This is a genomic window from Candidatus Zixiibacteriota bacterium (assembly GCA_040752815.1).
Taxonomy (GTDB): Bacteria; Zixibacteria; MSB-5A5; order GN15; family FEB-12; genus JAGGTI01.
The window spans coordinates 1-46,182 of sequence record JBFMGC010000020.1; the positions used below are offsets into that span (position 1 = coordinate 1).

Annotated in this window: 41 protein-coding genes and 1 tRNA gene; 24 read left to right on the forward strand and 18 right to left on the reverse strand. The window is 57.2% G+C overall.

Features of this window, described 5'->3' with window-relative positions; all coding sequences use genetic code 11:
* Positions 1-446, reverse strand: a 446-nt coding sequence (locus AB1772_06755) for a hypothetical protein (protein MEW5796046.1), incomplete at its 3' end; no start/stop codon positions are given.
* Between the two features lie 117 nt (positions 447-563).
* On the reverse strand, positions 564-1,769 hold the full coding sequence (locus AB1772_06760) for a PLP-dependent aminotransferase family protein (protein ID MEW5796047.1): 1,206 nt from the start codon (positions 1,767-1,769) through the stop codon (positions 564-566).
* 180 nt (positions 1,770-1,949) lie between these two features.
* Between AB1772_06760 and AB1772_06765 the strand changes: the two genes are divergently transcribed.
* Entirely contained in the window at positions 1,950-2,765 is an 816-nt protein-coding gene (locus AB1772_06765; protein ID MEW5796048.1) for an aldo/keto reductase, read from the forward strand.
* A 90-nt stretch (positions 2,766-2,855) separates the two neighbouring features.
* Here the strand turns inward: AB1772_06765 and AB1772_06770 are convergent, their stop codons facing one another.
* Positions 2,856-4,862 carry a von Willebrand factor type A domain-containing protein gene (locus AB1772_06770; GenBank protein ID MEW5796049.1) on the reverse strand — a complete coding sequence of 669 codons (2,007 nt, stop codon included), beginning with the start codon at positions 4,860-4,862 and terminating at the stop codon, positions 2,856-2,858.
* A 194-nt stretch (positions 4,863-5,056) separates the two neighbouring features.
* Here AB1772_06770 and AB1772_06775 point away from each other — a divergent pair, with 194 nt between their 5' ends.
* From AB1772_06775 to AB1772_06790, 4 genes are all read left to right on the forward strand, one after another.
* Positions 5,057-6,559, forward strand: a complete 1,503-nt coding sequence (locus AB1772_06775; GenBank protein MEW5796050.1) for a pitrilysin family protein — start codon at positions 5,057-5,059, stop codon at positions 6,557-6,559.
* 16 nt (positions 6,560-6,575) lie between these two features.
* Complete coding sequence (locus tag AB1772_06780) at positions 6,576-8,027, forward strand: pitrilysin family protein (GenBank protein ID MEW5796051.1); 1,452 nt, start codon at positions 6,576-6,578, stop codon at positions 8,025-8,027.
* Positions 8,028-8,458: 431 nt separating this feature from the next.
* Positions 8,459-11,215: a hypothetical protein gene (locus tag AB1772_06785; GenBank protein MEW5796052.1), complete on the forward strand. Its 2,757-nt coding sequence runs from the start codon at positions 8,459-8,461 to the stop codon at positions 11,213-11,215.
* 214 nt (positions 11,216-11,429) lie between these two features.
* Complete coding sequence (locus AB1772_06790) at positions 11,430-14,015, forward strand: hypothetical protein (protein ID MEW5796053.1); 2,586 nt, start codon at positions 11,430-11,432, stop codon at positions 14,013-14,015.
* 5 nt (positions 14,016-14,020) lie between these two features.
* Here the strand turns inward: AB1772_06790 and AB1772_06795 are convergent, their stop codons facing one another.
* Together AB1772_06795 and AB1772_06800 are read right to left on the reverse strand one after the other, a co-directional pair.
* The gene (locus AB1772_06795; protein MEW5796054.1) at positions 14,021-15,325 is read right to left on the reverse strand and encodes an MFS transporter; all 1,305 of its coding nucleotides are present in this window, start codon (positions 15,323-15,325) and stop codon (positions 14,021-14,023) included.
* Positions 15,276-16,103, reverse strand: a complete 828-nt coding sequence (locus AB1772_06800) for a hypothetical protein (protein MEW5796055.1) — start codon at positions 16,101-16,103, stop codon at positions 15,276-15,278. The genes AB1772_06795 and AB1772_06800 overlap by 50 nt, the downstream gene beginning before the upstream one ends.
* Positions 16,104-16,304: 201 nt before the next feature.
* Between AB1772_06800 and AB1772_06805 the strand changes: the two genes are divergently transcribed.
* Complete coding sequence (locus AB1772_06805) at positions 16,305-16,433, forward strand: hypothetical protein (protein MEW5796056.1); 129 nt, start codon at positions 16,305-16,307, stop codon at positions 16,431-16,433.
* A 129-nt stretch (positions 16,434-16,562) separates the two neighbouring features.
* Here AB1772_06805 and AB1772_06810 read toward each other — a convergent pair whose 3' ends face one another.
* Together AB1772_06810 and AB1772_06815 are read right to left on the reverse strand one after the other, a co-directional pair.
* On the reverse strand, positions 16,563-17,054 hold the full coding sequence (locus AB1772_06810; GenBank protein ID MEW5796057.1) for a chemotaxis protein CheW: 492 nt from the start codon (positions 17,052-17,054) through the stop codon (positions 16,563-16,565).
* Positions 17,055-17,322: 268 nt separating this feature from the next.
* On the reverse strand, positions 17,323-18,072 hold the full coding sequence (locus AB1772_06815) for a DUF72 domain-containing protein (protein ID MEW5796058.1): 750 nt from the start codon (positions 18,070-18,072) through the stop codon (positions 17,323-17,325).
* A 128-nt stretch (positions 18,073-18,200) separates the two neighbouring features.
* Between AB1772_06815 and AB1772_06820 the strand changes: the two genes are divergently transcribed.
* Positions 18,201-19,337, forward strand: a complete 1,137-nt coding sequence (locus tag AB1772_06820) for an aminopeptidase (protein ID MEW5796059.1) — start codon at positions 18,201-18,203, stop codon at positions 19,335-19,337.
* A gap of 383 nt (positions 19,338-19,720) precedes the next feature.
* Positions 19,721-20,476 (forward strand): SDR family NAD(P)-dependent oxidoreductase, encoded by a 756-nt coding sequence (locus AB1772_06825; GenBank protein ID MEW5796060.1) that lies wholly within the window; start codon positions 19,721-19,723, stop codon positions 20,474-20,476.
* A 73-nt stretch (positions 20,477-20,549) separates the two neighbouring features.
* Here the strand turns inward: AB1772_06825 and AB1772_06830 are convergent, their stop codons facing one another.
* The 5 genes from AB1772_06830 to AB1772_06850 form a co-directional block, all read right to left on the reverse strand.
* Entirely contained in the window at positions 20,550-22,670 is a 2,121-nt protein-coding gene (locus AB1772_06830; protein MEW5796061.1) for a M1 family aminopeptidase, read from the reverse strand.
* A gap of 220 nt (positions 22,671-22,890) precedes the next feature.
* Positions 22,891-23,076 carry a PspC domain-containing protein gene (locus tag AB1772_06835; protein ID MEW5796062.1) on the reverse strand — a complete coding sequence of 62 codons (186 nt, stop codon included), beginning with the start codon at positions 23,074-23,076 and terminating at the stop codon, positions 22,891-22,893.
* A gap of 74 nt (positions 23,077-23,150) precedes the next feature.
* Positions 23,151-23,471 (reverse strand): YbjQ family protein, encoded by a 321-nt coding sequence (locus AB1772_06840; GenBank protein MEW5796063.1) that lies wholly within the window; start codon positions 23,469-23,471, stop codon positions 23,151-23,153.
* Positions 23,468-23,911 carry a hypothetical protein gene (locus AB1772_06845; GenBank protein ID MEW5796064.1) on the reverse strand — a complete coding sequence of 148 codons (444 nt, stop codon included), beginning with the start codon at positions 23,909-23,911 and terminating at the stop codon, positions 23,468-23,470. Before AB1772_06845 ends, AB1772_06840 begins: the two co-directional genes overlap by 4 nt.
* Entirely contained in the window at positions 23,904-24,479 is a 576-nt protein-coding gene (locus AB1772_06850) for an RNA polymerase sigma factor (GenBank protein ID MEW5796065.1), read from the reverse strand. The genes AB1772_06845 and AB1772_06850 overlap by 8 nt, the downstream gene beginning before the upstream one ends.
* Before the next feature lie 93 nt (positions 24,480-24,572).
* Between AB1772_06850 and AB1772_06855 the strand changes: the two genes are divergently transcribed.
* Both AB1772_06855 and AB1772_06860 read left to right on the forward strand, forming a co-directional pair.
* Positions 24,573-25,313 (forward strand): DUF2238 domain-containing protein, encoded by a 741-nt coding sequence (locus AB1772_06855; GenBank protein ID MEW5796066.1) that lies wholly within the window; start codon positions 24,573-24,575, stop codon positions 25,311-25,313.
* Positions 25,314-25,773: 460 nt separating this feature from the next.
* Positions 25,774-26,763 (forward strand): DUF1028 domain-containing protein, encoded by a 990-nt coding sequence (locus AB1772_06860; protein MEW5796067.1) that lies wholly within the window; start codon positions 25,774-25,776, stop codon positions 26,761-26,763.
* A gap of 292 nt (positions 26,764-27,055) precedes the next feature.
* Here the strand turns inward: AB1772_06860 and AB1772_06865 are convergent, their stop codons facing one another.
* From AB1772_06865 to AB1772_06885, 5 genes are read right to left on the reverse strand one after another with little or no spacing between them, the layout of a single operon-like run.
* Entirely contained in the window at positions 27,056-28,057 is a 1,002-nt protein-coding gene (locus AB1772_06865; protein MEW5796068.1) for a GGDEF domain-containing protein, read from the reverse strand.
* Positions 28,002-28,907 carry a site-specific tyrosine recombinase/integron integrase gene (gene xerA / locus AB1772_06870; protein MEW5796069.1) on the reverse strand — a complete coding sequence of 302 codons (906 nt, stop codon included), beginning with the start codon at positions 28,905-28,907 and terminating at the stop codon, positions 28,002-28,004. Before xerA ends, AB1772_06865 begins: the two co-directional genes overlap by 56 nt.
* 8 nt (positions 28,908-28,915) lie before the next feature.
* Complete coding sequence (locus tag AB1772_06875; GenBank protein ID MEW5796070.1) at positions 28,916-29,635, reverse strand: ComF family protein; 720 nt, start codon at positions 29,633-29,635, stop codon at positions 28,916-28,918.
* Between the two features lie 47 nt (positions 29,636-29,682).
* The gene (locus tag AB1772_06880) at positions 29,683-30,741 is read right to left on the reverse strand and encodes an SO_0444 family Cu/Zn efflux transporter (protein ID MEW5796071.1); all 1,059 of its coding nucleotides are present in this window, start codon (positions 30,739-30,741) and stop codon (positions 29,683-29,685) included.
* Positions 30,742-30,744: 3 nt separating this feature from the next.
* Positions 30,745-31,389, reverse strand: a complete 645-nt coding sequence (locus AB1772_06885) for a tetratricopeptide repeat protein (protein ID MEW5796072.1) — start codon at positions 31,387-31,389, stop codon at positions 30,745-30,747.
* Between the two features lie 159 nt (positions 31,390-31,548).
* Here AB1772_06885 and AB1772_06890 point away from each other — a divergent pair, with 159 nt between their 5' ends.
* Entirely contained in the window at positions 31,549-33,252 is a 1,704-nt protein-coding gene (locus AB1772_06890) for a M28 family peptidase (protein ID MEW5796073.1), read from the forward strand.
* A gap of 22 nt (positions 33,253-33,274) precedes the next feature.
* Positions 33,275-34,636, forward strand: a complete 1,362-nt coding sequence (locus tag AB1772_06895; protein ID MEW5796074.1) for an FAD-binding oxidoreductase — start codon at positions 33,275-33,277, stop codon at positions 34,634-34,636.
* A 20-nt stretch (positions 34,637-34,656) separates the two neighbouring features.
* Here AB1772_06895 and AB1772_06900 read toward each other — a convergent pair.
* A tRNA-Leu gene (locus tag AB1772_06900) sits at positions 34,657-34,745 on the reverse strand.
* A 215-nt stretch (positions 34,746-34,960) separates the two neighbouring features.
* On the opposite strand from AB1772_06900, the gene AB1772_06905 reads away from it, so the two are divergent.
* The 12 genes from AB1772_06905 to AB1772_06960 form a co-directional block, all read left to right on the forward strand.
* Positions 34,961-35,395, forward strand: coding sequence for an Rrf2 family transcriptional regulator (locus AB1772_06905; GenBank protein MEW5796075.1), 435 nt, complete (start codon positions 34,961-34,963; stop codon positions 35,393-35,395).
* Between the two features lie 134 nt (positions 35,396-35,529).
* Positions 35,530-36,075 (forward strand): cytochrome c, encoded by a 546-nt coding sequence (locus AB1772_06910; GenBank protein MEW5796076.1) that lies wholly within the window; start codon positions 35,530-35,532, stop codon positions 36,073-36,075.
* A gap of 44 nt (positions 36,076-36,119) precedes the next feature.
* Complete coding sequence (gene nosZ, locus AB1772_06915) at positions 36,120-38,036, forward strand: Sec-dependent nitrous-oxide reductase (protein ID MEW5796077.1); 1,917 nt, start codon at positions 36,120-36,122, stop codon at positions 38,034-38,036.
* 17 nt (positions 38,037-38,053) lie between these two features.
* Positions 38,054-38,749, forward strand: coding sequence for a hypothetical protein (locus AB1772_06920; GenBank protein MEW5796078.1), 696 nt, complete (start codon positions 38,054-38,056; stop codon positions 38,747-38,749).
* Positions 38,739-39,209, forward strand: a complete 471-nt coding sequence (locus tag AB1772_06925; protein ID MEW5796079.1) for a nitrous oxide reductase accessory protein NosL — start codon at positions 38,739-38,741, stop codon at positions 39,207-39,209. Before AB1772_06920 ends, AB1772_06925 begins: the two co-directional genes overlap by 11 nt.
* Before the next feature lie 25 nt (positions 39,210-39,234).
* Positions 39,235-40,494, forward strand: a complete 1,260-nt coding sequence (locus tag AB1772_06930; protein MEW5796080.1) for a nitrous oxide reductase family maturation protein NosD — start codon at positions 39,235-39,237, stop codon at positions 40,492-40,494.
* Positions 40,491-41,201 carry an ABC transporter ATP-binding protein gene (locus AB1772_06935; protein MEW5796081.1) on the forward strand — a complete coding sequence of 237 codons (711 nt, stop codon included), beginning with the start codon at positions 40,491-40,493 and terminating at the stop codon, positions 41,199-41,201. The genes AB1772_06930 and AB1772_06935 overlap by 4 nt, the downstream gene beginning before the upstream one ends.
* On the forward strand, positions 41,198-41,989 hold the full coding sequence (locus tag AB1772_06940) for an ABC transporter permease subunit (protein ID MEW5796082.1): 792 nt from the start codon (positions 41,198-41,200) through the stop codon (positions 41,987-41,989). The genes AB1772_06935 and AB1772_06940 overlap by 4 nt, the downstream gene beginning before the upstream one ends.
* Positions 41,990-42,011: 22 nt before the next feature.
* Positions 42,012-43,508 carry a cbb3-type cytochrome c oxidase subunit I gene (locus tag AB1772_06945; protein ID MEW5796083.1) on the forward strand — a complete coding sequence of 499 codons (1,497 nt, stop codon included), beginning with the start codon at positions 42,012-42,014 and terminating at the stop codon, positions 43,506-43,508.
* Between the two features lie 350 nt (positions 43,509-43,858).
* Positions 43,859-44,761: a hypothetical protein gene (locus AB1772_06950; GenBank protein MEW5796084.1), complete on the forward strand. Its 903-nt coding sequence runs from the start codon at positions 43,859-43,861 to the stop codon at positions 44,759-44,761.
* 14 nt (positions 44,762-44,775) lie between these two features.
* Positions 44,776-45,630: a hypothetical protein gene (locus tag AB1772_06955; protein ID MEW5796085.1), complete on the forward strand. Its 855-nt coding sequence runs from the start codon at positions 44,776-44,778 to the stop codon at positions 45,628-45,630.
* On the forward strand, positions 45,631-46,182 hold a 552-nt coding region (locus AB1772_06960; GenBank protein MEW5796086.1), incomplete at its 3' end, for a hypothetical protein.

Here is a 46,182-nt window from a genome sequence, read left to right on the forward strand (position 1 = left end):
ATCCTGACCGGCTTGTTGATCACAAACTTGGAGCGGGATTTGATGGGAACCGCTACCGCCTCGAACGCCGGCTCGCCTAACTCGGTTCGCACGATATAGCCGCCGCTGATTCTCTTTATCAGGTGTGTTTGGTCGATCGACGTACCAGTCTCTATTTGAAAACACCGGCGGGATGACCGCTTGCTTTTTAGATAGACCGATGTGATCCGGAGCCCGTTGCCGGATTTTTCCGCCCAACTACCATCGGCGTTGTACACATCCATGCGGATGTCGGCCTCGCGGCTCGGCGACAGCCAGAGAAGGCCGTCGGCGCCGACACCGGTGCGGGGGTCACAGATTGCTCGCGCCAGTGCGGGCAGGCGGTTCTTCGAGAAACTTCGGTTGTCTGCTCGATCAAGCACGACAAAGTCGTTCCAGAGGGCGTGGTACTTATGAAATCTGATCATGAGCGGCAATGTATAACTCCGCGCGCACGGACAGCTCAAGCAAAAAGCCGCGCCCCGGGCGGCGCGGCTTTGCATTCATTACCAGGTCACTGCGGCTGCCGGGAAGGTGAGCGACGATTACATGTTCTCCTTGAACAGATCGCCGAGGCGTCTTATGCCTTCCGTGATGCCTTCGTGTGACGCGTTTGAAAAATTGAGACGCAGGGTATTGGCGCCACCGCCGTTAGGGAAGAATGGTTCGCCATAAACATACGCGACCTTGCGCTCGATCGCTTTGAACAGCAGCGCCTTTGCCGACATGTGCTTCGGCAGCGTCACCCACAGGAACAGACCGCCATCGGGCCTGGTCCACGAGACACCCTCAGGGAACGATGTCTCCATTGCCTTGATCATTGTGTCGCGCTTGGCCAGGTAGTCCTTGCGCAGGCGCTCAATTTGCGGTTCCAGCAGGCCCTGGCGCATATATTCGTATATAATGTACTGGCTGAACGTGCTGGTGTGAAGGTCGGTGCACTGCTTGACCTTCTCGAACTGCCTGATGATGCTCACCGGGCCATTCATCCAGCCGATTCGCAATCCGGGCGTGAGGGTCTTGGAGAAGGTCTTCAGCACGATAACCTCGTCGCCGCCCATAGATTTCAGAGTGCGCACCGGCTGTCCGGCAAAACGAATTTCGCTGTACGGGTTATCGTCGATTACAGGGATGCCGTAGCGAGCCGCAATCATGAGCAGCGCCTTGCGACGCTCCAGCGACATGGTGATTCCGGTCGGGTTCTGGAAGTTCGACACCGAGTATATCATCTTCGGCTTGTACTGCCTGATCTTGTCCTCAACCTCGTCGACCAGCATTCCGTCATCGTCCATCTCGACCGTAGCGTACCGCGCCTGGTAATACTGAAACGCCTGCAGCGCGCCCACATAAGTCGGATTCTCGGTCAGAACATAGTCGCCCGGATCGATAAACACGCGCGCCAGCAGCTCGATACCCTGCTGCGACCCGGACGTTATAAGCACGTTTTCCGGCGCCGTGGGGGTACCAATTCGGGTGGCATTGGCGGCGATCATCTCGCGGAGCGGGACTATACCCATCGTGAGCGAATACTGCATACAGCCGGAGCCGTATTTCTCGATCACCTCCCCGGCGATTCGTGCCAGGTCGTCCAGCGGAAACATCTCCGGGGCGGGCAGACCCCCGGCAAAAGAGATGACCCCCGGCTGCGAGGTTATTTTCAGAATCTCCCTGATAATGGAGGCCTCGAGTGACTTCACATGGGGGGCGACAGGCCATTTGTCGGGGTGGACTTGCTGTTTGAGGTCAGCCAACACAGTAGTTTCCTTTCCAGTGGCTCGGCCGGGTCATCGCATACCGGCGGGTCAAAGTATTCGACGGACAACTGGTCATCAGCGTCAATATGCACAAAACCGATCAAAAAGCAACTAAGACAAATCGTTTTGATCGGAGCGCGATCCGACCTATAATGCGCACACAGGAGAAAATCGATCTTGATAGCGCTTAACCGCCTGTCCACCGGGGGGCAACCATCGATGACCCACAACTTCACCCACACAATACTGGGGAAAACCGGGCTGCGAGTACTCCGCCTGGGACTGTCTGCCACCTATCGGCCCGGCCGAGAGGTTGTCAGAAAGGCGCTCGATTTGGGCGTCAACTACCTCTTTTGCTACGGGTTCGACACCCAGATCACCAGGACCGTGCGTGAGATGGCGCCGTCGGAGCGGCAACGAGTTGTCGTAGCCACCGGTGCTTACAACCTCCTGGTCGGTCATCCCAATTTGCGGCGCACGCTGGAAAAGAGGCTCCGCCAGCTCGGCACCGATTACATAGATGTCTTTCTTTTTCTTGGCGTCACCAAAGGTAAGCATCTGACCGACCACGTGCGCGAAGAGCTCGTGCGCATCAAGAACGAGGGAAAAGTCCGGTTCGTAGGTTTGTCCTGCCACGATCGGAAGTTCGTCGGTGAGTTGGCCGCCGGCGGCTGGCCGGACGTCATCATGATTCGCTACAACGCCGCTCACCGTGGCGCCGAGCAGGATATATTTCCGCACCTGGCCGCCCATAACTCCGGCGTCGTTGGATACACCGCCACACGCTGGACTTATCTCCTCCGCCGCCCCAAGGGATGGCCTAAGAACGGCCGTATTCCGACAGCGGGTGAATGCTATCGCTTCGTGCTTTCGAACCCCAATGTGCATCTGTGCCTGACCGCTCCGAGCAACTTGAAGCAGTTCGAGGCGAATATCGCCGCCCTGCAGGGCGGCCCCTCTCCCCTGACGATCATGCGTTCATGTGTGAAATAGGCGACGCAGTGCGACCAAAGAAGTCGATGTTTGGCTGACCGCACTGCGGGATCCAATCAACATTGAGACCCACGACCTTGCACTCTTGCCTCACCGCTTGTAATTGCGGTCGCCGTAGAAGTAGTCATCTTCGTCGTAGTCCGTGTGCCAGCCTGAGAGATCGGCGGCGCGGCGAATCAGATTCAGCAGATCCTCGGTCTGTTCGCCGGGGAGCTCGTGGCGAAGCGGCTCCGCGAGGCGATACAGAGTCTCGAACGATGTCCCCGCTGCATATGGCGTCTGTTTCAGCACCTCGGCAAAGCGACCGGCCACTATAGCCAGCCGGAGCTCAGGCCGTGATTGCTCGAAACCGGCGTAGTGCTGCCTCCACTGCGCGTCGCGGCCAAGTTCGAATACCTGCTTTCCTGAGGGGTCTTTCCAGCGCACGTGAACGGTCGCGATCTGCCCAAACTTGCGACCCCGATTCATTTCGAGTTCATAGACCGCCGTAATCTCGTGACCAGCGCCTACTTCGCCGCCGTCCTGGCGATTATCTCGGAAACGGTTATCGGCCACCGCCCGGTTTTCATATCCCAGCAGGCGATAGGCTTTGACGGCTTTGGGATTGAATTCGACCTGAACCTTGACATCGCGCGCTAGCACTTGCAGCGTGCCGATTACGTTATCAACGAACTCATCTCTGATGTCATCCGAGTCGTTTACATAGGCGTACCGTCCGTTCCCCTTGACCGCCAGTTGCTCAAGAAGCACGTCATTGTAATTGCCCATGCCGTAACCGAAAGTCGACATGACAATCCCCCGACGAGCGAACCGCTGCACCTCGCGCATGATCTCATCCGGGCTGGTCCGCCCGACATTGGCAACCCCGTCGCTGCACAGGATTATGACGTTGTTGTGGCCGTTGACAAACTGCCGATTGGCCATCTCGTAACCGAGACGGATGCCAGCTTCTGCGTAAGTTGAGCCACCCACTCGGAGCCTGTCGACCGCTGCGAAGATATCCCAGTGGCGGTCAGCGGCAATCGGTTCGAACACGACAAACGCCTGTGAGCCGTAAGCCACCATGCCGACCCGATCATGCCTGTTGAGCTGCTTCACGAGAGCCTTGATCGACCCGCTGACCAGGGCAAAGCGGTTGTCGCGCCCCATCGATCCGGATACGTCGATTACGAATGTGACATTCATCGGCTTGCGCTCAAAGCGGTCGATCTCCCGTCCCTTTACCGCCACTTTCAGCACTTTGATGTCGCTCTCGAAGGGCGAATCAGTCATCTCGGTGAAGACGCGGAAGGTCTCGTCATTGGGAACATTATAACCGTACTCGAAGTGGTTGATGAACTCCTCCACTCGGACTGCGTCACGCGGCGGCACGTGACCGTCGAGCAGATACCGCCGCACGAGGTTGTACGAGGCATCGTCGACATCGAGCGCAAAAGTCGAGAAGCGATCGCGGCGTGTATCGGTGAACCCGTTGGTGCCGTAGTCCTCGAAAAACATGTCCTGGGGCAGCCAGTAGTCACTGTAGTTGGGGTGATAGTCGACCGACGGCGCCCGTTTGGGCACCGGCATTAGGGTCGTGCCGCCGTATGAGTGGTCGCCGGACTGGACGCGCTGCTCCTCCAGCCGGTAGGTTGCATCGGGTTCGCCGGTTGCCGCTCCCTGCCTCAGCTTTGACATACCCTCACTACTTTTCGAGTCTTCGCCGGGAGCAGGTGCGGTGAGGCGCGGCGCGGTCGTTCCGCCATCCTTTTTGGCTTTGGTCGTAAGCGCAATCTGAACCAGTTTCTCCTTTCCGGCATTGACTGCAACTACCAGTTCCGGCAGCCCCTTGACGATGCCATAGTCCGGATGAGAAACCTCCAGGTGGTAGACTGCGCGGGGGACTCCATTAATAGAAAAGCACCCGGACGAATCCGTCTGGACGCGGTCGCCGGTTTCGGAGATGGTCACCCATGCGCCGGAGACAGGCTGCCCGGTTTCAGAGTCGGTCAGGCATCCGCTGATCGAACCAGCGGCGGGCTTTTCGCCCGCTGCCGTGGCAAAAGCCGTGCTTAAGACAGCCGCCACGACAGCCAACATTAGTTTCAACTTATTCATTGCCAGGTCCTTTCGGTAGGGCGTTTAAGTTCTCATCCCCTTTACCGGCAAAGCCCCGGTTTCTTCCCCTTGCCCCGCCGTTGCACGGCCACCGGACCTGGTCGTCTATCTTATTCTGAGCTTGACGGTTACCCGGCCGGGCTGTTAGTTTCCGGACCTGCGAAAAATCTGCAACCCTTGTTCTGAGGCAGCGCATGAAACGAGCAACCTGTTTTGTCCCATCCGTATTCTTAATCGGATTCCTGCTCGCCGGTCAGGCGGTCGGGTTCGATTTCAGTGAACTGGAAAATTCGGTCAAAGAGCACACTTTGCAGAACGGCATGAAGTTCATCGTTCTGGAAAGACACGAGGCACCGGTGGTCTCGTTTGTGATCCAGGCCAATGTCGGCTCGGTGGATGATCCCAAGGAGTACACCGGCCTGGCGCACATGTTCGAGCACATGGCGTTCAAGGGGACCACGAGTATCGGCAGCAGAGATGTCAACAAAGAGCTTCGCTTGATGGCAGTGGAAGACTCCATCCTGATGGAACTCCGGTCCGAGAAGCGCAAAGGTCGACTCGCCGATAGCGCCAGAATAGCCGCATTGACCGAGGCTTTCGAGGCCGCCCGTGAGGCCGCCTACGAGCTCGTGGAGCCGAACGCCTACCAGGAGATAGTCCGGCGCGAGGGGGCGGTCGGTATCAACGCCGGCACCGGCCCGGACGCCACTACATACTTCTACAGTCTCCCCTCGAACAAGCTGGAACTCTGGATGGCGCTGGACTCAGACCGGTTTCTCGATCCGGTGCTTCGAGAGATGTACAAGGAGCGCGATGTCGTTGCCGAGGAGCGCCGCATGCGTGTAGAAAACAGCCCCAGCGGCAAGGTTTATGAGGAACTGATCGCCCTGGCCTTCAAAGCGCATCCGTACGGCATCCGCGGTATCGGCCACATGTCCGACATTCAGAATCTCACCCGCGAGGCCGCCCTGGCGTTTTTCGAGAAACACTACGGCCCGTCAAACCTGGTGGCTGCGGTTGTCGGCGATGTCAAGGCCGAGGAAGTGTTCCGCCTGGCCGACCAGTACTGGAATCGTATCCCCTACCGGCCGAGTCCGGAACGGATTACCACGGTCGAGCCGCCGCAAAGCGGTGAGCGGCGCATGATCCTGGAAGACAAAGCCCAGCCTATGTATTCGGCCGCTTGGCATATCCCGGAGCTGACCCACCCCGACCGTCCGGCACTCGAGGCGCTGGTGGATCTTCTCGGGCGTGGCAGGACATCATTGCTATACAAGAGCCTGGTAAAGGAAAAGAAGATTGCCAGCAGCGTTAGCGTTTTTTCCGGGGCAGTGGGTGAAAAGTATCCAACCCTGCTCATGGTCACCGCGCTCCCAACCCCCGGCCATACCAACCTGGAATGCGAAACCGAGATCTTCGCTCAAATCGAAAAACTGAAAGCCGAACCGGTTTCGCAGTCAGATCTGGATAAAATCAAAGCGCGGGCGAGGGCTGGGTTTGTCGAAGGCCTGGAAGGGAATGCCGGGCTGGCGCGACAACTGGTCACATACAACAACCTTTGGGGTCACTGGCGGGAGATGTTCCGCGAGCTGGCGCGGATCAATGCGGTCACGGCCGAGGATGTACAACGAGTGGCCAGCACTTACCTCACACGGCAGAACCGAACCGTAGTGATGATGGAAACCCAGGGAAGCTAAGCGGAGGCCGACTACCATGAAATCACTCATTATGATCCTGATAATCGTTGCCGCCCTTTGTTGTTCGGTGGCGGCATCGCCGACAGTCGATGTCACCAAGCTGCAGTACCCGCGCCTGAACGACATCGAAATCCCGAAGATCACGCGCCATACCCTGGGCAACGGCCTTCGCCTGTATCTTGTCGAAGACCACGAGTTGCCGCTGTTCCGTATGTCAGTCAGAATCAACTGCGGTGGCTTTATGGAACCGGCTGACAAAATCGGCCTGGTGGCGATACTCGGCCAGACGCTGCGAACGGGCGGCACCACCACAAGAACGGGTGACGCTCTTGATGAACTACTCGAGAGTATCGGCGGCAGTGTGGAGACTTTTGGCGGCATTACCACCTGCGGTGCCTCTGTAAGTGTTCTCAGTGAACACACCGACCTTGGACTAGAGGTTCTCTCAGACATTCTCCAAAACCCGGTTTTCGATCCGGACAAGATCGAACTGGCCAAAGTGGCGCATCGATCGGGAATATCCCGCCGCAACGACCAGCCCCAGCAGATCGTCAGCCGCGAATTCGCCAAGCTCATTTATGGCGCCGAATCACCGTATGCCCGACACACTGAATATGCCACTATCGAGGCGATCAGCCGCGATGATCTCGTGGCGTTTCACCGGGCCTGGTTCCACCCGGAGAATGTCCAGATGGCCATCTGGGGTGATTTCGACCCGAAGAAATTGGTCAAGCAGGTCGAGAAGCTGTTCGGCAAGTGGCCCCGAGGATCGAGCCCGGTCCCACCCTTGCCCAAGGTTACGTACAAATACAAACAGCAGGTTTACCTCGTAGACAAAGCCGATCTTAACCAGGCCCAGGTCATAATCGGCCATATCGGCGGTTTGCTCACCGATCGGGACTACGCCGATCGCATCGTGATGAACACAATCATGGGCGTGGGATTCGGTAGTCGGATGGTCGATGCGGTCAGATCGCGCGAGGGGCTCGCCTATTCGACCAGTTCCGCCTTTGGGGCCAATGTCGACCGGCCGGGCGTTTTCACCAGCTACGCTGCTACGAAGTCCGGGTCGACTGCAAAGGCGATTCGGGAGATGATCAAAGTTGTCAGGAGTATGCAGACCGATCCGCCCACGGTCGATGAGCTCAAGACCGGCAAGGACAGTTACTTGAACTCGTTTGTGTTCCAGTTTGATACCCGTGCGGAAGTAGTCAACCGCATTATGGACTACGATTTCTATGGCCTGCCCAACGATTTCCTTCAGCAGGTCAAGGCGAGGGTGGAAAGTGTGACTGCCGATGACATTATAGATGCTGCAAAGCGCAATCTGAAGCCGGACTCGCTCATAATAATGGTAGTAGGCAACCCGAACGACTTTGACGAACCGCTGGATTCGCTCGGATTGGGGCCGGTCGAGAGGATTGATATTGCGATACGCCAAGCTGAAGCCCACGGAGGATCGCGGTAGGAACTGTCAGCTTGGGGAAGCTGCCGCAGGCAGACTCTGAGCGGATGCCCGTGATTAACTCATTGAGTTATTTGTCGTTAACTTGCGGGCCTAACCCTGGCGGGGAGAACGATTCCAAGGTCCGCTTCCCAAGAGTGACTCGCACACCGCGCAAGATGAAGCGTGGCGGCGCTGAGACGACATCGGGAGATCTAACTAGGGGCAGTTTTTGCGCCGCAAGCCAATCGCAGCGAGCTGATCCCGAACTCGACGCGACGACGCGATTTTACAGCGCCGCCGAGCGAAAGTGAGATAAGCACTTGCCAAAAAAGGCTTGCGTTCGAGACCGACGAGTGGTTCTATTACGGCGATGTGGCACAGTTGTTTTGCACAGTTGGAGCCGGCTGATCGTTACTAAGTCAACGCTATCAAGGACTTTCAAGGATTAGGTAATGGTAAGGAATCGAATTGTCACGGTCGGCATCATAGGATGCCTGGTAATTGCTGGATTTGGGCTGGTAGATGCCCGCACGGGCCCCGGTTACCGCCCCGCCCCGCCGTCGAATGCGATGGCGAGCCCCGCCTATTGTAATACCTTTCACCACATCGGCAAAATTGCGCTCGGGGTAAGCAATGATGGCACTTTCGCCACTCAACTGAGTGTTGGCGGTTCGACCAGGGACTGTTTTACCTCAGAAACACTACCGTCCGCCGAATATCCTAAAGGTAGTCGCACGTCCTACGTTTTTGGTGGAGCATTGTGGATTGGTGCGGTGCTGGGTCGTGATACTCTTGTTTCTACCGGCGCCGACGGTTGGGACAGGGCAGGCAATGAGTATCATCCCGAGGCAGTTGAGTTCGGTGGACAAGGGAAACTTCGCTCTAACCTTGATCCGAATAAGAAGGAGTTGTTTGAGGGAGCGATATCCCAAGAAGATTATGTCTGCAAATATGCGGATACCTGCACATCCTGTAACGGAGTATCTAACGACGCGTCGGGCCGGGGGCACATTCCGCTCAACATTGAAGTTAGTCAGAATACGTATGCGTGGTCATATGATTATGCCGATGATTTTGTCCTATTCGACTACGGCATCAAAAACATCGGCCGTCAGCGTCTTCACGATATCTATATGGGCTTCTATGTCGACGCCGATATTCACGACCTTGCAGAGGAAAGCGAGGGTGCTCAGGACGATCTGAATGGATTTCGTAAATGGCAGGCAGCTACATATCTGCCCGCCGGTTTCGCCCCCGATTCGGACGAAGTCAACCTGGCGTGGACAGCCGACAACGACGGTGGGCTTGATCAGGACATCTTCTCAAAAGTTCCGCATATCACCGCCATGCGAATCGTCCGCACGCCGTCGGATTCGCTCAAGGTGTCGTTCAACTGGTGGGTCAGTAATGGGGACTCACGTCTTGATTACGGTCCTCAATCGCGGGCCAAAGTTCGAGACTTCGGTACGGGCGGGTCAGGCACCCCGGAAGGCGACAGAAACAAGTTCTTTATTCTAAGCAATGGAGAATTCGATTTTGATCAGGCAACATGCGCGATCATAAACGAGCTCGACCCAGTGTGGGTACCGCCGCCGGCGGACCGTAAGAGAGTCTGGCCATTGGGACTCGACACGCGCTATGTCCTATCGTTTGGCCCGTTCGATATCGAGCCGGGCCAGACGTTGCCGATTACGCTGGCTTACGTTGCCGGCGAGAATTTCCACACGGATCCCAATAATTTCAATAATCTGCCGGACAATCCGCAAGCCTGGTACGAAGGAGTCGATTTCAGTTCGCTTGGTAAGAATGCCACATGGGCTGGGTGGGTGTACGACAATCCCGGCGTCGACACCGACAGCGACGGTTATCGCGGCGAATTCAGAGTGCGAAATCTGGGCGGCGATTCCACGAGAAAATGCGACACGATCTGGGACAGCTCAGTTACTCCCCCCGCCGCTGTAGATTCGATTTGTTATTGGGAGTATGCTCTGGCTGACAGTTTTCCCAAGACTGGCGACGGAGTGCCGGACTTTCGCGGGGCGGAACCTCCACCTGCGCCGTGTTTGTATTCGACCACGGATGAATTCGGCAACGTTTACTATGGTCAGCGCGTGGAACAGTCGCGTGGCAAATTCACCGTAAGGTGGAACGGCGCCAGAAGCGAGACTTTTGAGGACCCGCTTTTATTTCGGAAGGACTTCGAGGGCTACAAGGTGTATCTCGCGTTGGATCAGCGCGACTCAAGCTACTCAATCGTGGCGTCGTGGGATTTGGAAAACTACGCCCTTTTCGATTGGATTGACCCGTCCATCGACACCACGCTTCCAGACACAGCCGCCGGTGCCTATAGGCCAAACACTGGCAGTCCATTTACTCTGAGGGAGCTTCGGTGCCGGTTCGCGCCTGACGGCTGCGACGACACGACCTGGCATCCCCTGGACAATCCGAGGTCTCACCCGCTTGTTGAAGATGGAGGTCCCGGAGATACTTTGATACACTATTTCCAGGCCCAGGGCTACAACCAGTCAATCCTCGCCAATTATCCGAATGCACAGACTGAGATTAGAAAGGTCTATCCGGACGCGCCGGTCCCGCCTGTAGTCGATGCCGATTCTATACGCGCCCGTTTTCCCGATGGCGCGTGGCAGGAATACCTCACCGACTCTGGATTCATAAAGTTTTTTGAGTACGAGTGGTCTGTTGACGGTTTATTGCCGACTCGTCCCTATTGGGTGAGTGTCACCGCTTTTGACTTCGGCTCGTCTTCGTCAGGTATAGATGCCTTGGAAAGCAGTCGGTCCATATGCGGTGATCCACACTACCCGCTCGACGCCCCTGACCTGCAAAACCCCGACGCTAATCCTGTGTTCGTATGGCCAAATCCGTATCGTCACGACGGCGATTACCGCGGACTGGGATTCGAGGGCCGCGGCTTCGGTGATCGACCCGCCGATTACGTGAGATTAATCCACTTTGGTAATCTCCCCGAGCGCTGCACTATCAGTATTTATTCTCTTGACGGTGACCTGGTGAGGCAGTTCGAGCACCCAAATCCCACTCTGCCCTCTGGTTGTGCGACCACACCGAATGAAGATTGCTGGGATCTGATTACCAGAAACACACAACAGGTCGTGTCCGGCCTCTATTACTGGACTGTGGAGGATGACAAAGGCAACATGCAGGTGGGCAAACTGGCCATTATTATGTAGGAACTAATTCGGGTGCGTCGACATCTGTCGGTGGTATCCCCCGACAGTAATTGGAACCGGCCCCGGTCAGCGACCGGGGCCGGTTTTCTTGCAAAGCCCGCGACCACGGCTGATATTGCATCCACAATGTTTTATTTGTATCTTGGGCGACATGGATGGTTGATTAACCCCCGGCGCAAATCGGGCAGTCACGAATCCGCGACCTGGCAAACAAATGACATCCACTCGGCTTACAGTTCTTCCAATTGCTCTCTTCCTGAGTTTGACGATTGCCGGTCACTCTGTAACTGCTCTCGCAGGGGAGACACAGTCCGATTATAAGACCGAATCCGGCCTCCGGCTTGGCCGGCTCCAGGCCGGTGCCGAGGAACCGCAGGTCTTCCATACGGCTCACGGACGGGGAAACATTCGCCTCGCAGTAGCCAACAACGGCACTTTCGGTACCTACGGCCAGGTCATTCCGGACCCTTTTACCGGAGACCCTCTGCCATCATGCGAGTATCCCCGTGGAACTGATATCGTCTTCTTGTATGTTGCCGCGGTGTGGGTTGGAGCGATCGTGAACGGCGATACTCTGGTGTCGACGGGTGATGAGGACTTTTATCGCACGCAGGAATTCTGGCCCGACCTCCCCGAACTTGGCGGTCGCTTCCGGTACGGCTCGATCGATATCAATTCCAAGTTCTACTCTCCGAGCGTTGCAGCGTATTCGGAAGAGGATATCCTGGCCGAATACTACGATACCCAGACGGCGTCCGGTTTGGTCGGCCGGGATCCGACTGATCAGCGAGGCCATATTCCACTCGGTATCAAGGTCAGCCAGCGTTCCATGGCCTGGAGCTACGAGTACGCCGACGACTTCATACTGTTTGATTACCAGATTCAGAATATCGGGCAGGACCGGCTGCGCCGGGTTTATATTGGGCTTTGGGTCGACGGCGATACCTGGCATACGTCGCGCAACACGCCCGAGGGGTGGGAGGACGATATCACCGGTTTCTACCCATTTCATCCGGCCCCCGAGGGGTGTGGCTTCATCGACACGGTGAATATCGCCTGGCATGCCGACAACGACGGGGACGGAATGCCGCGCGAAAACCCGTCGCAGTGGGACTACCGCTCGACCCTCGGCGTTGTAGGCTCGCGCGTGGTTCGGACGCCGTCGGATTCGCTCGCTTATTCCTTCAACTGGTGGATCACTAACTACAGCGACCCGGCCCTCGATTTCGGTCCGCGCATGAGAGGTACCGACTCACGTCCATTTCGTGACCTCGGTCCCCGTATGGGCACGCCCGAAGGGGATCGCAACAAGTACTATGTGATGAGCCAGCCCGAGTTTGATTACGACCTCATGTGGACGGCCAAGGATCATAGTTTTGACGGCTGGCTGCCGCCGCCGCCCGAGGCGCGCAGCTACGCGCGGGGATTCGACACGCGGTACCTGCTGTCGTTCGGGCCCTTCGATATCGAGCCGGGACAAGCGCTGCCGCTGACATTCGTTTGGGTTGGCGGCGAGGATTTTCACCAGGCTCCGGAGGATATGTTCGCGTTTTTCGACCCGGAAAACCCGGAAGCCTATTACGACCGCCTTAACTTCAGCAACCTGGCGCTTAACGCCCGGTGGGCGTCGTGGGTTTACGACAATCCTGGAGTTGATACCGACGGCGACGGCTATCGAGGCAAGGCGCGGGTCTGTGTCCCCGATGGCGCCACTGACACTACCGCCGAGGATTCCCTCTGGTACGAGGGTGACGGCGTGCCCGATTTTCGCGGCGCGGGTCCGCCTCCGTCGCCGCGCATGAGGGTTATCCCCTCGGTGGGACAGATGCGAGTCCGCTTCAACGGATTCTACAGCGAGAATACCAAGGACGTTTTCACCAACCGGGTCGACTTTGAAGGATATCGCGTCTACCTTTCGCTGGATGATCGGCCTTCCAGTTTCTCCGTAATTCGCTCGTACGATCTCGAGAATTACGCGCGGTTTGTCTGGCGTGAGCAGGCTGCTAGGTCCGACTGGCTGCAGGATGAGGTTCCGTACACTCTGGATTCGCTTCGTCGGATGTACAACGACCCGACACTAGATCCCCTGCGCCATCCGCGCTCGAACCCGGTCAGCTACAACGGCGAATTCGCTTACTTCGAAAAGCAGGACTTCAATCAGTCGGACTTGACTAATGCGGATGGTATTCACAAAGTCTATCCTGATGCCCCCGACCCAGGCACCGATTCGACTCAATGGCAGGATGATGACCTGGTTTTTGACTACAGTGAACCTTTGCCGAAATACTACGAGTACGAATACGTGATCGAAAACCTCCTGCCCACAATTCCGTATCATGTCTCGGTTACGTCGTTTGATCACGGGTCGCCCAAGTCCGGACTGAAATCGCTCGAGACAAAGCCGGAGAACGACGCTATCGAGGAATACCCACAGCCATCGAGTGGTGAGATCATAGGGCAGAATCTAGATGCATACGTAGTCCCGAATCCATACCGCATCGACGGCGGCTACGCCGAGAGCGGGTTCGAGAACCGGGCGCGGGACATCGCCGATCCCGATCGGGCGCGGCGCATTCACTTTTTCAATCTGCCGCCGGTCTGCAAGATCAGCATCTATTCACTTGACGGCGACCTGGTTCGCGAAATCGACCACGACTTCCCCAGCGGCGCTCCGGGGTCCCAGCACGAGAGCTGGGATCTGATCACGCGGAACTCGCAGACAGTAGTTTCGGGCCTGTTCTACTGGGTAGTGGAATCACCGGAGCGTACCCAGATCGGCAAAGTGGCGATCATCAAATAACGCGATTATCGATTCAAGGAGGGGTCAAGCCGCCGGCCGAACCAGAGAAACCCGACCGACGCTACCAGCGCCAGTGAGGCGATCATAATCCACGCCAGGACGTAATTCCCTGCAAACGAATCAAGAAACCAGCCGCCGTAGAGCGGTCCCAGCGACCAGCCCAGGGTCATGAAGAACGTGTATATGCCCATGTAGCGGCCGATCTGGTCGGGCGGCGCCAGACGTGAGGTCAGGGTCAGGGTGGGAGGAGACATAATCATCTCGCCGCTGGTTACCACTGCAATGGCGCCTATCATGAACGCATAGTGAGTTGAGAACCCGAGGACGCCATAGCCGATAAAGTAGAAAACCGCGCCCAACGCGAGCTGACTGGTGAAGCGAGTGTTGCCCAGCATGCGTGTGACCATGATCTGCGCCAGCCCCACCAGCAGGCCGTTGACGGTGTACAGGTAGCCTAGTTGAATCTCGCTGAGCCCGGTTACCTGGACGGCGTAGACCGAGAACGGCGCCATCAACTGCGCCACGACAAGATACAGGGCAAGTGACAGAAGACAGTGTATGGTCAGGCGGCGGTCGTTTTTGAGGGCTACCAGATCGGCTATAGTGAACTCCTCGCGGCGCTGAACCTGATTCGGCGCTCGGAACCAAAACAGAAAGATGAGCCCGGAGGTAAACAGTATCGCGGCCGCGATATAGAATAGGCCTGCGTATGAGCTGTGTGCCATGAAGCCGCCGATAGCCGGCCCTGCCGCCCAACCCAGATTGCCGGCGGATCGCGTAAGGGCGTAACCGTCGAGCCGCTGCGCGCGGGTGAGAATGTCGGACACCAGGGCATGTTGGGCGGGAAAGTAAATCGCTCCAAAAGTCGAATTCATCGTCATGAAGATCGCAATCGGCCAGAAGCCCATATCGTAGTCGATTGCCAGCCCCAGCAGCACGAACGAAACCGCCCGCAGTATTTGGGCGTAGACCAACAGTGTCTTGCGGCTCATTCTGTCGGAAACCTCTCCCCCGACCAACTGGAAACCGGCCCGCACCACCGCCATGGCGCCGAAAAACAGGCCGATCTCGGTTACCGACATTTTGAGATGGTCGTGGAAGTAAATCGACAAGAATGGAATAGCTGCCGCAAATCCAAGAGCCCCCACAAACCAGCCGATACAAAGTATCCAGAGGTTGCTCTCGAACTGGCGGACGTATGCAAGTGGTCGGGCAAACATGTCCCACAGAATATATCTACACCCTCGTCGCGCACCAATATCAATGTCGATTATGCTGCACCAGAAACCGGGCGATCCTGTCGAAGCCATCGAGTTGGTACTTCCCCCAGCCGCGGGTGGCCATTTCCGCCAGCTTCCCCGTCTGGTTCAAGGCGAGAATCGTCGGGCCTAAGCCCGCGGCGGAGCCGGCGTCACGGATAGCCAGCCCCACGCCGGAGGACTCCAGAAGCCGGAGATTCATCGGCGCGAACGGGCCGATTGGCGGTGTCAGGACGAACATAGGCAGGCCAAGCCCGACCGCCCAATTGGTGCGCTCGTGCGGCGGTCCAACTATGAAATCAATACGGAGGAACCAACGAGCGACAATTGTGTCTTCCCCTGCCTGGTCTTCGTACTGGCCGAGTTGGCACCGATCGGTACTATCACTGCCTGCCGAAACTGGCTCTACGATACTATAAGTGATGCCCTGACTTTGTGCGGAGGACAAAAACTCTCGTGCCAGCCGCCCATTTTTCCGCACGAGCACGAGCGCGCTTATACCGGCGCGGCGGCATGAGGCGATACTCGAAACGAGCAGTTCGATGTGTTGCCGCGGTTCCGCTCTGGACGAGAAGAAAAGGCCGGTCAATCCGGCGCGCTGGTGAAAGCGTGCCTGCCGGAACTGATACGAATCTGCTGCCAGCCTGGCCAACTCCGACTCGATACACAACCCCGATACAAAGATCTGATCCCGTTTGTATCCTGCGGAAAGAAACGTATCGGCAACTTCTTGTGTCGGTACGATGACGGTGGAAGCCCCCGTGACCAGTGTTTCCTTGGGCGCTACCAGTTCGCCGTGTTGGTAGACGAGGTTCCTCCGCCCGCGCATCAATTCAACTAGCAGCGGGTGGGAGACAACGAAGGTATCATCGCCGGTCCCAAATCGCCTGCGCAAGTCATGCCCCAGGATCGCCAAAGCCGCCGACCGAAAAGGGAAACGCTCGCCCCGACGGAGTCGAGAATAAACCGTACCCACCACTCCTCCCGATGAGCCATGCAGGTAAAGCCACCGGATTAGGCGCCAGGCGGTGTGAGAAAAGCCGCTACTGCTCGCGAATACATCGTGCAGTTCTACTTCAGGCGGCTCAGGGAGCGGTTTTACTGCTTCGGCGATGCCACGAAGATAGAACGGGTGGCCTCGGCCAACAGTGGTACATAGAAACACAATTTTCCGGGGGCAACTCACGTTGTGAATCTACCTGAACCTGCCGCAGGTGTCAAATTGCGAGGGGACAACAACAAAAGGGTCGGCCAGCGGCCGACCCCATTTATCCACACGGTTGGAATCTCAGTTTACGGCGGCAACCTCGGCCATATCGATAACTTTGGAGAGGTCGAGGAAGATCAGCAGCCGGTCGTCCAGCTTGGCGACCCCTCTGATGTATTCGGAGTTTACGCCGGTCACTATATCCGGCGGCGGCTCGATAGTGTCGGCCGGCAGTCGAAGCACTTCGGACACCGAATCGACAATCATACCCATGATGGTGCCGCCGATGTCGACCACCACAATCCGGGTGTTCTTGTCGTGTTCTTTGAGTTCCAGGTTGAAGCGTTTTCTCAGGTCGACAATCGGGATGACTTTCCCGCGCAGGTTAATGACGCCCTCGATGTAATGCGGCGCCTGAGGAACGCGAGTGATCTCCACCATCCGATTGATTTCCTGAACTTTGAGAATGTCGACGCCGAATTCCTCGGTCCCGATGTTGAACGAGACCAGTTGCAGCTCGTCCGAAGTTGCCGAACCGGCGCCGGGTTGATTGGTTGTACTGACTTTCTGCATTGTTCGTATCCCCTAATGATAAACGGTTCTCCCTTTTGCCTCTGCTGTCTCCGCTCAGGACCAAGGTCATGCCGCAGCCTCCCCCTTCGCAAACCTCCCAGACCACCCGGTCATCGCCACGGATCGTCCCCAGAGTCCTTGAATCTAATATCGGAGTCCGGTCAAACCAGGTTGAGGCGAGACAGATTTGGGATGCCGGGGTATGTTCAGATCATGAACAGCCCGGCCCTGCCCCATGATAATTGTCGAGCACCCGACTGAGGACAAATCATCTCAGTCGCTCGCGAAACTGCAGAGCGGTCGACGGTGCATGGCCGGAGAAATGGTTGTTGAAATAGGCGTAAACATCGGCGTTTTCACCGGCAAACCGCTCGGCGAGGTCAGCCCAGTAGGCCAGCTCCTCGGAGCGCCCCAGGCGGACATGGCTGAAATCATCGGTGATCTCGTCGCGGTCGCCCACGAAGCGAAAATATACAAAGCCGGCCGTTCGGGTCACCAACCTCGGTACCCCGGGATACTCGGTAAGGCAGAGACCGACTCCTCGCTCTCTCAGCAGGGCGGCGGTCTCCTCGGTGAACCAACCCCGGTCCCGGAATTCAACCGCCAGCTTGACGCTCTTAGGGACAACCGCCAGCATTTCCTGAAGATCTGCCTTCCGGTTGGCCCGGAAAGACGCCGGAAACTGGAGAAGCAGCGGCCCCAGCTTCTCGCCAAGAGTTTCCATCACAGAGAGAAACTTCCCGGCCTCTTCCAGCCGGGTGCGCAAGTCTCCGTCGTGAGTGACCGTCCGAGGAAACTTGGCGGCAAAACGGAAGCCCGGCGGTGTAGTCTGCGCCCACTTGTCGAGTATCTGACGAGTGGGTATGCGATAGAACGTGGAGTCGAGTTCGACAGTGCTGAAAGTCATGGCGTAGCAGCGGAGAAAATCGGCCTGCGGACAAAATTGAGGATAGAAATTCCCCAGCCAGTCACGATAACTGAAGCCGGCCGTGCCGATATACACTTTGCCGAATGTCATGGTGTCTGTAACAAGCCACACCGGCGTTGGTTCACACCACCCAGTTTATGATAGCAGGTTGCCAAGCCCGGCCCCATCCCCTATCTTGCTTCCCAGTTTACTCTGGAACGAATCGTGAGGTACAGACAATGAAGGACAAACGGAACGAAATCCTCGCCCGGCAACTGCTGGACTACTCGACTAAGCTGGCAAAGGGCGAAATTCTCTATCTCGAGATTAAAGGCAAGGAAACCCTCGAACTCGGCAAACAGATCGTTCAGCTGGCCACCGAGCGCGGCGCGGTGCCATTCTGGTTTTACAACGATGAATCCCTGCTTAGGCAATGGGTAGGCAAGGCAACAAAGGAGCAGCATCAGACACAGGCCGAATTGCATCTGGAACTGATGAAACGAGCCGATGCCTATATCGGCTTGCGCGGATCGGATAATCCATTTGATCTGGCCGATATTCCCCAGGGCCAGATGGACCTCTGGAACTCGGTCTTCTACAAGCCGGTGCATCTCGAGGAACGAGTTAAGCGGACCCGATGGGTGGTGCTCCGCTACCCCAACAACGCCATGGCCCAACTGGCTGAGACTTCGCAGGAGGCGTTCGAGGACTTCTATTTCGACGTCTGCTGCGCGGACTACGCCCAAATGTCGCGCGCCATGGATGATCTGGTAAAGCTGGTCGACGCCACCGACAAGGTCCAAATCAAAGGCCCCGGCACCGATCTTACTTTCTCTCTCAAGGGAATACCGGTGGTCAAGTGCGACGGCCGTCGCAATATCCCCGACGGTGAGGTGTATTCCGCTCCGGTTCGCGATTCCGTGAACGGGACGATCACATACAACACGCCGACTTTGTATCAAGGCGTTGTTTACAACAACATTGCCCTCACGTTTGAGAGGGGCAGGATTGTCAAAGTATCGTGCGAAGGTGATGTCGCCAAGATGAACAAGATATTTGACACCGACGAGGGCGCCCGATACGTGGGCGAATTCGCCATCGGCGTGAATCCGTTCATACTGAAACCGATGAAGGATACTCTGTTCGACGAGAAGATCGCCGGGTCGATACACTTCACGCCCGGCCAGTGCTACGACGAGGCGTACAACGGCAACCAGTCAGCCATTCACTGGGACCTGGTGCTGATTCAGCGCAAGGACTATGGCGGCGGCGAGCTCTGGTTCGACGGCAAACTGGTACGCAAAGACGGGATCTTCACCGATCCGAAGATTGAGCAGGCGTTCTCAAAGGAGAATTTGAAGCCGAAGGGCCTTTGATAGGAATTAGCAATGGTAGGTCGGGTTCCGAACGTTGACCACTTGTGTGAGAAACCCGACAGTTGGATCGTAGGTCGGGTTCCAAACATCGACCATTCGTGTGGGAAACCCGACAGCAATTTGTATCTTGAGTCGGGACCCTTATTGTCTCGACACAATATCGGGATGGCAATTAACTCGGCCTACCGGGCATTAGTTGCGTCAGTTCTTGCCCCTTTTGCCTTGCTGAATGGACAAGGCAAAAGGGGCGTGAACTGACGCTTGCGAAACGACCCGGTTGACGGCGCCAGGTCACCGCCCGTCCCGGTCCGCATCGCGGGACCGGGTCGTGCTCAACACCTGACGCAACAGACGCGCGCGAATCGTAAGGAGTGTTGTCAAGTATGATCTCACTCAAAGACAAAGTCACGCTAATCACCGGCGCATCGCGCGGAATCGGCGCGGCGATCGCGGTCATGTTTGCCCGCGCAAACAGCCATGTGGTCATCAACTATCGTGTGGACGAAGCCGCCGCGTGGGCGGTGCAGCGTGAGTGTATCGCCCATGGCGTGAGGGCGATGCTCGCGAAGGCTGATGTGGCCGTCCGATCTGAGGTGGATGCGATGGTCACTCGTGCGATAACTGATTTCGGCCGAATTGACGTATTAGTCTGCAATGCGGGTATATGGGAATACGATGCGATTGACGATATAGATGACGAGCGCCTGCGCCGGACTCTCGACGTCAACATCCTGGGCACTTTCTATCCGATCATGGCAACTGTGCCGCAAATGAAGAAGCAACGTTCTGGCAATATCATCTTGTTGTCGTCGACTGCCGGCCAGCGCGGCGAGGCGTTTCATTCACCGTATGCAGCCACCAAGGGCGCGATTATCAGCCTGACCAAATCGCTCGCGCCAGAGCTGGTTCAATACAACATCCGGGTCAACTGTGTCGCTCCGGGGTGGGTTGACACGGACATGTCTCATGCTGCATTGATTGGCCCGGAGCGGGCTGATATCTTGAGCAAGATACCGATGGGACGCGCCGGCACCGCCGAGGAGTTAGCCGGGCCGATACTTTTTCTTGCTTCTGACCTCGCGACGTTTATCACTGGCGAGATACTCAACGTCAACGGCGGCGCGGTGCTTTGCGGGTGAACCACGTAGGTCGAAACCCCTGCGGTTTCGACTTCGTCTCTCTGGACAGCGGCGGGTTTGAAGCAGACCCGCCCTACAATTCCTTTCTCAGCGGCGAACTTACCGCCGGCCACTGGCCTTTGCCAACATTCCTGGGCCCGTCGAACACCAGGTACGAGTACTTCCCGTAATGCGGCACTAACTGGCCGATTCGCGGCAACGATTGAAAGTCGTCGCTCAGAACGATCATGTACTTCTCGAAACCGTTCCAGTTACTTCCCGCCATCACGAACGTATGCCCTGCCCGCGGGTACGAAGTGCCGTTGATTATCAGAGTGCTGTCTGTCACAGTCATAGCAGCAGCAAGCTCAACCGGCAGCTCCGAGGGATTCAACACAATCGGTGCAAAATCCTTGGCAGACTCGTCCAAGACAGCTCGTGATTCAACAGGGTTTTCCTCTTCGGTTAAGCTGTTTCCAAACGACTGATACAACGAACGGCCCACTTCTTCAAGGGCGGGGGCAACAATCCGCTTGCGCGGCGTACCCATCACGCCTGATATGATCGGTTCAATCTCGCCCGGGTAGAGTCTTCGGAACAGATGATAGTCGGGGTCTATCTCGACGGTGTGTACGTCCGCCGACAACGCAAATTCGTATTCTCCGCCTGGCCCATTGAACACGATAAACGTGTCAATGACTGCAACTTCGCCGATAAACCGCACGGGGACCCGCATGTTGAAAGTCCGATCCGGGTCCTGACGCAGATCCAAAGTTACCCTTGTCTGACCACTTGCAGCGGCCTTCTGCACCGCACCTAACATCAAAGTAGGCGCGCCGGCCCGGTCGATCCACTCCGGAATCACCCATGACAGATCCGCGCCGCCAGTCTGCTCAAACGCTACAACCCAATCCTCCCAGGAAACCTGCTTCGCTATGTAATGGCTGTAAACCAGTTTCCAGGCATCGAAAAACGCCTGCGTACCTATACGCTCTTCGATCATATGGAACATCATCATGGTCTTGTTGTAACCAATCGTGCGCGTCTCGGCACTCGTGCGGGAGGTGAACTTGCGTATCGGGAAATCGTTCCCGCTGTTCACGTAGCTCGCGTACTCCTTGAGAATGTCCTTGCGGTAGTCGCGCGCCGCAATCGGCGATTCCATCAGCTTGTAGCGGTAGTCCGCGCCATAGACAGTCAGTCCCTCGCACCAGTTGCCCTTGTCGTAATCCACGTAGACGCTGTTGCCCCACCAGTTGTGAAGTACTTCGTGGCCGAGCGATGTACTCTTGATAAACGGCAGCCTCAGCACCTGCTGACCGAGAAGCGTCCAGCCGGGGAAACCGTAGCCGGTGGGAAAGAAGTTCTCCGCGATCGTGAACCGCTTGTACGGATACGGGCCGATCAGCTCGGAATACATTCTGAGATATTTGGCCGCCGCCTCGACATACCCTGCCGCCAACGCGGTATCGGCTTCAAAGAAGTACGCGGCAACTTCTACGTCACCTTCGGTTTGGACCGTCGCGATATAGGGCGCGGCCATGACCGTCAGCCCATCGACAACATACGGGTTTTCGAACGTCTCTAAACGTCGATTGCCGTTGAGAAAGGATGACATCGGGTTGCCGTCAGAGACCGACAGCCACTCGCCGGGTATGTCGATCGTTACTACGAATTCTAGCAAATTCTCGCTCCCGCTGGGATAGAAGAACGATGCCGGGCTGAGATAGGCGCCCTGTTCGCCAATCGTACCGCGCACCTCGTTGCCGACTTTCTCACGAGAGAACTGGACGTTTTCGACTGGATCGGCAAAAATCGCGACATAAGCCATCACAAACGGTACCGATGCCGCTTTGGGCGATTCGAAAAACACCAGCAGCGGCTCGTTTGCAAGATCGAGATCAGGCAAACCGGCCTTGATGTCGGCAGGAAGCTGCGAAGTATCCGCTGCAGCGAGGACATGATAGTCTACCGGTGCGCCATCGACCGTGAACTTGTCGATCTTCGCACCGGCATTCACGTACAGAAGGTTCCAGCCCTCGCCAAACGCGGCCATGCCGGAGTCCAACATAGTCGCCTGCTGGGACGGTACATCGAGGCTGACACGAAGGTTGTGTGTTTCGAAAGTCACGACCGTAGCACTTGAGGCAGTGCCTACAGTTAGAACCGTTACGATAAACGTAAGAACCAAGAAGACGCTAGACGGAACGCGCATCGGGCGGATCTCCTACAAAAGAGCGATTCGTTATCATAGCGAAAGCTACGCGCCTGGGAATCAATTGGCAACTGGTTTCGAGAGTTGTAGGTCGGGTTCCGAACATTGACCAATGGAGTGAGAAACCCGACATCTTGCCAACGATGAAGCGGACGAAGGGCGGAACCCCTTGGCGGTTCTGCCATCGAAGGCGGGCTTGATGCAAACCCGCCCTACAGGACTACGGCTCCAGCGGGACGATAATCCACGCAATGATGTACGCCAGTATCCCCGCGCCGGCGGCCAGCACCAGCAGGACGGCGCCGAGACGGATGAGGGTGGGGTCGAGTTCGAAGAAGTCGCCGAGCCCGCCGCACACGCCGCCGATCATTTTGTTGGTTCGCGAGCGGTAGAGTTTTTTGGTCATATTCAATCCTGTTTTCTATTTCGTAGGGCAGGAGCCCTGCGCTCCTGCCGTTGCTCACAAATGGAGCTTTCCCTCTACTCCCCCTCCACCACCACGGCGGTGCCGTAAACAATAATCTCCGCAGCACCCTGCATCATCTCAGAAGTCGAGAAGCGACACGCAATCACCGCGTTCGCTCCCAGCTTCCGGGCTTCCTCAATCATCCGGTCGATCGCCTGCTCCCTCGACTCAGCCATCATCTTGGTGTAGTCCGTAATCTCGCCGCCAACCATATGGCGAAAGAGCGCGGCGATGTCACGTCCAATATGTCGCGCCCGAATTGTATTGCCCTTCACCAAACCCAAGGTTTTGATGGTTTTCTTGTGGGCTATTGTCTCCGTAGTAGCCAGTATCACTTCTCCACCTCCGAGTACCGCTCACGTTTCCAGGCAAACAGCCGCTCACGGATGAACGACACTAACAAGATCGCCATACCCAGCGTCGCCATCGGCAACCCGACCTGAAGCCACAGCGGAGCGTCAGGATCGGTAAACAGTTGATTAAACGCCTGGTACAGGCCAAAGGCAATGACCAGAATCGCTCCAACCGAAAAGAGAATCCAGCCCATCCCCCGCTCGGTTTTCTTGTAGAGCGACTCCCAGTACGACTCCCAGACCGCGTCCGGGATATCAGCGTAGCGCATGGTGTTCGTCACCTCTTTCAGTTGCATGAACTCGTGCAGTTCGGCGCGGAGTTCGGCGGAATGGGACAGTTCGCGCTCGAAGTCGAGCTTCTCGAGATCGGTCAGCTCGCCGTCGACATACCCTGCCAGCAGTTCACGATATTTCTCATCCATCGTTTGGCCCCATCAGCTTGGCTAACCGTTTCCGCGCATAATAGAGCCGGGACATGACCGTTCCGCGGGGAATCTCCAGCAGCTTCGCAATCTCGTCGTACGACATATTGCGAAAGTGCTGAAGCACGATAATCTCGCGGTCCTCGAACGAGAGCTTCTGCAGTGCCTGCCGAAGCCTGGCGATCTGCTGATCGCGGATCACCGCCTCTTCGGGGTTGTCATCGCTGACCAGAAACGTCGAGGCCTCGTCGATATCGACCATCCGATGGTCGCGCGACGAGCGCCGTCTCAGCCAGGTGCGGCTGAGATTCGCGATAATCGTGTAGAACCAGGGAAGAAACGGCTGGCGCTGGTCGAAACTCTTCGCCGAGCGATACACCCTGAGAAAAGCCTCCTGGCTGATATCAAAGGCGTCGTCGCGATTGCCCACTAATCCGAGCGCCATGCCGTAAGCGGTTTTCTTGTGCCGTTCCACCAATACCCTAAAGGCCGACTTGTCACCAGTCCCGATACTCATAACCAGAGCGGAATCGGAGTTCATCGAATCAACTTCTTTCTTACTGGTCATACCGGCGGTTCGGGAGTTTATTCAAGGTTAATACGGTCGCTTTTGATTCTGGTTGCGTGGGGGTAAGTTATTTATTTGTTTGGCGTTAGGTCAATGGAAAAGACGCCCATAGATCATAAGAGGTACGCCTTGATTCTGGGCTTCATCTTCGCCCTCTGGTGGCTCTTTCTGGCCATCAGCCCGCACGACCGCAAGGATTGGGCCCTCGAAAACTTGCTCGCGGTGATCACGGTTGCCTATCTGGTCTTGACCGCCCGGAAGTTCCCCCTCTCCCGCCTCTCCTATACGCTGCTGTTCATATTTCTCTGTCTGCACGAGGTCGGGGCGCACTACACCTATGCAGAGGTCCCCTATGACCGCTGGTTCGAAGCAGTCTTCGACCGGACTTTCAATTCGCTTGTCGGCTGGGACCGTAACAACTTTGACCGTGTCATTCACTTCTCCTATGGATTGCTTCTAGCTTATCCGATCCGGGAAGTATTTCACCGGATCGCCCAGGTGCGCGGGTTTTGGGGGTACTTTCTACCGCTGGATGTCACCATGTCTACGTCGATGCTGTTTGAGTTGTTCGAGTGGGTAGCCGCGGCGATTTTCGGCGGAGATTTGGGAGTCGCATATCTCGGAACGCAGGGCGATATCTGGGACGCCCACAAAGACATGGGATTGGCCTCGCTCGGGGCCTTGACCGCAATGTGCGTGACAGCGGGCATCAATTTGTATCTGCAGCGTGATTTCGCGAAAGAGTGGGCGGCCAGTCTGCGGGTCAAAGAAAGTCGACCGTTGGGTGAAGATGAGATTAAGCGGATGTGGCAGGAGCGGAGCAGTGATGTGTGAATTCGATGGGGCTTGGTGCCCCACCCCTTGGGGTGGGAATAGATTGGGACAGTCGGCTAGCGTGAGTCTAAAAGTAGAGTTCGGCGGCATCAGCACATCACTCCAGAGTCTTTACCCACCGCAAGCGGTGGGGCACCCGGCGTGATGTGCTGTCGGGCGACCCTGCCCGACAGGCTTTGACTTGCGGGTGTCGGCCAGAGTCTGTGTCGGGACCGCAAGGGTCCCGACCTACAGCGCCACCTGTGTCGGTGGGATTGACAAATCGTAGGTCGGGTTCCGAACATTGACCAATGAGGTGAGAAACCCGACATTGTCATTCTGTAGGTCGGAATGCTCGTCATTCCGACATGCGTATTCTGTGACGACACTCATGTCGGGACCGCCGGGTCCCGACCTACAGCTGCGAAGTCACCCTTTGACAGGCTCAGGGTGACTTGATGGAATATCGGAGATATACAGAATGACAAGGACCATAGTCATGTTGCTTTCAACTACTATTGCACTATCCACCGCTTCCGCCGGCGAGATGTCGGACGCGATTCCCATGCGTCCTTCGCACACATACTCCATCGTCTGCTACGATTCGGCCACCGGGCAGTTTGGGGCGGCGGTGCAGTCGCACTGGTTCAAGGTGGCCAATGTCATATGGGCTGAGCCGGGAGTAGGCGCAATCGCTACTCAGTCGTTCTCAGATTACAGGTACGGCCTGCTCGGTCTCGAGATGATGCGCGCAGGCAAGTCGGCTCAGGAGGCATTAGCCGGTCTGCTCGCCAGCGATCCTAACGAGGCAGTCCGTCAGGTTGGGATGATCGACATCCACGGCGGTGTCGTGGCGCATACCGGAAGCAAGTGTATTGCTGACGCAGGGCATCGCGTTGGCGTGAACTACTCAGTTCAAGCCAATCTGATGCTCAAGAATACGGTGTGGGACGCCATGGCCGAGGCGTTTGAGAACGCCAAAGGCGATCTCGCGGACCGCATGATGGCCGCGCTCGAGGCGGCCCAGGCTGAAGGCGGCGATATTCGCGGCAAGCAATCGGCGGCGATGATCGTGGTCGCGGCCAAACCGACCGGTCTCCCCTGGCAGGATCGGTTGGTCGACATCCGCGTAGACGACTCCGCAGAACCGCTCAGGGAGCTGAAGCGCCTGTTGGAAGTGACGCGCGCGTACCAGAAGATGGACGAAGGCGATAACTTGGTCACGCTCGGCAAGTTCGACGATGCCGGTACGGCGTATGCCGAGGCGGCGAGGCTCAACCCCGACAATGTCGAGATTCTGTTCTGGCACGCGGTGACACTCGCGTACAACGGCCAGGTGGAGCGCTCGCTGCCGATTTTCAAAGAGGTATTTGCGAAAGCTCCCATCTGGCGTGAGTTGGTACCGCGACTCGTGAAGCCTGAGCTGCTGCCTGATGATCCGAAGTTGATTGAGAGGATTGTGAGCCAGTAGGTCGGGTTCCGCGCATTGACCCATTGAGCGCGAAACCCGACATTGTGATCTTGTACCCCACCCAACGGGTGGGAATTTCATTCTGGCACTCGGATCTCGCAATGAATATACCGCAGTGTCGGGTTTCTACGCGACCCCGCGACGCGGGGCCACTCCGGAACCCGACCTCCTTCTAACGGCGGGTTCCCGCCAATGCCAGGTTGTGCACGAACGAACTATGTCAGTTAGGAGGCTCGTTTGGGGGGCGAACGACCCGCAGCAAGCTGTGGGCTACCGGCTCAACATCGTCTTCTCAATACTTCTTCCGGCGCTCGATCATGTAGTTCGAACCCTCACGCGCTTTGCAGGCGCGTTTCAGATCGGCGAGCATCTTGGACAGTTCACCGATGTGCTCGAACTCTCCATTGTGGTTTACGACAACGGCGATCGAAATCGACAGCAGCGTGAATCTCTCCATCTGGCCGCGTCGATTACGCGCCTCGTAATAGCCGCGAGCGCGGTCGTCCTCGTTATAGCAATAGGGGATGAAAGCGTCGAAGCACTTAATGATCCACCGGCAGGCTTCCTCAGCCACCTCCGACGGCATCACGCAGATGAAATCGTCGCCGGCAATGTGCCCGACAAATCCCTCGCGGCAGAGATCGAAGACAACGTCGCGCAGGATGCGGCCGGTCATACGGATCACCTTGTCGCCATAGACATAGCCATGATAGTCGTTGAAGGCCTTGAAATTGTCGAGGTCGGCGTAGCAGACCGCGAACTGCTCGCCCAGTTTCATCTGCCGATTGATTTCTTCCTCGATCATCGCCGGGCCGGGCAGCAGTGTCGACGGGTTCACGGAGATATCGCGGTGGCTCCTCTCGATCACCCGCTCGATACGGACCTGCACCAGCTTCTTGATCCACTCGCCGTAGATGAACTCCTCTACCCCGCTCTCATAGGCCGCCACCACGGTATTGGTGTCCGGATCGGGGTGGTAGAGGATGACCGGCACGATTGACAGCAGGATGTTCTTCTTAATCGCCCGCACCAGTTCCAGTTCGTGGATAAAGTCACCGTCGCCGGCAATGAGAATCGCGCTGACCTGGTGACGATGGCAGACCGTCACCAGTTCGTCGAAAGTGCGGAAGAAGTGGAATTTCAGTTTCCGGTTGCGGAAAAACGTGCCGAGATAGAAGTCGAGATTGACCCGGGTCTGGCGGATGGCGAAATGAGTGGTCCGCTGCTGAGGCGGGCGGTCACTTTCGGCGAAAACCTGCCAGTTCGCGAGGGTGATGTCGGCGATGTTCGGCAACGATATATCCTTGATCGATCTGCGTGTAAATCTCGGTAGTCGATATATCGGCATGGCCCAACATTTCTTGTACTGTGCGCAGATCGGCCCCTCCGGCAAGCAAATGCGTTGCAAAGGAATGGCGAAACGTATGAGGGGTGACCGACTTGGTTATTCCTGCCCTGGTCACGAGCTTGCGAATAGACTTCCAGAGACCTACCCGGGAGAGCCTCTTCCCGTTAGGGTTGATCAGCAGGTAGCGGCCTGAGTCGGTCAGAAACCGAGCGCGGCCTGGGCTATCGAGGTACCGTTCCACGGCCTCGCGGGCAAACCGCCCCAGCGGCACCAGCCGCTGCTTGTTCCCCTTGCCGATTACGCGGACGAATCCGGCCTCGAACTCAAAGTCGCCGACCTTCAAATCGAGCAGCTCCGATATCCTCAGACCGCAGCCGTAGAGCAATTCGATAACCGCGCGATCCCTACCCTCCAGTTTCGGATCCAGCTTGGTGGCGTCCAGTATGCGTTCAATCTCCTCGACGGTGAGATAATCCGGATGGTAGCGAGAAATCCGCGGCGCCCGATAACCGGTGGTGGGATCGCGCAACGACTTATCCTTCGCGCAGAGATATTGAAAAAAGCGCTTGGACGCGGAGAGCTTGCGAGCCAGAGTCGCCGGCTTTCGTCCCTTGGCCGCCAAGCGATTAAAGTATTGGTTTATCTGCTGCGATGTAACAGCTTTGTAATCAGCTTGTTTGGCGGTAGTCCAAAGATCTCGAAGATCGGCGCGGTAGGCCGCCAGGCTGTTGGCGGAGAGACCCCGCTCCAGCTTCAGGTGCTGAATGAAGTCCTCTATGGCGTCCTCGAAACTCACAGCCTCACCTAGAGTTTGTGGGCCATGGCAATCGCCCCCGCCACCGTGATACCGGCATCGCGTAAAGTTCGCCGGGCCTCGAACAGTGTTTGCCCCGATGTAACCACGTCGTCGACAAGGATCACCTGCGATCGCGGTTCTGCGGGGTCGAAATACGGCGACAAGGCGAAGACTGATTTGATATTGGCCGCCCGTTTAGATTTCGAGAGCTTGGACTGCGGGCGGCGTTTCTTGACCCGCACCAACAGGTTGGTATCTACAGGCAACTCGAGAGGTTCGGACAGCTTATCGGCGAAGATCAAAGCCTGGTTGTATCCTCGAAGATATTCGCGGCTGGGGTGCAGCGGTATTGGCACGAGCACTGTCGGGCCGAGTTCTCTAATCGGCTCGCCGAACCGATCCGCGACCTTCCGAGCAATCAAGCTCGCCACAGAGATTGCACCGTGGAACTTGTACTGCAGAATGATGCGCTGCAGCGGGTCGACATAACTTCCAGCGGCAAAGAGCGGGATTGACTCGCTAGGCGCCCCGATATCCTCGTCGCCTGGCGGCAAGTCGACATCAGTCAGAACGAGCGATTTGTCCCACCAATCGATTCGCCTGAGGCAGCTTTCGCAAATGCTGTCGGGATTCTCCTCGTATGTGCCGCAACCGGCACAGAGCGGCGGGTAAACGAAATCAAGCAGCCCCTTGAGAAGCGGAAACCGTTCCGTCAACTCGGTTAACATAATTCAGTATCGCCTCTCCCCCGCACCCTCGGCAACACAAAAATCACTCAGCGCGTGAAGCGCCGGATTACCTGCCGTCCATAATGCCAAAGTACAAGCCCGGCGAGACACAGCGCAGCAACCGAATGAATCCAGTGAACACCGTGCTCGTGCCCGGCGGCCCGATAGGCGATATCAATGTTGAACTGGCGGTACAGCCAGTCTAACGTTAGCCCGCACGCCAGTGATACAACCACGATCGAGAGGACATAGCGTACGGTCGGCCAGGCGCCCAGCAACTTCCTTACCACTGTCATGGTCGCCAGATTGGTGGCGGGGCCGACCATCAGAAAGACCATAATCGCGCCGGGCGGAAAGCCGGCTCCCAGGAGAACTGCGGCGAGTGGGGTCGATGAGGTCGCGCAGACGTACAATGGTACTCCGACTACGATAGCAGCCAGGTAGGGCCACCACCCCGTCCCCGGAGTCAAGCCGAGCGGTGATCCAAACGCAGCCGCGGCCAGCCCGGCAAGCAGATAGCCCCAGAAGAGGTATGGCGCCAGATCGCCGATGAGGGTCGTAAAAGAGTACCTGATACCGCTTCCGACCCGGGAAAGATGCCCCGATGCCTGGCGTGGCGGTTCGCAGTTGCATTCATGGGCGCAGTCATCGGTATGAGGCACAGCCACACCGAACGTCTGACGCAGCGGTTCTCGGTCAAAGAAATCCTCGACCAGCCCGCCCACGGTCGCCGTAAGGAACGCAGCCACTGGTCGAGCGACTGTCATCAGTGGATCGGTCAGCGAGTAGGTGAGCAATATCGAATCTACCGAGCTTTCCGGTGTAGCTATCAGGAACGATACTGTCCCGCCGCGCGAGAGGCCGGCGTTGCGTAGCTGCGCGGCCACGGGCAGCACCGAGCAGGAGCAAAGCGGCAACGGAACGCCGATCAGCGCGGCACGGATGACCGCCTGGTGGCGACTACGACCGAGAAGTCGATTCAGGTTCTTCTCGTTGAGGAATAGCCAGACGAGCCCGGCCAGGACAAGGCCGAGGATGAAGTAGGACGCCGAGTCCACCAGCACCTGCCAGGTGGCCTCGGCCCAGGTGTTCAGGAAGGCGGCCAAGATTTACGGACCCAGTTCTTTGAGGAAGCTCCGCGCCGCATCAGTCGCCCGCCCCTGGGGATCCGTGGCAAGGTACTTTTCCCAATAGTAACGGGCCGAATCCGTGTCGCCCTGGCCGTGGAAGACGATTCCGAGGTTAAAGTATGATATGACGTGGCCCGGATGAGTCGAGATGACCTTGCGGAACTCCTCCAGCGCCCGGTGAGGCAGCCCCATGGCGTGCAGGCACGACGCAAAGTCACTGCGAACGTCTGGCGACGCGGGATCGAGCTCCAGCGCCCGACGGTAAGCTTCGGCCGCCACCGGGTAGTTCTCATCGTCCATAAACTGGTTGCCCATTTGAATGAGCGGTTCGTACTCGGTCGGCATGTTTTCCAAGAGCGCCGCCTGCATGTCTTCATGTCCGGGCATCGCCGCGCTCCGTTCCGCCCGCGGCGGTTCCGGCTTCTCTCTGAGTATGAAGTAGCCCGAAACAACTACTACGGCGAGGCCGGCCATGATAAGACCGTCGCGATTCCACGTTGATTTCGTCGGTTTTGGTGTCACCGCAGCCGCCGGCCTACCGGCCACCGGCGTGCCGCACGCCGAGCAGAAACGAACACCCGGGGCAATAACCTCGCCGCACTTGCTGCAATACGTATTATCCATAGCCATCCTGTTTGCTTGTTGTTGCCGACCGCACCAATATAGCCTAAACCTTCCCAACATCAACATTGTTCTGCCAAAACTTATCACCTGACGTTGCAGCGACAAGGCACTATATTGATCCTCAATGATGAAACCTAATTCGCTCGGAGACACACTATAATGCGATGTTTTCTGCTGTTGTTTGTGCTGAGTATCGGACCCAGGGCCGCGGACGCTGCCTATGATATCACGGCCGATTCTGTGCACCGCCATATCGCTGTGCTGGCAGACGACTCGATGGAAGGGCGACAGGTCGGCGAGACAGGCGAACTGAAAGCGGCGCAGTATATCCAAGGCGTCTTCGCGCAAGCCGGGCTGCTGCCCCACGATAACAACGGCTCATATCTGCAGGCATTCGAGTTTATCAAGAAGATCGACTTCGGCCCGAACAATACTCTCAGGTTGAACGGTCAGCCCCTTGAGATCGGCCGTGACTATCAGCCTCTTGAGTATTCCGCGAGCGGAAGCTTCGATTTTGTTGAGGTTGTCGACGTCGGCTACGGAATCGTGACCGACGACTCCAGCCATCACGACTACCGAGACAAAGATGTTCACGGTAAAGCCGTGCTGGTGCGGAGATTCACTCCTCAACAGGAGTCCGATACTACCGCCGCGGATACAATATTTGATCGGCACGCCGGTTTCAGCGCCAAGATCTCGACGGCAATTGACCATGGCGCGGCGGGTATCTTCTTCATTACTCCTGAAACACACGATGATACCCTGATGAGTGCGGGCGTCGTTCACGCCCGGCCGAAAAACGTCCCGGTCATCTTACTACGGCGAGTCGCGCTCGAAAGATTGGGCCTGAATTTAGCCAACCCCGCGATTGAATCCGCACAGGGTGTCACCGATTTGATTCGGGTACCGGATACCGGCTACAATGTCGTGGGACTGTTGCCGGGGAAAAGCGACACCGTTCAAATAATCGGCGCCCACTATGACCATCTCGGCTGGGGCGGACCGGCCTCACGCTATCGCGGGGCGACGCCGATGATCCACAATGGCGCCGATGATAATGCGTCAGGAGTCGCGGCGCTTCTGGAACTGGCGCGATATTTCGGAACACGCCGCGACAGCCTGGAAAACTCGCTGCTGTTTATCGCCTTCTCCGGCGAGGAAGCGGGAACGCTTGGGTCTGGGCATTATGTAAGGAACTGGACAGTTGATCGCTCGAAGGCTCGACTGATGATCAATATGGATATGATCGGCCGTCTCGCCGAACAAGAAAAAGGGCTGGCCATACTCGGCACCGGAACCTGCGCCGAGTTCAAGGAGTACTTTAACCAGAAAAACCTGGGGGACCTCAAGGTTGTGTTCAGTGAATCCGGTTCGGGTCCTTCCGATCACTCGGCATTCTACAACGATTCCATTCCCTGCCTGTTCTTCTTCACCGGCGCGCACCAGGACTATCACACACCCGATGACGATACCGAAAAGATCGACACTCGCGGCATTGTCCAGGTGAGCACGTTGATTTCGGATATCGTGCGCCATTTCGATAACCACCACGGGCCGCTGACATTCCAGCGCACCAAGGGGAGCGGCACCGGTCGGCCGCCGCAACTGTCGGTCAGCCTCGGGATCATGCCGGACTTCGTCTCGCAGGTGAAGGGGCTGGGTGTCGACGGCGTCACGCCGGAAAAACCGGCCGAACGCGCCGGAATCGTGAAGGGTGATGTGATTATCAAGATCGGTGAGCGCACCGTTGGGGATATCTATGATTACATGAACGCCCTGCAAAAGTACCGCAAGGGAGACAGTTGCCGTATACAGTTGGTTCGCGGGATTGACACGCTCGAAGTAACCGTGGAATTCAAGTAGTGCCCCGTTTCCCGGAAAGACCATGGACATAGTCAGCGCCCTTCGCAGCCTCCTGTCGCCGGATCAGGTATCGACCCAGGCTGATCAACTGCAGGTAGCCTCGCACGATGAATCCTCCATTTCGCCGGTTGTCCCCGCGGCAGTCGTGTGGGCCACGAGTCCGCAACAGATTGCCGCAGTAATTCGCGCCTGCATCGACTCTAAGACGCCGGTCACGACTCGCGGCGCCGGTTCCGCTCTCGAGGGTTCGACTATCCCGGTGGCGGGCGGTATCGTGCTCGATTTGACGCGAATGACCCGCATCGTCAATTACTGGCCCGAAGATTTGCAGATCGAGGTCGAACCGGGGATCATCTACGATCATCTGAATGCGAAACTGAAAAACGACGGCCTCTTCTTTCCGCCGTCGCCGGGAGGCTCGGGCGACATCGCCACTGTCGGCGGCATGGTGTCGACAAACGCGAGCGGTATCTATTCGGTCAAGTACGGCGGTACACGGGAGTATGTCCTCGCTCTCGAACTGGTGACCGGAGAGGGCAATGTCATTCGAATCGGCAGCCGGGCAATCAAACGGTCGAGTGGATATAATCTGGTAGATCTTGTGGCCGGATCAGAGGGCACGCTCGGAGTAATCTCGAAAATCGTTCTCAGGTTGGCCGGCCTGCCGGAGGGCCGCCAACAAACCGCATACGTTTTTGGCACGGAGGTCGCCGCGGCCAGGGCGGTCTCGGAAATGCGCCGCTACGGGCTGGACATTGCCGCTATCGAGTTTCTCGATCGTCACCTGGCAACAGCTCTGAACAAGCTCAAGGGTTACGGCCTTCGCGAGGCGCCGATGCTCTTCCTCGAGTTCCATGGCCCCGAACCGGTGCTCGAGTCCAACAGCGAACTGGCTGAGTCAATCTGTTTGGAGCTTGGCGCCGAGCCGCTCACTCTGCCGGAGGGCCAGCGTCCGTGGGAGATTCGCCATTGGGCCACCGACGCCATCAAGCACTTCAAGTCGGGGTTAAGCATCGTCAGGAACGATGTTGCCTTTCCGATATCGAAACTCCCTGAGATGGTCGGGTTCTGTCACCGACTTGGGGATGAAAACAACGTCACGATGTTCACATTCGGCCATGTCGGTATGGGGCTGCTTCACGCACTGATGCTGGCCGACCGCACCGACACCGTTAAGTGGTCCAGGGCGCATGAGATCAACAATCGCATCATTGAGAAGACAATCGAGTTAGGTGGGACAATCTCCGGCGAGCACGGCATCGGCCTGGGACACAAGGACCTATTCGAACGCGAGCACGGCGCCGGAGTCGAGCTTATGCGCCGGATCAAACGCCAGTTTGACCCGCACGGCATCCTGAACCCGGGGAAGATTTTTGATGTGTGATACGGGGCGGTGGCTCCAAGTGGTGCCGGAGGCCGGATTTGAACCGGCACGGACCTTACGGTCCAAGGGATTTTAAGTCCCTGGTGTCTGCCTATTCCACCACTCCGGCGTAGGCTCAACAATAACCAGTAACCAGTTACGGCACAACCAGAAATCGGGACGAGCGGAATATGAAAAACAGCCTTAAGTTATCACTCGATAACCTGAGCGGCCCACCTGTCCGGTGCTCTTTTTCGAACCCCAAAAAAAGTTCATTTTTTCACTTGCGGAGGCGTTACCTGCCGATATGTTCGGATAGAAGAGTCTTAAATCAGGAACTTATTGGTGCTGTTTTCGAAAGGCTGTACATACGCAATCCGCGCCGCCCTCTTAGTGACGGTCAAGGAATCCCGCGACGGGCGTCGGTTTATCCCTATCCGGGAGCTGGCCGACGAGCTCGGTCTCTCCTTCCATTTTCTCACCAAGATTTTGCAGGAGTTGACCGAGGCCCGGATCATGGAGTCATTCCGCGGTCCGAACGGCGGAATCGGGCTGGCCCGCTCGGCCCGAGAGATAACGCTGGTCGACCTGATCGCCGCGATCGACGGCATGGCGCTCTTTTCGGAATGTGCGCTCGGCCTTCCCCGGTGCGGCGAGAGCACCCCCTGCCCGCTTCACGATGCCTGGGCCAAAAGACGTGAGGACCTCAGGCGCATGTGCGAAAAGACTACACTGGCAGGCCTGGCGCGTGAATTTGACATTAACCACTTCAGAAAATGAAACCTTATAATGTAGACAAGAACGTGCATTGGGTGGCCGGATATCAAACGGCGAAATCCGCTTTTCGGCTGCCGACCTGCACATCCAAGCATCCACCAACGCCAGGAATCAATAGTAATATGAGGTGTTACGCGATGAGATCCAAGATCACTACGGTGACAGTGTTTGTACTGGGCGCGATGTGCGCAGCCGCATGGTTCGGAGTCGGCTGCTCATCAGCTCCCGAAACTGACGCCGAACGCCAGGCCCGCTGGGCCCAGGGCAATCTGACTACCTGGGAGACCGAACACGGCATCGGTCCGATCACTGAAGATACGCCGGTCGCCGCGGTTGATCCGGCTAAAGCTGAAGAAGGCAAGCAGATCTTCATCCAGAAGTGTGCGACCTGCCACTACCTGGATCAGAAAAAGACCGGCCCGCCGCTTCGTGATGTCACCAAACGCCGTTCCGACTCGTACGTGCTCAACCAGATTCTCAATCCTGAGCAGATGGGTAAGCTGCACCCTGACGGCAAGAAGATGGTGGCTCAGTATGCTCAGTTCATGACTATCCAGGGGATCACCAATGACAACGCCATGGCGCTCCTTGCATTTCTCCGCTCGGAGAGAGATAAACCGGCCGTGCCGCCTGAGGAGCAACCGGGATTCGGGACCCCACCTCCCCCACCGACCAGTAATTAAACCGAATACAAGTGCGTTAACGTTTAGATACGAGGAGTATTGAGATGTTTCACCGCAGCCTCACTTTTACAACAGCGGGCTTTGTCTGCCTGCTAATGATCGGGCTGATCACCGGATGCGCGAAGAACAAGGAAGTTGGCGGCTTCGGCGATGCCCCGGCCAAGGTGTATGTCGCGCCGGGCAGCTACGATGAGTTCTACGCCTTCATGTCGGGCGGATTCAGCGGCCAGGTCTCGGTCTACGGTCTGCCCTCGGGGCGACTGTTCCGTGTGATTCCGGTGTTCAGCCAGGACCCGGAAAAAGGATACGGTTATTCCGAGGAAACCAAGCCTCTGCTGATGACCTCGCACGGTTTCATCCCGTGGGATGACGCTCATCACCCGCAACTGTCGGTCACTGACGGCCAGACCGATGGCCGTTGGTTGTTCATCAACGGCAACAACACGCCACGCGTGGCGCGAATCGACCTTTCCACGTTTGAGACGGTCGAGACCATTGAGATTCCCAATTCGGGCGGCAATCACGGCTCGCCCTTCCTCACTCCAAATACCGAGTATGTCGTGGCCTCCACCCGTTTTTCCGTACCGATTCCCCAGCGAGATGTGCCAATCAACTCCTACAAAGAGAATTTCAAGGGGACGATCTCGTACATAAAGGTCGATTCCGCTACGGGCCGGATGAATGTCGCCTTCCAGATTCTCGTACCGGGAATTAACTACGATTTGTCGCGCTCCGGCAAAGGGCCGTCGCACGGATGGTCGTTCTTCAGTTCCTATAATTCTGAGCAGGCTAACACCCAGCTCGAAGTCAACGCTTCTCAGAACGACAAGGACTTTATCGCCGCGGTCAACTGGAAACTGGCCGAGGAGCTGATCGCTCAGGGCAAAGGCAAGAGCTGGTCGGTTAGTTATTGCCACAATTATGTGGACGCCGCCGATGTCGGCCAGTCCGAGGTCATCACTGATGTGACAGTTTTGAACGCGGCCGAGAACCCGGGCCTCGTGTATTTCTTACCCACACCGAAGTCTCCGCACGGATGTGATGTTGATCCATCCGGAGAATACATCGTAGCCGGCGGCAAGCTGGCGGCGCTAATCCCGGTGCACTCGTTCACCAAGTTCAAGGCGGCGATCGAGAACCAGGAATTCGACGGCGAGTTCGAGGGAATTCCGATTCTCAGGTACGAGTCGGTTCTGGCCGGCGAAGTAAAAGAACCGGGTCTCGGCCCTCTGCACACCGAGTTTGACGGTCAGGGGTATGGATATACGTCGATGTTCCTCTCGTCGGAGATTGTCAAGTGGAAGCTCGGCACCTGGGAAGTGGTCGATCGTATCCCGACTTACTATTCCATCGGCCACCTGATGATTCCGGGCGGCGACACCAAGCAGCCGTACGGCAAGTATGTGGTCGCGCTTAATAAGATTACGAAAGACCGTTACCTGCCTACCGGGCCAGAGTTGGTTCAGGCAGCGCAGCTTATCGACATTACAGGCGACAAAATGAAGCTGCTACTGGACTTCCCGACTATCGGCGAACCGCACTACGCGCAGGCTTGTCCGGCGACATTGATAAGGGAGCGTTCAGTGCGCTGGTACCCGTTAAACGAGAACCACAACCCGCACGCCATCAAGGCCGAGGGCGAAGCTCGGGTGGTTCGCGACGGCAAGACCGTACACATATACATGAGCACTATCCGCACGCACTTCGCGCCGGATAACATCGAAGGTATCAAGGTCGGTGACAAGGTGTACTTCCACGTCACGAATCTCGAACAGGACTGGGATGTCCCACACGGCTTCAGCGTTATGGGTGCGACGACCTCGGAGCTTTTAATCATGCCGGGTCAGACGCGCACGATCCTCTGGGAGCCGAAGAAACCCGGCGTGATCCCGTTCTATTGCACCGACTTCTGTTCCGCGCTGCACCAGGAGATGCAGGGTTGGATACGCGTGTCCTCGTAAAGGCGAAAGATCGAGAAATGCAGCTTGCTTCAGCCCAGGGCGATCCCGCATCATATACGGGATCGCCGCATCGGCCGAGCCTGAAACAGGCGGGTCAAACACAGCGAGGGCACATGTCTGTCTGGTCGCGAATACTGGTTGCACTCGCCGCCCTGGCGCTGGCCTTTACCTATTACTTCCCCCTCTGGGAGATAACGCTGGACGCCCCCCAGTATCCGGAGGGTCTCGGCATGGAGATCTGGATTAACCAGATCCAGGGCCAGCATGAGGGCGATCTGAACAAGATCAACAATTTGAATCACTATATCGGCATGAAGAAGATTGTGCCCGAGTCGATCCCGGAACTTGGCATCATGCCGTGGGTAATGCGCGCCCTGATGATACTGGGACTTGTGGCCGCGATAGTTGGCAAACGTTCGTTCCTGCTGGCGTGGATAGCGATATTCGTTCTCGTGTGCGTAGCCGGCCTGGTGGATTTCTATCTGTGGGGCTACGACTATGGACACAACCTGGATACGGAACATGCTATAATCAAGGTGCCCGGCCTGAGCTATCAGCCGCCTCTGATCGGCACCAAAAACTTGCTCAACTTCAAGGCGATATCATTGCCGGGCGCCGCCGGGTGGGTGGTTATACTCGCCCTTTCGAGCGCATCCGGCGCATGGTTGTACGAGGTCGTGCGTCATAGAAAGGGAGCCGTCAATGTGGCATAGAGTCACTACCATCGGAATCAGTTCTGCGTTGTTGGTGTGGCTTCTGGCTGCTTGCAGCGGGTATACACCGTCGGAGATCAACTACGGCACCGACGAGTGCGATTACTGCAAGATGACCATTGCCGACGACAAGTTCGGCACCGAGATCATTACTTCCAAGGGTAGGGTGCTGAAATTCGATTCGATCGAATGCATGGCCGCCGCCGACATTAACTCCACAAAGAACGATCTGGCGATTCACTCCCGCTGGGTAACCGACTTCAACAGCCCGCGCACGTTTATGAAGGCCGACGCGGCGCTGATTGTCGCCACCCTCCACCAGAATAGCCCCATGGGGATCGGCCTGGTGGCAGTCGACTCGCACACCAAGGCGGCCGGTCTGATTGCCAGAGCAGGCGGCTCGATAGTCACCTGGGATGAGACCAAGGCTCTGGTGACCAAGGCGTGGAACCTGAAGTAGCAGCCGGCGATTGCGGGTTATAATCGTGAAACTCTCGGTTCGCCTGACAGACACTTTGGCGCTGATGCTGCTCGGTGTACTGCTGTTCCTGACAAGCAGTGCGACCGGCAGAGTGCTGCATGTGCAACCGGCGGGGGATATCACATCGATCGGATCGGCGCTCGCGCTGGCCGAATCAGGCGACACGATCAGAGTTTCACAGGCCACTTATCAGGAAACCGATCTCAGGATTGATAAGTCGGTCACCCTGGAAGGTGTGGACTGGCCGATACTCGATGCCGCCGGTGTGGGTCCGTTGGTCGACATTACAGCACCTGATGTGAGTATCACCGGGATTGAGTTCCGGAATGTCCCGGTCAGTTTCCTAAAGGAGAACGCCGCCGTCACGATCACGAGAGCGCGCAATTGCGAAATCCGCGGCAACCGGTTTCGAGACACGTTCTTTGCGATCTACCTCGCCGGAGCTGAGCGCTGCCGGATTGTTCGTAATGAGATCGGCGGCTCCTCGGAAAACCTGACTTCGGCCGGCAACGGTATCCATCTCTGGCAATGCAAGGATGTCGCTATCACCGGTAACACCATACGAGGTCACCGCGACGGTATCTACCTCGAATTCGTCAAGCACAGCATAATAACAAACAACATCAGCGAGCAGAACCTGCGATACGGTTTGCATTTCATGTTCTCGGACAGTTGCCGCTACGTAAAGAACAGCTTCGTCCACAATGGCTCGGGCGTCGCGGTGATGTATACCGCCAATGTCCACATGGAAGACAACACTTTCGCCGATAGCTGGGGCGGCGCATCGTATGGCCTCCTGCTCAAGGACATCCGTGACAGCCGCGTGATTCATAATGTCTTTTCGCAGAATTCAGTCGGCATTCTCATGGAAGGCTCAGACCGAGTCCGGATGACCGGCAATCGCTTTACCGCCAACGGCTGGGCGCTCAAGATCATGGCAAACTGCGTGGACAGCAGGATTGAGGACAACGACTTCATCGATAACTCCTTCAACGTCGCTACTAACAGCAGGCAATCGTTCAGCACCTTCCGCGGCAACTACTGGAGCTCGTATCGCGGCTATGATCTGGATCGCGATGGATTCGGCGACGAACCGTATCGCCCGGTCAGCCTGTTCAGCTTGCTCGTAGAATCCGATCCGTCGACCCTCGTGCTCGTGCGCAGTCTGCTTGTCGATGTCCTGAATCTCGCGGAGCGGATCCTGCCCACGCTTACTCCTGAGTCATTGATCGACCCGTCACCTCGAATGAGGCCCCTCTCATGATAGAAATCAGCCACCTGCACAAACGCTACGGCCGATTCGTGGCCCTTCACGAAATCGATCTCTCGATTTCGCGTGGCCGTGTAACCGGTATAATTGGCCCCAACGGGTCCGGGAAGAGCACGCTTCTGAAATGCCTGCTGGGTCTCGTGAAACCGACTTCCGGAAGCATCTCGATCGGCGGCTATCTGCTTAACGGTTCGAGTGACTATCGGCGACATCTCGGCTATGTGCCGCAGGTAGCCAGGTTTCCGCTCGATCTTACCGGCCGGGAGACAATAGCGGTAGTCAAGGGGCTGCGTCCGGAGCCGACCACGCTCGAAAGCGAGCTCATCGCCCTGTTCGGCCTGGAGACCGAGCTCGGCAAGCGGGTGCGGGCCATGTCCGGCGGTACGCGCCAGAAGCTGAGCGTTGTGCTTGCCTGCATGCATGACCCGGCGCTGCTTATCTGCGATGAACCGACTGCCGGTCTCGACCCGCTAACCAACACCCGTCTGAAGGAGTACATTTTGTCCCTCAAGGAGAAGGAACGGACGATCCTCCTGACGACCCATATAATGAGTGACCTGGATGAAGTCGCTGAAGACGTTATCGTCCTGCTGGAGGGTCGTGTACGCTATCATGGCTCGGTTCGGGAACTGAAGCTCCAGACCGCTGAGCCTCGGCTCGAGATGGCGGTGGCCCGTCTGCTGGAAAGGAACGCGGCATGACACTGACACTGCACCTGGCCTGGTATGCCGTTCGCGATGTGGCCCGCAACCGCTGGGGCCTGCTATATACCGCGTTCTTCATGGTGATTACCGCCGGGCTGTTCTACATGCAAGCGCAATCGGCTAAAGTTGCCGTCAGCCTGATGAGCGTATCACTCTTTTTGATCCCGATGGTCAGCTCGCTCTTTGGCACGATCTACTTCTACAACTCGCGAGAATTTGTCGAGCTGGTACTGACTCAGCCGGTTACCCGGCGGACAGTCTTCTTCGGCATGTATATCGGCCTGCTGTGTGCTCTCGTATTCGGTCTCATAATCGGCGTGGGTGTTCCAGCGGCAGTGTTTGGTGACTGGTCGACCCAGCAACTTTACTCCCTCGCGGTGCTGCTCCTGATCGGTTCTTTTCTCACCGCGATCTTCCTGGCGCTGGCGTTCCTGGTAGCGATTGTGTTCGATGACCGTGGAAAGGGTCTCGCCGCAACTCTGGGCATCTGGCTGTTCACGGCTCTGGTGTACGATGGTCTCGTCCTTCTGGCGGCGATGGCGTTCGACGATTATCCTCTCGAAACCCCGCTGCTGCTCGCCTCCATGGCCAACCCGATCGATCTGGCGCGGGTGACGCTGCTGGTTAACACTGATTGGGCCGCGCTCATGGGATATACCGGGGCGGTGTTCAATCGCTTTTTTGGAACGGCCCTGGGAGTGGCCATCGCCGCCGTATCATTGGTAGTCTGGACTGCGGCGCCGCTCTGGCTTGGTGTCCGACGATTCCGAGTCAAGGACCTATGATGTTTGACAAATCGATACGAGAGTGACGACAACCATGGAGAAGTCCCAAAGCTGGGTTAGTTCGATTGATTCCCGTCGCATAGCCAATCTCTACCTGCTCACTATTATAGTGTTTCTGCTGGTCAGTGCGATAGCTGCAATGGCGATGCAACTCGAGCTCTTTGATGCCCCGTCGTGTATCATCAACTCCCAGCTATTCGGACGTCTTATCACCCACCATGGCCTGATTATGGTGTTTGCAGTGCTTTTGCCACTTCTCCCGGCGGTGATGGGAAACCTGGTGCTGCCCTCGGCCATAGGCGCGAGCGATTTGGCCTACAGCAGGTTGAACCTAATAGGATGGATCTGTCATCTTTCCGGCGCTGCGTTGGTTGTTGCGGCGATCGAGCTCGGCGCCTACGACGGCGGCTGGACCATGCTGATGCCTCCCCCGGCCGGATCGAGCGCCTTTCAATTGCTCGTCGCAGGACTACTGCTGCTTTGTCTATCCACCGGACTGATGCACTTCGTGATCGCTGCCACCATATTGAGCAAGACGCACCGCACGGTGCCGTATGCCCGGCTTCCGGTGGTGGCGTGGTTCTTTCTAATCGCGGCGCTGGTGACCTTGGTCGTCTCGCCCATTCGCCTCATCACTTTGGTGCAGCTGTCACTCCACCAGTGGAATGTTACTCCGCTATTCAAACTGCTCGAGCCCGACGGCATCGTGCGGTACCAGCACCTGTTCTGGGCCTATGTCGGTCCGGTAACTTATGCTACAATCCTGCCCGCCATTGGCATCACGCTGGCCATCCTGTCGGAGCAGAGCAGAACAACCGTATTCGCGCGCCGGGCCGTACTGATTGCGGGCCTTTTGCTCGGTCAGCTTAGCCTCGTGATGTGGGGACAGAACTTACTCGGCACGTCGTCACAGCCGGTCGCTCTGACCGGGAGCATGTTCGGCCTTCTGTCCGTGGCCCCCATGTCTGTGCTAATCTTGAGTTGGATCGTGATGTTGACGAGGGTGCACCCCTGGCGGCAGACATCGGTAGCGCTGATCTGGGCACAGACCACGCTCCTCATTCTCGGCGGTCTTGTCGGGGTAATTCTCGCAACCCCTGCTGTGGGACTGACTTTGGACAAGAGCTATACCGCCACCGCTCACCTTCACCTGGTAGTACTCGGCGGCGTGTTTCTATCGTTTGTGGCCGGGATGATGCAATGGTGGCCGGCCTGGGAGCAGTTCCGCCGGCCATCGCTTGCGGACCGGACCGTGGCGGTCGTCGTCTTTGTCGGCATCGGCGGCACCTACCTTCCGATGCTACTCAACGGCCTCGGCGGCTTGCCCAGCGCCCTCTGCATCTACCCTGTCCGGTACGAGACCATGCACAAGATATCGTCTATAGGTTCAATCATCCTGCTTGCGGGGATTGTTGTCCTTTGCGTGTGGTGGTTCCGCGGCATCTTTCGCGGCAGGAGGCACCGGGCTGAAGCGATCCCAGTAGCAGCTCTGGCCGAGCCTGACTTCCCGACCCAGTAGCGCAACGTCGCACAAAACGGCCACACGGCACGCGCACACCTGCGCCGGGCCTGGTCTACACCTCGCCCATTCCTTGCTAAAACCCCGTCGCCTGATTATAATTTAGAGTAAGTGAAACTAAACTTAAGAGGGAGTTTCACACCACGTCCGCCAGTGTGTCACATAAAGAGGTCCAGGTCTCCACGGCAGAGGTCTTCAGGCTGTTCCTGATTTCCCCGCGCACCCCGAAATCCTTCGACGCGTTCTTCGGCCTTTGCGTGGACCATACCAAGTCCTGTTTAAGGCAACTACGCGCCTCGGGTTGGCGGCTCCCTGTCGACCAACTCCAGGCCGAACGGGCTCTTTCCGATATGACCATCGACATACTGGGCGTGTTTCTTGCCAGTCAAAAAGGCCATCCGTACTTCATCATATTCTTCTACTTGAAGCGGCATGGCCTCACCCATTTCCAGAGAGTCCCTGATAACGAGCTGCTACGGCATTTCAACATCCTGTTGGGCGGGTTCATCCGCAAAGCTGTAACCGCCGCCAAAGGCGGCGCCGACCCACAAGTGGCCCTGCTGAAGCGTCGTGTCACTGACATCTTGCGTACCCATACCTACACCGTCATGAAACGGCCCGGCGACAGGCACAGTTACATTGTACTCAGCCAGAGAAAACACCAGCTCCGGGAGAGCTGTCACACCATTCCCGACGACAGGTTGTATGAGTTGGTCTTGGACGCCTTTCTTAACACCAACAGCCGCGCTGACTGGTGCATGCGGATCTTTGAGTTGCTTGATGCCGAAACCGAGTACCGGAATGAGGTCGCCCTCAATTCGCTGATCAGCACCATGATCGCGGTCAACGCAGAGTATGTCGATGCCCTTGAATATACCCAGGACCGCCCCTCCGGCCCGCTGGGCGAGCTGCGCCTTCGCAAAATCCGCAAGGCGGTTGAGCGGGCGTCGCTGTGGATAAGTGATGTCGGGGCGCGGGCGTATATCGAAAAGGGCCGCCTGGCCGAATCAGACGCCCACGCCGTTATCGAGGCCTGTTGCACCTGGCTGAACGACCTGTGCCTCTCCGGCGCGGCGGACTCGATCCCGTCATATTTCCTGGAGCTACGGCATGATATCAACCAGCAAGAGTACCAAAGCCGCTACAAGTACGTTATGGACACTCTCTCCCGCCAGGCGCTCGAAGAGGTCCGTCGAATCCTCCGTGAAGATTCCACAATCTGGCCGCTTGGAGACTACCTACCAGATGAATAAGGGAAGGGCGTAGTATGCATCCGTCACGGGATGACCTGATTTTGTACATAGACGGCACCCTGGCCGACCTGGTGCGCCGGCAGGAAATCTCCGACCATGTCGAGGCCTGCGAGTTCTGCGCCGAGTTCTGCCGGAACTACCGGCAGCTCGCCGAGCCTACCGAACCGACAGCGGCCGAATCACTGCCAGAGAAGTTCTCTCGCCTGCGGGATTCGCTGTACGAATCCGCGCTTCGCAGCCTGGTAGTCGACCTCAAACCGCTCATTTCGGAGCGCCCCGAGGTGTCGTATCTCGCTGCCGACGGCCCCTCCGGCAAGCAGCCCGCCGTGCGTAAGATCGCCACGTTATACTCCGAAAGCCCCGAGGTGGTGGTCCAGATCATGCGTAACACCGAGCAAGGGCGTGATTACCTGCAAATCCAGTCCGAGGAACCGCGCCTTGCCGCCCACATCATGGTGCAGCTGCCCGAACTGGGGCGGGAGTTTGTCACCGATGCCCACGGCCGCGCCGAGCTCGATCTTTCCCCTGCCACCAATCTCGAACAGCTCAAGTGGCAGATCAAAATGCCGGACGCGGTATTCGCGCTGGAGCCGCTTGCCTACGATCCGGACAAGGTCGAGTACACCCGCGAAATGACCCTGCAGACCGATCGGCATGACCGCATCGATATTCGTTTCGAGGGCCGCACCGAGGGCAAACAGCTCTCGATTCGTGTGGTCGAACTCGATGGCCGCACCGATTTCGGCCCGGTAAAAGTTGTCGTAACTCAGAAATCACGGACCAATCTGGTATCGGCATTGGCAGGAACGCCGGTTATGATTGGCCCGGTTGACCCGGACACAACAATTGATATCCGCCTGTACCAGTAAATGAAACCGTCGCCGCTCGCATTCGCCCGAAGTTTCGAACAGCTCCGCGGCCGCCTCGAAAGCCAGCCCGCCGCGGATCTTCGCTTGCTGCAGCTCGCCGATTTCTGGCCCAGCCTGAGCCAATTCCACGACGATCCATCATACCGCAACTACTTCGACGAGTTCTCATCACTGCTGGAGCATGACATAAGTGAATGCGCCATTATCGACTTGTTGCCCAATGAGTTGCGCCAGTTACTTAATATTGCACTTGAAGTAAGTAGTATCGCTACAGCCAGTCACGTGCCCGGCAGTGGCGTAGGTCGGGTTCCGGCCCCGGCCGAAGCGCCGGGGGAGAAACCCGACACCGACACCCCCGACCTGAAACGTGCCCGGTCCAGTTCAGTCGGGCACCCATCCGCCGACTTACAGCACTCTGAGAGTGCCCGGCAGATGCCCTCATCTGCCGATTTGAGAGACGCCCCCCACATTCATCTGCTCGCTCTCGAAGCCGCCCGCAAATTCTTCTATGTCGGCGCGACCGACGACGCCCTCGCCTGCCTGTACTCTGTG

Bases quoted from the DNA above. Each gene is read 5' to 3' on its own strand.
- AB1772_06770 (MEW5796049.1), bottom strand. From the start codon at position 4,862: ATGAATAAGTTGAAACTAATGTTGGCTGTCGTGGCGGCTGTCTTAAGC.
- AB1772_06775 (MEW5796050.1), top strand. From the start codon at position 5,057: ATGAAACGAGCAACCTGTTTTGTCCCATCCGTATTCTTAATCGGATTC.
- AB1772_06780 (MEW5796051.1), top strand. From the start codon at position 6,576: ATGAAATCACTCATTATGATCCTGATAATCGTTGCCGCCCTTTGTTGT.
- AB1772_06785 (MEW5796052.1), top strand. From the start codon at position 8,459: ATGGTAAGGAATCGAATTGTCACGGTCGGCATCATAGGATGCCTGGTA.
- AB1772_06790 (MEW5796053.1), top strand. From the start codon at position 11,430: ATGACATCCACTCGGCTTACAGTTCTTCCAATTGCTCTCTTCCTGAGT.
- AB1772_06795 (MEW5796054.1), bottom strand. From the start codon at position 15,325: ATGGCTTCGACAGGATCGCCCGGTTTCTGGTGCAGCATAATCGACATT.
- AB1772_06800 (MEW5796055.1), bottom strand. From the start codon at position 16,103: ATGCGCGGGCGGAGGAACCTCGTCTACCAACACGGCGAACTGGTAGCG.
- AB1772_06810 (MEW5796057.1), bottom strand. From the start codon at position 17,054: ATGCAGAAAGTCAGTACAACCAATCAACCCGGCGCCGGTTCGGCAACT.
- AB1772_06815 (MEW5796058.1), bottom strand. From the start codon at position 18,072: ATGACATTCGGCAAAGTGTATATCGGCACGGCCGGCTTCAGTTATCGT.
- AB1772_06820 (MEW5796059.1), top strand. From the start codon at position 18,201: ATGAAGGACAAACGGAACGAAATCCTCGCCCGGCAACTGCTGGACTAC.
- AB1772_06825 (MEW5796060.1), top strand. From the start codon at position 19,721: ATGATCTCACTCAAAGACAAAGTCACGCTAATCACCGGCGCATCGCGC.
- AB1772_06830 (MEW5796061.1), bottom strand. From the start codon at position 22,670: ATGCGCGTTCCGTCTAGCGTCTTCTTGGTTCTTACGTTTATCGTAACG.
- AB1772_06835 (MEW5796062.1), bottom strand. From the start codon at position 23,076: ATGACCAAAAAACTCTACCGCTCGCGAACCAACAAAATGATCGGCGGC.
- AB1772_06845 (MEW5796064.1), bottom strand. From the start codon at position 23,911: ATGGATGAGAAATATCGTGAACTGCTGGCAGGGTATGTCGACGGCGAG.
- AB1772_06850 (MEW5796065.1), bottom strand. From the start codon at position 24,479: ATGACCAGTAAGAAAGAAGTTGATTCGATGAACTCCGATTCCGCTCTG.
- AB1772_06855 (MEW5796066.1), top strand. From the start codon at position 24,573: ATGGAAAAGACGCCCATAGATCATAAGAGGTACGCCTTGATTCTGGGC.
- AB1772_06860 (MEW5796067.1), top strand. From the start codon at position 25,774: ATGACAAGGACCATAGTCATGTTGCTTTCAACTACTATTGCACTATCC.
- AB1772_06875 (MEW5796070.1), bottom strand. From the start codon at position 29,635: ATGTTAACCGAGTTGACGGAACGGTTTCCGCTTCTCAAGGGGCTGCTT.
- AB1772_06885 (MEW5796072.1), bottom strand. From the start codon at position 31,389: ATGGATAATACGTATTGCAGCAAGTGCGGCGAGGTTATTGCCCCGGGT.
- AB1772_06890 (MEW5796073.1), top strand. From the start codon at position 31,549: ATGCGATGTTTTCTGCTGTTGTTTGTGCTGAGTATCGGACCCAGGGCC.
- AB1772_06895 (MEW5796074.1), top strand. From the start codon at position 33,275: ATGGACATAGTCAGCGCCCTTCGCAGCCTCCTGTCGCCGGATCAGGTA.
- AB1772_06910 (MEW5796076.1), top strand. From the start codon at position 35,530: ATGAGATCCAAGATCACTACGGTGACAGTGTTTGTACTGGGCGCGATG.
- nosZ (MEW5796077.1), top strand. From the start codon at position 36,120: ATGTTTCACCGCAGCCTCACTTTTACAACAGCGGGCTTTGTCTGCCTG.
- AB1772_06920 (MEW5796078.1), top strand. From the start codon at position 38,054: ATGCAGCTTGCTTCAGCCCAGGGCGATCCCGCATCATATACGGGATCG.
- AB1772_06925 (MEW5796079.1), top strand. From the start codon at position 38,739: ATGTGGCATAGAGTCACTACCATCGGAATCAGTTCTGCGTTGTTGGTG.
- AB1772_06935 (MEW5796081.1), top strand. From the start codon at position 40,491: ATGATAGAAATCAGCCACCTGCACAAACGCTACGGCCGATTCGTGGCC.
- AB1772_06940 (MEW5796082.1), top strand. From the start codon at position 41,198: ATGACACTGACACTGCACCTGGCCTGGTATGCCGTTCGCGATGTGGCC.
- AB1772_06950 (MEW5796084.1), top strand. From the start codon at position 43,859: ATGACCATCGACATACTGGGCGTGTTTCTTGCCAGTCAAAAAGGCCAT.
- AB1772_06955 (MEW5796085.1), top strand. From the start codon at position 44,776: ATGCATCCGTCACGGGATGACCTGATTTTGTACATAGACGGCACCCTG.